Genomic DNA, 55,167 nt, shown 5'->3' on the forward strand with positions numbered 1-55,167 from the left:
GCCGAGTTCGATACTGACCATCGTTGCATAATACCGAATAAGGAGGTATAAACAGTTTCGCGTTATCTGCCGGGAACCTAAAAACGGGTCGTCGAATTCGCGGCGGAGACCAGTGTGTTCAGATCCACTTCTCGCCCGCCGTGATGACCACGTCGAGCCAGTTTTCGCGTGGCGGAAGCGGGCAGGTGAAGGCGTCTGAGTAGGCGCAAAACGGGTTGAACGCGAGGTTGAAGTCGAGCGTCAGTTCGTCGCCGTCTTCGAGGCCATCCTCGGTTTCGAACTCCATGTAGCGACCGTACTGGAACGTCTGCTGTCCCGTGGTTTTGTCGCGGAAGGGGACGAAGTACGGGCCGTCTCCCTGTCGATACGCGGCGAGGGTGTACTCTCCTTCGCCGAGATTGAACGTAAGCGTGAGCGAGCGTTCGTACTCGACTTCCGGGCCGGCCGTGGTTTCGAGCGAGACGGTTTCCGGATCCTCGTGGACCGTGGCCGTGGCTTCGACCCGGTAGTCAGGGTCCGGCGCGAAGTACTGGAGGCCGTCGAACTCGTCGCGGTTTTCCGGAGCGACCGGTGACTGGCGGTGGTCGCTGAAAAATTGGTCTTTCTCCTCACGGTGGGCTTCCAGTTCCTCGGCCCACGTGGCTGCATCGAACGTGGCGTCCGTCATTAGCGGCGTTATCAGATGCGCACGGGTAACGCTTACGTCATCGGAGAAGGGGGACCACAGGATACGAGACTTACTGCGTCTCGGTGATGGTGAGGGTGTAACTGCCGCTGCCGCTGTAGGAATCGACGAGGATGTGGAGGTCCGTCGAGTCGTCCGGCGCGGAGATGGTGATGTTCTCCTCGCTGTTCGCGCTGTAGGAGCGGTAGTCGTAGGAGTACGTGGTCGGGCACGTTCCGGTGCCGTCGTTCACGTACAGGTCGAAGTCCGCAGAGGTGGGACCAGCGAGGTCCACCTCGACCTGACTTGGATTGGAGTACGTCCACGCGTACGACCAGCAATCGGAGTCAGAGGAACTCGAGAGCGAGTCGTTGACCGTCGTCGAGTCCGTTTCGCCGCCGCCACCGCCACCGGAGTTCGCCGGGTCGGTGTTGACTGCGTTCGCGGCGTCCACGCGGCCGTTGCCCTGTTCGTTCGAGCTGTGACCCATGTCCACGGCTGTGGCGTTCAGGTGGTCGCGCAGTTCCGTGTTCGAGATGTCCCACTGGGCGAGCGTGAGTCCGGCGACTCCTGCGACGACGGGCGTCGCCATCGAGGTTCCGGAAATCTTGTTGTAGCCGTCGTCGGTCCACGTAGAGAGGACGTCCGTACCGGGTGCACAGAGTTCGACTTTGCTGCCGGTGTTCGCGTAAGCCGCCATCGACCCGTCGGGGTCGAGCGCGGAGACGGCGACACACTCGCTGTAGGCAGCCGGATAGCTGACCGAGGTGCCGTAGTCGTTCCCCGTCGCGGCAGCGATATAGACGCCCTGGGTGTTGTAGGCGTACGAGACGGCGTCTTTCATCGTCTGCGTGTAGCCGCCACCACCGAGGGACATGTTGATGACATCGGCACCGTTGTCGGCAGCCCACGTCACGGCGTCTGCGATGTCGGAGGTCGAACCGCTCCCCTCCTCGCTCAGGGCGCGAGCCGAGAGAATCGAGGAGTTTCCAATGCCGGTGATACCCTCACCGTTGTCGATTTCACCCGCTGCGATACCGGCGACGTGGGTCCCGTGGTACTCGTCTGCGAGCACGTCCGGGTACGGGTCCGAGTCGTCGTCGACGAAGTCGTAGCCGTAATTGGCCACGCTACCGTCCATGTTCCCATCGAGGTCAGGGTGGTCGTACTTGACACCTTGGTCGACGACGGCGATGGTCACGCTCGAACTGCCGAGCGTCGTGTCCCACGCAGCGGCAGCGTTGACCATCTGGTCTGCGTATTGGTCGCCATAGCGGGTGTCGTCCGGTGTGTAAAATGCCGTGTGAGTTGTGTTGTCCTCTGCGTACTTGATGTACTCCTCCTTCCGAACGCGCTCTTTGAAATTCTCCTTCGCGTTCTCGTCTGCGTTCTCGTTGAATCGAACCGCGACGTACCGAAGCCGATCATTGTCGTGAACCGCTTTCGCGTTTTCCGGAACGTGTTTCTCCACCTCCGCCCGGTGGTCACCTGCGCCCTGTGAAACACCGACGAGTACCTCGTCCTCTTTCGATCCTCGTCGTCGGCCGTTGTTCGGCCCCTGTGCCGCCGCCTGTCCCATCGAAGCGAGCAGTGCAGCGGACCCGGTTGCTTTCAGAAATTTACGCCGTCCAAGTGGGAGTTTGTCACCCATGGTGCGACTTAACAACAGACACTACATTATTTAAATTTTATTATATCTATTAATGAAAATAAAACAGTTCTAGCTTGACACGATTTCTGCACCGAGTAGCGGCTTTTTTAATGGCAGTGGCATACTTCACAGAATGGCACCCCCGGCAATCGTTGCAATTTCGGGCAGCAGACGGACGCAGAGCTACACCAAACGCAGTCTCCAGCACGCGCTCCGCGCCGCCGAGGCGGCAGGCGCGACGACGGAGCTCATCGACCTGGGCGCAGTGGAGTTGCCCCTCTATCACCCGGGTCACGAGGAATCCGCCGAACTCGAAGCGCTCCTTCGCACTGTGCGAGAGGCGGACGGCGTCATGGTCGGGTCGCCCGTCTACCATGGATCGTACTCCTCTACGTTCAAGAATTTCCATGACTACTGCGGGTTCGACGAATTTTCCGACACCGCAGTTGGCCTCCTTGCCGTTGCGGGCGGGAGTTCCTACGGAAGCACCTTAGACCACATGCGAATCACCGTTCGAGGCGTCCACGGCTGGGTGATGCCCCACCAGGTCGGTATTCCGAACGTCCGCAAACAGTTCGACGAAGCAGGCTACGTCGACCCGGCGCTCGAAGCGCGCGTGGAGAAACTTGGCACGCAGATCGTCGAGTACGCACAGCGCCTCCGCCGGCCGATAGACGAGGCACACTGACCAGTAATACTGGCCCGTAATACTGGACAGTATTTCTGACCGGTACGATTCAGGCATGAGTCAAACACCGATTACCCTCGCCGACTACGACCCGGACTGGCCTGCGGCCTTCGACGCGGAGGCGAGTCACATCGAGTCGGTAATCGGCGAGCACATAGAGCGAATCGAACACATCGGTAGTACGGCGGTTCCCGGCCTGCCCGCCAAACCAATCATCGACATCATGGTCGGCCTCGACGCGCTCGCGGACGCGGCCAGGTGCCTCGGACCACTCGAAGCACTCGGGTACGAGTACGTCTCTACGTTCGAGGATGTGATGCCTGAACGCCGATACTTAAGGAAGAGCGAGGGCGACACCCGCACCCATCACCTCCACATGGTCGAGACAGCGAGCGACTTCTGGGAGCGCCACCTCGCCTTCCGCGACTACCTCCGCACCCATCCGGAGGTTGCCGCCGATTACGCCGACCTGAAACGGGACTTGGCCGCAGCACATCCACACGACATCGGCGCGTACACCGACGGTAAAGACGACTTCATCAGACGGGTCGAACGACAAGCGCTCACAGACCAGTAATCAGTCGAGACGGGTGACGATTGCGAGCAGTGCATGATGGTTGTACTTGCTCGGGTCGGTGGACTCGAACGTCGATTCGCGAATCTCCTCGATTCGCCACCCTTCACCGAATGCCTGACCAATGAGGTCCTCGTTCGTGCTCGGACCCATTCGCCCATCCCGCTCGCTGAAGCCGAGCATGATGTAAGTGCCACCGGGGACGAGCGCCGACCGGAGGCTCTCGCCGTAGGCTTCCACCTCGTCAGGACCGAACACGTGAAACAGCCCACAGTCGGTGACGGTGTCGAACTGCTGGCCGAGGTCGCCAAGCGCGAACGCGTCGTGAACCTCGAACTGTGCGCGGTCTGTCAGGCCGCGGTCAGCTGCTTTCGCTCGTGCCTTTACAATCGCATTTTCCGCCGCATCCACGCCGAGAACTGTGTGTCAATGTTCAGCGTAGAACAGCGCGTTTTCACCCGTTCCACAGCCAACGTCGAGGATACTGCCGTCGATAACGCCTGCATCGACGAGTTCGACGAGTGTGGGTTGGGGACGGCCGATGTCCCACGGTGGCGTTCCGGCGGCGTACGACTCGTTGAAGTCGAGTTTTTCGGGCGACTTTTCGTTCTGTTCGTCCGTCATCGGCTCCCTCTCAGTCGCTGCATATTTGAACGAACAACGAGTGAGTGGATAAGTCACCCGTCGGTTGCACTGGCGCACGCTGCCAGTAACCCTGCCTCCCACCCGGACGGGTACCGTCGCGGATACCGGTTCTATATCCCATTATACAGTTTATTGCACCGGTAGCAAGTCTTTTTGTGGGCGGTCGTTTCTCACCGGGTATGAGCACGCGAGATGAGCTTTTGGCGCTCCTCCTCGAGAATGCCCGCTACTCGACTGAAGACCTGGCCCGGCAGATGGGCGCAGACGAAGCGGAGGTAACGGCGGCAATCGAGGAACTGGAGGCCTCGGGCCTCATTCGCGGCTATCAGGCGGTCGTCGATTGGGACCGTGCAGACCGCGAACGAATCCGGGCGCTCGTCGAGTTGAACGTCACGCTCGACCGCGAGACCGGCTACGACGACATCGCCGACCGACTGGTGAAATTCCCGCCGGTCAAATCGCTCCGGCTGGTGAGTGGCGATTACGACTTCGCACTCGAAGTCGAGGGAGACTCCCTGCGCGAAGTATCGAAGTTCATCAGCGAAAAAGTGGCTCCCGTCCCCGAAATCACGCAGACGGTGACCCACTACATCATGGAGACGTACAAGGACCGCGGCTTCGAGATGGGCGACGGCCACGACGATGGTCGGCTCTCGTTTTCGCCATGAAAATTGCAGACCGCGTCCAGCAGATTCCGCCGTCAGGAATCCGCAAGTTCTTCGAAATCGCAGAGGAGATGGACGACGTCATCTCTCTCGGCGTCGGCGAACCCGACTTCACCGCGCCGTGGGCGGCCCGCGAAGCGGCCATCGAGTCGCTCAAGGACGGCAAAACGTCCTACACGGCCAATCGCGGGATGCGAGAACTCCGCGAGGCGATCGCAAAGCGAGTTTCAGTGCAATACGACTTCACGTACGACCCAGACACGGAGGTTCTCGTCACCGCGGGCGCGAGTGAAGCCCTCGACGTGGCGTTTCGGGCGCTCGTCGACCCCGGCGACGTAGTAGCCATTGCACAACCGTCGTACATCTCGTACGTGCCGGGAGTCACATTCGCCGGTGGGGAGCCGCTTCCCGTTCCAACGCATGAGGAAGACGACTTCAAACTCACGCGCGAGGTGCTCGAGGCAAACGGCGTCGCCGACGCGGACCTGCTGGTGCTTTGTTACCCGAACAACCCGACGGGAGCCATCATGACCGAGTCAGAGCTCGCTGAGGTCGCCGCGTTCGTGCGCGAACACGACCTGACGGTCCTCTCGGACGAAATCTACGCCGACCTCACCTACGGCGAGGAGCATACCTCGATTGCGACGTTCGAGGGGCTTAGAGAGCGAACCGTGGTGTTCAACGGGTTCTCGAAGGCCTACGCCATGACGGGCCTGCGCCTCGGTTACGCGCTCGCACCGGCGAAGACCATCGGGGCGATGAATCGTGTCCACCAGTACTCGATGCTTTCCGCACCGACGACCGCCCAGTACGCTGCACTGGAGGCACTCGAGTCGTGCGACGGCGACGTAATCGAGATGCGAGACCAGTACAATCGTCGCCGGCAGTTCGTCCTTTCGCGGTTCGAAGAGATGGGTATCGACTGCTTCGAGGCCAAGGGGGCGTTCTACGTCTTCCCCGAGTGTCCGTGGGAAGACACGGACGCGTTCGCAGAACAGTTACTTCAAGAACAGAGCGTTGCCCTCGTCCCCGGCCACGTCTTCGGTGAGAGTGGTACGGGTCACCTTCGCGTCTCATACGCGACCGGGCTCGACGACCTGCGCGAAGCGATGGCCAGAATCGAAGCGTTCCTCGACTAGCGTCAATCTTCTCCCGCTTTTCGGTTTTATAGCGTGAGCGACGGCAAGGTGTGATAAATCGTATGACACGATACGAAACGATACGGATAGCTGGAACGTTGACCGCGAGCAATGCAGTCGTCTTCCTTACACGAAGGCGGAATCGAATGCATTAGTTTTCCATCAACAGACCCCTATGTTTCCGAGAATCGTAACACGGAAATTGACTATTAATCAAGAGCGTCACGAAATTTGAATCATTTCGCTCTTCATAATCAAACAGTGTAAGAATTCATACAAATAAGCGCAACACTTTTTCTCTCATACGGAGTATTAAAACAGGAAATGGGGAAGAATAACGCCGACGATGCTGGCTTCGACCAGTCCGGCGACGGGGGGGATACCGTCACGGAAACGACCGAGGAAACCTCTGTCGGTGCAGTAATGGGTGCTTACACGTGGGAAGATTTCAAGCATGAAGTCTATCTCGACGCGGACGGGCAGCGCCCGAAAGACCTTCTTGGAGAGGTCATCGAGTTCGACCCGAGTGAATATCTCGGGTTCGACCCTGCAGAGACAGCAGAACGAATTACCAACGGTGCCACCCGAGCGAAGAGGCTCGACGCGTACTTCGACTCGTTCCTCGACGTAGAGCACGTCGAAGTCGCACTCGGAGAGTACTACTGGGAACACTTCAAACTGGAGTACTACTACGATGAAAACGGCCTCCCGCCGGTAGACAAGAAAACGGGAACCGTCCGCGAATTCCACCCGGAGGAGTTCCTCGGACTCGACCCGGCCGCGCTGCCGAACGTCGTCAGCTACGGGAACAAGGTCGCAGAATCACTTGCAGAAACCGTCGACGAGCGCACTGTCACCGTCCTCGAGGACCTAGACGAAGACGCGTTCTTCACGAACCACGATGGGACGAAGACTGTCGTGAGCCGGTACGATCTCGAAAAGGCCGTGCCGCTCTCGAAGAAATCTCACTTCCGCGAGGTCGACCGCTACTGGGTCAACAAGCCATTCGCGTTCGTGAGCATCTTCCTCTCGACGAAGGAAAACGAACACAAGTACTACCTCATCGAACCGTACCTCACGCCGATCGAGCATGAGCTGAAGGAGTTCCTCACCGGGAAACTCCGCACGGCAATTAAGTACTCTGACGAGGAAATCATCGTCGAAGGAGACGAGGCCGACCGAGGGGCAGTCATCGCCCGTGAGACCGAACAGCTTCTCGAACGGTACGACCTGTTCGCGCGGCCGGCGGAAGGCAAGCCGAGCCTCAAAGACCAGTTCATGGGCCTCATCGGCAAAGCGCCAGAGCGTGAAGTCGATACCACCGTCCGCGACCTGAACGGCATACAGACCCGTCCCGAACCCGCGATACTCGAAGAGGACGCGAAGACCGTCACCGAGTACCAGGTCGAGAAGTTGCTCTACATGCTGAAACGCGACTTCGTCGGCTTCGAACGCATCGACGGCGTCAAACACGACATCAACGTAGAGGACGTTTCGTGTGACGGATACAACTCGCCCGTTTTCGTCTATCACTCGGACTACGAGCAAATTATCTCGAACATCTTCCACGGTGAGAAAGACCTCGATGACTTCGTCGTCAAGATGGCCCAGCGGTCGGGCAAGGGTATCTCGAAGCGCCAGCCACAGGTCGGCGCGACCCTGCCCGATGGCTCGCGTGCCCAGCTCACGCTCGGCCGCGAAGTGTCCGACCACGGGACGAACTACACCATCCGTCAGTTCAAGGAAGTGCCGTTCACGCCAGTCGACCTCATCAACTGGCACACCTTCTCGCTCGACGAGATGGCCTACCTCTGGCTGTGCATCGAGAACAACAAGTCGCTCATCTTCGCCGGTGGGACGGCATCCGGGAAGACGACCAGCCTGAACGCGGTGTCGCTGTTCATCCCGTCGAAGTCGAAGATCGTGTCCATCGAAGACACGCGCGAAGTCGAGTTGCCACAGCGCAACTGGATTGCGTCCACAACCCGTCCGTCCTTTACAGCCGACGACAAGGGTGACGTAGACGAGTTCGACCTGCTCGCGGCCGCACTGCGTCAGCGCCCCGAGTACATCGTCATGGGTGAGATTCGCGGTGAAGAAGGCCGGACGCTGTTCCAGGTCATGTCCACGGGTCACACCACCCTGACGACCTTCCACGCCGACTCCGTCGGTGAGGTCATCAAACGCTTCACGACCGAACCAATCAACGTCTCGAAGACGATGTTCACGGCGCTCGACCTCGTGAGCATTCAGACCTCGACGCGTGTCCACGGCAGTAAGGTTCGCCGGAGCAAGTCCATCACCGAAATCAACCACTACGACCCAGAGAACGACGAGATCAACGTCCAGGACGTGTTCCAGTGGCAAGCGGAGAGCGACGAGTTCCTGCGCATGGGCGAGTCGAACACGCTAGACGAGATTCGCTTCGACCGCGGGTGGTCCTACGACCAACTCGACGAGGCAATCTACCTGCGCAAGATTGTCCTCGCCTACCTCATCAACCGCGGGCTGAAGAGCTACCCACAGGTCGCCGCGACCATGCAGGCATTCATGAACGACAACGACACTATCATGACCCTCATCGCGAACGACGATCTCGAAGCACGCTTAGAGGAACTCCGGCAGATGGAGTCGGTCATGATCGACATCGACCCGGAGAAGGAAGCGATGATTCCGCGCCCGGACCCGTACGCAGAGCTGCGCGCATACACGGACGAACTACTCGCAGAAGCAGAAGAAGAACTGTTCCCGCGCTACCGCACGGCTGAATCACCGGCTCTCGCTCCAGCACTCACGACGGGTGTAGATGAGGCGGGTGCGGCGACCGACGGCGGCGACGACGAGGACGACACAGAGCCCTTCGAGGAGTTCGACTTCGGCGGCTTCGAACCGCTCAAGGAGGAAGACGAGTAAATGGCTCCGGAAACGATGAGCGGTAGCAGCAGCTTCGAAGGAAAGTCCATCAGCGACGCCTTCTACCCGCTGTACCGCCGCCTCTTTAGCGAGGACAGTGAATTCGTCGCCGACGTAGAGGAGAAACTCGCAGCTGCGCGAATGCCACACACGGTGGAGTTCTTCCTCTCGTGGGCACTCGCGATTGGAGTGCTCCTCGGGCTCATGCTCTGGCTCGGTGGCATCGCCATCGGCTACGTCATCTTCGTGCTGTTCATCGAGGAGGCGCCAACGCTCCTCGGTCTCAAGCTTTCACCCCAGCTGTTCGCCATCGTTGAAGCGTTAAAGATACCCGCGCTGATCCTTGTAACTGGCATTATTTTTGGGCTGGTCGGCTTCGGCATCGGGTTCGGTGCGATCGTCTCCGTGCCGTACTACCGCGCCGGTGAGCGAAAGCGGGAGATCAACATGCTCTTGCCTGACTCCATCTCGTTCATGTACGCTCTCTCGGTGGGTGGCATGAACCAGATCGAGATCCTCCAGGCCATGGCGAAAGCAGAGGACACCTACGGTGAGGTGGCAAAGGAGTTCCAGAGTATCGTCCTCGAAACCGAATACTTCGACACCGACTACCGCTCTGCAATTCGCAATCAGGCGATGCAATCGCCAAGTGACGAGCTCGGGCAATTCCTCACGGACATGCTCTCTATCGTCAACTCCGGTGGTGATATGACACGGTTCCTTGACGACAAGAAGGAAAAGCACATGCGCACCGCAAAGCAGGAACAGGAACTCCAGCTCGAAACCTTAGAGCTGTTCGGCGAGATGTACATGACGCTCTCGCTGTTCCCGCTGCTGCTCATCATCATCCTCGTCATCATGAGTATGCTCGGTGAAGCACAGGACTTCATGCTCTACGGGACGGTCTACGGCCTCATCCCGATGACGGGAATTGGCTTCCTCGTGCTCGTCGCGACGGTCAAGTCTGGCGAACCAGGTGACGGTTACCTACACGAAGATGACCCGGACATCCAGCGGCGCGAACGCGGGATGCTCGGCCTCGGCCTCATCGAGCGCTACGCGGGCACCTACGCGGTCTTCGACCGCATCAAAAGCAAGGAAGGCACCTTCGTCACGATGGAGCTACTGCGAAAGCCACACCACTTCTTCCGTGACTACCCGCTCGCGACGCTCGCACTGACCGTGCCAGCAGCAATCGTGTTGCTCGGATTCTGCATCATGGCGGGGCTCGCGCCTGCGTCGTTCGAGGAGCTTCAGTCGAACCCCGTCGGTGGGACGTTCTTCTGGGTGTACATGCCCATGTACGTCACGCTGCTTCCACTCGCGGTGTTCAACGAGTGGAACCTGCGCTCGCGATGGAAGATCATCAAGAACCTCTCTGATGACCTTCGCAAACTGTCGAGTGCCAACGACACGGGATTGACCCTGCTCGAATCGCTGAAAGTGGTCGCTGACACGTCGCGTGGGAAACTGGCAGAAGAATTCGAAGCCATTCACGCGAAAGTGAACTACGGCATGAGCCTCAAGGAGGCCCTTATCGAGTTCAACAACCACTACCACATTCCGCGCCTCGCACGCACGGTCAAACTCGTGAGTAAGGCACAGGAGACATCCAGCAACATCACGGACGTTCTCTCGACGGCCGCACAGGCCTCCGAGAACCAGGACGACATCGACCGCGAGCGGGTCGGCCGCACCCGCATGCAGATCGTCATCATCATCATGACTTACCTGGTGTTGCTCGGCGTCATGGCCATCCTCAAGGTGAAATTCCTCGACACGATGGCTGGCCTCTCTGCGCAAGCGAGTGGTGACTCTGGGGCCTTCGGTGGCGGGCTCAACATCGACATGCTGACGATGTTGTTCTTCCACGCCGTGACCCTGCAGGCGCTCATGTCTGGATTCATCGCCGGCTACATGCGCGATGCAAGTCTCCTGAGCGGAGTGAAGTACGCAGTCATCCTGCCAACCTTCGCCCTGCTCGTCTTCATGCTAATATGAACGGACGCGCACAAACTTCGATGGACTTCCTGGTGGGGATGAGCATGTTCCTCATCATTGTCATCTTCGTACTCTCGTTCGTGCCCGGCATGATCGAGCCGTTCAACGACAGCGTCCAAGAGGACACGGTGGCGGTGGACCGAGTTGCCACACAACTATCGAAGAATATGCTCGGTTCGACCGGCGAACCTTACCTATTGGACGGTCAATGTACAGGAGCATTCTTCGGTGGAACTGACCCTGGGAATTGTAACTTCGAACCTGCCGACAGTGTTTATGACAGAGTAGGAATCAATGAAACGTTCCAGAAACTCAACATCACCATCGAGCGCGACACGGATGGGGACGGCGACCGAGAAATCCTCAGGCTGGACAGCAACGGGGAGATTGTCCCAACTGGTGGGACCCTCCTCAGAGAGGGCAGCGTCCCGCCCACTTCGAGTGGATCGGTGGTCGTCGCCCGACGCGTCGTCTACCTCGACGGACAGGACGTGTCACTCATCGTGAGGATGTGGTAATCATGCGAGCACAAGCACACACACTCGAAGGCATCGTCGCGTCGTTCCTGCTCATCACTGGGCTGGTCTTCGCGCTTCAGGCAACGGCGGTCACGCCGCTGTCTGCGAGTACGTCGAGCCAGCACATCGAGAATCAGGAGCGCGCAATCGCAGAGGGCGTCCTCGCCGCGGCGCTGGAGAACGGCACGCTGGAAGTTGCCCCAGTGTTCTGGGACAATCGAACCGATTACCTTCGGTTCCATAACACCTCTTCCAGACAGTACTACGTCGATAATCTGCAGCCAAATTTGACTTTCACTAATATGCTCGAACGGAACTTCGGGGATGCGGGTATCGCGTACAACGTAAATATCGTTCACATGACTGAAACGGGGGCTGAGCGGGAACGCCGCCTCGTCTACCGTGGGGTGCCGAGCGATAACGCGGTCACCGCGTCTCGCATTGTGACACTCTATGACGACGATGTGCTCTACGACCACGAAGGCAACCCAACCACCTACACGGTGAGCAAGGGTGCCGACGAAGGCAAATTCTACATGAGCGACGCCGCGCCCGAAAGCGCGGTGTTCAACGTGGTCAAAATCGAGGTGGTCGTATGGCGAATGTAGACGACCGGGGCCAGATCATTCTGGTCATCGGGCTCGTCCTCGCCGTGATGTTCGTCGCACTCGCGTTAGTGCTGAACACGGCCATCTTCACGGAGAACTTGGCCACGCGGAGCAACGACGGCGCGTCCGCAGACGTGTTCGAGTTCCAGGACGACGCCGTGTCGAGCGTCGAGGGTGCGATTGCCTATGCGAACGCACACGACAACGGAAGTTCCACAACGCTCTCTGACAGCATCGGTGATAGCGTCGATGATTATAATACGCTCAGTTCGAGCCACAACGCAAAAAGCGGCAAATTCGTGTCGGCTTCCGTGACGTCAATGACGGACGGCAAGCGCATCTTCCAGACCTCTTCGTCTGCGCTTGACAGCGCAGCAGGCAGTCCTGACTGGACGCTCGCGACGGGCGTTTCAAACACGCGAGACTTCAGCATGAAGGTCAACCCGTCTATCACCTGCGTGACGTTGACGGATTGTTTCTACGTCGAATTCGCAGACGCGAGCGGCAACACGTGGCATATTTATGTGGAAGATCCGGACCTCGATTCGAGCGATACGAGAATTACGGTTAAAAACGCGGGCGGAACGCAAAAGTCGTGTACTGTAGGAGTAGAAACGGCCAAGGTCAACGTAACCGAAGGGACCATCAGTGGCGAGTCATGTGAGGCTTTGTCACTCCTCTCCACTCTGCCGAACTCCTACGACATCCACTTCCGGAACGGCGGCGACGGTTCAATATCTGGCACCTACGATGTTATCCTCGAGACGACGTCCGATACCGGCAACTTCGGCTCTGCACCGGATGAACCACGCATCGCGAACGCCATCTATTCGGCGACCATCGAAATCGACTACCATCACCCAGAGGTCTCGTACTCGAACACCGTTCGCGTAACCTCTGACGGAGACGAGCTATGATGGACAACAGAGGTGTCTCCTCGACGCTCAACTACGTCCTCGGTCTCGGGGTCGCGACGGTGCTCGTGATGGGCCTACTCATCGCGGGCGGCAATCTCATCGAGGACCAGCGCGAGCAAGTCACTCGAAACGAGTTGTCCGTCCTCGGCCAGCAGGTCGTGAGCGACCTCGCTGCGGCCGACCGATTCACGCAAGAGGGCGGGGAGGTCACGCTGAATCGCGACCTGCCGAAATCGGTGGCAGGACAGACCTACAGAATCACGGTTACACACAACACTGGCCAGCAGTACTACCTGACACTCACCAGCGCTCGGACCGACACGTTGGTCCGAATCGAGTTCGTTTCGAAGACGACGATATCGCCGTCGTCGGTCGATGGTGGTCCAATCAAAATCGTGGGTGATGGTGCAGTGGTGGAGGTACAAAATGGATAATCGAGCGGTGAGCGAAGTACTTGGGTTCATCCTCATCTTCTCGCTCATCTCATTGACTATCGGCGTCATCTACGTCACGGGACTGGGTGGACTTGCCGATACGCGAGATGCAGAGCGCGTGAACAACGCAGAGCGAGCCTTCGACGTGTTAGCGCACAATATGGAGGATATCTCCGAACACGGCGCGCCGAGTCGAGCGACGGAGGTTCGTCTCGCTGACGCCCAGCTCTCGGTCAACGAGGAGGTAGAGATTCAATACACCTTCATCGACCAGAGTGGGGTGACGGAACCGACGTCGCTGCCGGTGGTCATCAAGCCCATCGTCTACGACTCACAGACGGGAACTGACATCGTCTACGAAGCTGGGGCGGTCATTCGTGAGCAACCGGACACCGCGCGAATGGTGCGAGAACCAGGATTCGTCTTCGACGAAGACAACCCAACGAACCGAAATCCGCTGTTCATGATCGTCCAGACGACTTCGACGACCAATCAGGACATTGGCGGATCGAAGACGGTTCGCGTCAGAGCGATTCACGAATCGACCGTCGTCGAATCGACGGGGTCGAATGGCCCGTACACGATGAAGGTGTCCGTGACCAGTCCGCGCTTCGAGGCCTGGGAATCGTACTTCGAAGGGAAGTGCAACGACGTTACGACGACCGACACAACAGTAACGTGTACGCTCGAAAACGTGGACAAGGGTTACGTGACGAAAGTGCAGACGACCATCGAAATCGAATGAACCTCGCTAGCGAAATCGCACCGTAATCTCATTTTCCGTGATGTGGAGGAACGTAATGTATCGAGAATCATCGGTAACTTCGTAGTCGAGATAGCCCGACGATTCACTGGCGTCCACGCGGCCTGCATTATTCTCGTTGCCCTTCCCGGGTCCTTCGTGGACGGTGAGTTCGAACGTCGGCCCCATCAGCGAGAAGTAATGGTTTACGAGAAAGTCGAGCGATTCGGCATCGGCGTCTTCGGTGTACGTTGGATCCGTTTCAGCGGGGTCGCTACAGACCCCGTCGCCGTTGGTATCGCAGTCTGCTTCGTGCTGGTCGATCGTGGTCGAAGACGGTGCGTCGTTGGCGACGATTTCGGGGCCGTAGTTCCACTTGTTGTCGCTTCCCTGGGTATCAATGTCGCCGTACGTGAGGGACGTGTCACTTGTGAAGTCGATGGTAAGTACCTTCTCGTCGCAGTCGATATCGACGTTCGGATCGGTATACGGGTCGATGGCTTCGTTTTGCCACTCCTGGTGAACCCCTGTCGTCGAGTTGTAGTAGTAGATACTCACGTCGAGTGTGCCCGGATTAGCTCCGCACAGGTTCTGGGTTGATGCGACGTGAAGCTCGAATTCGGTGTTGGGTCTGTCTTTCGTGTAGAGCGACCAGTGGAGTTGATTGAACCCGTTTTTGTCCCCGTGAAGCTCGACTTGAAACTCGTTCACTTTGTGATTCGTCGCCATCGACGGAACGTCCACAGAGCCGTCCGGCTCCGGTATCTGGAAGTCCCGTAGCGGGTTGCCGGTCGATTTCAGCTGTAAGGTGACGGTTTCGTTATCGTGGTCTGCGTACACAGCACCCGTCGTCCGCGTTCTGAAGTACTCCGCCCAACCTTCGGAGTAGGGGCCTTTCACGGTGATGTTGATCGTGCCTTTGTTGAGTGGGTTCTCGTACAGGGCCCCGGTTATGTTGTACGGTGCACCCCGTTCGGTTCCGTCTGCGGCTTTCGCCGCTGCGGTAGTGTTCGGGAAAACGTGACGTTCGCGCTGTGTCGGGTCGATGGTGACGGTGGTTGCCCCGGAGATGTATCCCGAGCCGGTCGTGCGAATCAGCGGGAGGGTGAGCGTCGCATCACGATAGTGAAATTCCGGTGGAGAGATCATTCGCGCTGGCCCGTCGCCGTCTTTTCGCCAAACGCCTCCGCCCTGATAGGCGATTTCCGAATCGTCGGTTGTGAAGACGAGGGCTCCGAGACTCTGATTGTAGATTGTCTCGGTGTCCCCGTTTCCGGTGTAGTTGTTGTGGGTGACGCGAATCCACCCCGTACGTTCGCGGATTTCGTAATTTCCGTTTGCGTTCGGGAAATCGAGGGTTTGTTGGCTCGATGCGCCTAGCGCGACCATCGCGGCGCGTGAGTCGAACAGTGTGAGCGTCTGTTCTGCACGTTCGAGTTCGGATTGCTGACGGGTATCTTCGATAACGACCGCACCGAAAGCGGCCACTGCGGTCGTTCCCATCACCACGAGCGCCATGATGAGAATTGTGCCAACTGGTTCCATCTGTCCACGAGTGTCGCCCGTGAGAGAGAACGAAGTACACACTCGCGGCCCGGAGGACCCGGTCATAGATACTCCCTGGCAGTGTCAGACTATAAAACATTCTGTCACTCAGTGAAATTATCTCTCGTTGAAGTGTTCCCGGATGTGACCCCCGCCCGGAAGACTATATCTTTGCGATGCGACAGTATCAATACACGAGATGTACGACAACATATTGTTCCCAACCGACGGGAGTCTTGGGATGTCGAAGGTGCTTACGCAGTGTCTCTATCAGGCGAGACAGAGCGGGGCGACCGTCCACGTCGTGTACGTCGTGGACGTGCGGTCGTACATCATCCTGCCTGAAGAAACTCAGGAACGTATCGTCGAACTCCTCGTGGAGGAGGGACAGCGCGCACTCACCGAGGTAGAAACGCGGGTGAAAGACAAGCCGGACTTTGAGGACGTATCGTTCGTGTACGAAATTCTGCAGGGAATTCCGCACGAAGCCATCCTCGAATACGCTCGCGAAGCGGACATCGACCTCATCGTAATGGGAACGCACGGGCGAACCGGGGAGCGAAAGCGCGTGCTCGGAAGCATCGCAGAGGAAGTCGTGAGAGAGGCGAGTTCACCCGTCCTAACGGTTCGTATCCGCGACGAGGACGTCGCGAAGATACGAGAGGAGATTATGGGTGAGGTAGCGGTGGACGAACCTGAGGAATCTCCGCGCTATATCGAGTGAGGACGTGCTGATTTTCGACCCGTAAGTTCGACGGTATCGAGCACGTACATCGAGAAGACGAGGTCCTCTGTCGGCGTCTCGAAGATGTCGAGCAGGGGCAAGTCGGCCTGCCTCAGTGCCCGGACGACTTCGAGATTCAGTTCGTCGTCCGCAATCTCACGGAGGTGACCTGCCGCGATGACGCTTCGCCACTCACCGTCCACCTCGTCGTAAACGACGAGACGCGCCGTCTCGGTGTCTTCTACGTAGGCTCGTTTCTGGCTCTCGGGACCGTAACCGAGCCGGAAGTAAAACCGCGTCGTGGCCGGGTCGAAGCCGTAGGAGATGGGAATCGCGTAGCTGTCGGCGTCGCGAGCCAGCGCCAGTACGCCGGATCCGCCGCGGTCGAGAAACGCCTCGATCTCCGCGTCGCCCATCACCGACGAGTGGGTGTCACTCATAAGTGGACTGACGTGAGCAGCGTGCAAAAAGCTAGGTCTAGGTGGCTGTCAGTGCTGGTGGGTGAACAACAGCACGTCGTCGTCGTGCATCGAGACGCAGAGGTCGAGCAACCGGCTCAGTTCGAGGCTGTTGTACTCGTCTTCGCACACGACGAGGTCGTCGAATGGTTTTTCGCAGGCAGGACAGGCGATGCTCACCGTGTTCCGGTAGGTCGTCACACCACCTGCGCTTTCGTGGGGCGTGAGCGACTGCACCAGGTCGTCGTAGGTGTCTGAATCCATCGCTAGAGTGGTCGTCGTCGATCCGTGATAACTCTAGGTACGGGAACGTCAGAAGTACCCGCTCATCCCAGGCATAAGGAGGGTGAGCACTAGCACGATGATGAAACTGAGAGCAATGAAGCTGATAATTCCGAACACACCGCCGAGAACAACCGCACTCGACGCGAGGAACCCGCTCATACGATGACGGTTCTGGAGCCCCTTCGCTTGCATCGAGAGTCCATAGACGATGGCGATGAGGTTGAGAACTGGAATCCAGCCGACAGAGAGCAGCAAGGCGGTGGGGTACGCCAGCGCTTCGACGGTGCGCTTTAACCCCCGTGCCCCGAACGCGCTCACCACCGCGTGCGTACACACGACGTGACAGAGGAAACTCGTGTAGCCGAACAGACTGGCCAGGATGACGACAAGCGAGACGCTCGAAAAGACCGAGGAGAGCCCGGTCAAATCGACCACCGCACTCACCCCTCCGAGTAGCATTCCCCCTACCACTGCCGAGGCAGCGGCGTAAACGAGGGGGAATCGAACGTCCCTACTCGATTCATAGAACGCTTCTGAAGATAGGATGACTGAACGGGCACCATTGGCCCCTGTCTGTCGGCTTTTCATGACATCTGGTTTACGGGTATGCCGGTGTTAGTTATACTACGGATAGCAATTTTCCGCTAGCGTACCTGTCCACTACTGTGAAATAACAGTCTTTTAATCAGACCCTTTAACGCGAGGTGCTGTGCCGACAGAAACTCGAACCAGAGAGTGCCTTCAACATTGTCATACTCATTGAAATCGACGCGTACTGCGGACAATCGAAGTACTAATATGGGGAGAGTCGTTCATCAGTGTACGTTCGTCGGATACAATCCAGACGGTGCGTGACTCGCTTCGCTCGTCGTGTTGTATCGCGAAAATAATAGTGGACTTGCCGGGATTTGAACCCGGGGCCTCTCCCATGCCAAGGGAGTGATCTACCCCTGATCTACAAGCCCGCGTCAGCAATATTCGCTTTCCGGCGGTTGTTCATAAACCCATCGAACCACCTTCGGGAGGGCGAAAATGCGCATAGAAACCGTTTAGTGGCTCAGGGGGTGAACTACCCGTGGGAACAACACGGCCGCAAATCTGACATCGCCGTGCACTTGCACGGCTCTGGGATTGCGGTAGTGACCGGCGCGTCCCGCGCCGAAACGTCTAGAGCGGTCTGTGCGGTTCCTATCCTCAACTATGGCACGAATGCACACTCGACGCCGCGGCTCGTCCAAATCGGACCGACCCGTGGCTGACGAACCACCGGAGTGGAGCGACGTCGACGCAGACGCAGTCGAAGAGCGCGTCGTCGAACTGGCAGAACAGGGTCACACCCCAGCCGTCATCGGACTCAAACTCCGTGACGAAGGTGTTCAGGGCACGCCTGTCCCGAACGTCAAGCTGGCGACGGGCAAGAAGGTCACCCAGATTCTCGAAGAGAATGACGCGAAGGACGACCTTCCAGCAGACCTCCGTAACCTCATGACGCGCGCCGTGCGTCTCCGAGACCACATGGAGGAGAACCCGAAGGACCACCAGAACAAGCGGGCACTCCAGAACACGGAGTCGAAAGTGCGCCGGCTGGTCTCGTACTACCGCGGCGACGAGCTCCCCGCGAACTTCAAGTACGAGTACGAAGAGGCCAAAGAAATCCTCGGTCTCCAGTAATCGATGTCCGCAACCGGTCGCACAGGAGGAGACGCCCCCGACGCGAGTGAACTCGCCGCGACGTGCCGCGACGCCGACTTCGTTCGGTTCGTCGCCCACGCAGACGGCGATGCACTCGCCGCAACGGGGCTCATCGCCCGCGCCCTGAGCGGTGCTGGCGTCCCCTTCCAGGCGAGTGTGGCTCGCTCGGGGAACCTCTCGCGACCGGCCAACACGGACGACGTCACCACACTCCTCGTCGGCGGGACCGACCCGTCGTACGACGGTGCCATCGACGCCAGCGCACGACCGGCGAGCGTGACGGCGGAAACCGTCGCACGCGAACTCGCTGCGGACCCCGACCCGGTGTGCGCCCTCGCGGGCGTCGTCGCCGCGGAAGGGCATCCGAGCGAGTACGCGGAGCTTCTCGAACGCGCAACGGAGCGTGACCTCGTGAATCAGCGACCCGGCGTCGGAATCCCGACGGCGGACCTCGCGAACGGGCTCGCCCATACGACCCTCGCTCACGCGCCCTTCTCAGGGAATGAGGGGGCCGCGACCGCGGCGCTGGCAGACATAGAGTTACCTGTCGACCTCGACACCCGCGCACAGCGACGCCTTGCTTCGTTGCTCGCCCTCGCTACTGTCTCTGCAGACGGGGCGACACCGCGAGCAGCCGAGGCGGTCGAGCGCGCCCTGCACCCCCATGCGACCGACGGCCCGTTCGCCACGGTCGAAGGGTTCGCAGACGTACTTGACACCGTCGCACGCGAGCAGCCGGGCACGGCGCTCGCACTCGCGCTCGGACACGATGCGAAGGCCCCAGCACTCGACGCCTGGCGTGCCCATTCGAAGCGGACGCACGCGGCACTCCGCGAGGCGGCGACCGGCCGATACGACGGCCTGTTCGTCGCCCGCATCGACGACGACGCGAACCCGCCAGTTCGAACGACGGCCCGCCTGCTCCGGGATTTCCGCTCGCCGGAGCCCGTGGCGCTGGTCGTCGCGGACGGCCGGGCCGCAGTTTGCGCGACCGAGCAACAGGGGCTTCTTGGCGAAAAGATGGCAGCGGCCGCGGCTACCGTCTCTGGAACCGGCGGTGGGCGCGACAGACAGGGCTACGCCGAATTTGGGGCCGACGTGTCGGCTCCGGATTTCGTCACGGCGTTCAGGGAGGCGCTATGAAACGCGCGACCATCCGGACCACACACGAGCACGCCGCGGAGATTGCGGCGGCGCTCGAACCGGACAACACGCCAGAGATGCGCATGACGGTCACCGACGGCGAAATCGAGATGATCATCGAGCGCGAGACGACCGGCGGCCTGCAATCGACCGTCGACGACTACGTGGTGAACCTCACGGTGGCAGCACAGCTTACGAACAACCCGAAAACAGAATCCAACAATGAGTGAACGATCAGTCTCTCGGCGTAAACAGCAGAAGCGTTGGTACAAGGTGCTCGCACCTGAACAATTCGACCGCGCAGAACTCGGTCAGACGCCTGCTGACGAAGCCGAGAAGGTCTACGACCGAACCATCGAAACGACGCTTGGCGAACTGACGAACGACGCCAGCAAGAACAACACCAAACTCACCTTCAAGGTGAACGACGTCGGCAGCGACGCCGCGTACACCGAGTTCGTAAAGCACGAACTCACCCGCGACTACCTTCGCAGCCTCGTCCGGCGCGGAGCCTCGAAAATCGACGCGAACATTACGGCCATCACGAAAGACGGCTACCGCGTCGAGATTCAGCCGCTCGCCCTGACGACCAAGCGTGCGAACCACAGCCAGGAACACGCAATCCGCAAGCAGATGATCAACATGGTCGAGGAGACCATCGAGGACCACACCTACGAGCAGATCGTCGACAGCATCGTCGACGGTCGCATCTCCTCCGCCATCTACGCGGAAGCGAAGACCATCTACCCGCTTCGCCGTGTCGAAGTCCAGAAATTCACCCTCGAAGCCCGCCCAGAAGAGGTCGAGGCCGAGGAAGAAGCCTCCGTCAGCGTAGACGAAGAGGACATCGGCGTCGACGTCGACGAAGAACTCGAAGCAGAAGACGACGAAGAAACCGAAGCGTAATTCGGCCTTCTCGTTATCGAGATATTTTGCGGTTTGCGGATAGGTTGCGGCCTGCGGACGGGTGCGTCCCATCGCCCCCACGAGCGACGGCTATTCGGTGACGACGAACGTCGCAATCATCCCGCCGGGTTCGTGGGGGACGCAGAAATAGGTGTACTCGCCGGGAACTTCGGGCGTGTATTCGTAGGTTTCACCCGGTGCGATGGAACCGCCGAGGTTGCCCGTCCAGGAGTCTCTCGCTGCCTGTTCTGACTCGAAGCCACCGGAGGCGAAGTAGGCAGCACCGTCGGGAATGTCGGCCTCGTAGGCCGTCACGGTGTGACTGCGGCCACCTGTGTTCTTCCAGACGATGGTCGTGCCGACGGGAACCTCGTAGGGGTCGCTCGGATGGACGAAGCGGTTTGCGGACATCCCGATGTCGTACTCCGCGCTCCCGTCTGGCTGTCCAGACGACGTACAGCCAGCCACAGACAGTGTCAGGGCGGTCGCGGCGGTGGAGAGAAACGCACGCCGGTGCATAGTCGAATCTCACGGCTGGAACGATATATGCTCGCCGATTGGGTGTGCGAACGAACATAAAGAGGTAAGGCCGAACCTCTCCACCGCCACAGTATGCAGCCCCGTTTCGTCGGGCGGTTGGGACTCGCGGACGCGGTCACCGTCGCCAACGCGGCTCTCGGCTTTCTGGCCGCCGCCGTGGCGATGGTCGACCCGTCGCTCGCCGCGCGACTGATACTGCTCGCCGCCGTCGCCGACGGACTGGACGGCGTCATCGCCCGGAAGATGGGCGGGACGCCGGTCGGTGACTACCTCGACTCGCTCGCGGACGTGGCCTCGTTTGGCGTCGCCCCCGCGTTGTTCGTCGTGAGCGTCGCCAACGCGGAGTGGGGCCTCGTTCTCGGTGACCTCTCGATGCGAGGCGTCGCCGCACTTGGTCTGCCCGCGCTGTTCGTCGCCGCGGCGGTCATCAGACTGGGGCTTTACACCGCCTACGACGTGGCGAAACACACGACAGAGGGCGTCCAATCGACGCTCGCGGCGACGATACTCGCCGTCGTCTTTCTCGCCGGCTTCCAGGGAGCGACGCTGCTCGTGGGACTTGCCGGGCTCTTTGCGTACCTCATGGTCACGACGATTCAGTACCCGGAACTGTACGCCCGCGACGCGATTGCCATGGGCATGATTCAGGCGCTCGCCATCCTCGCACCACTGGCGTTCGACCGCATCTTCCCAAAGGGCCTGCTGGTGGCCGCGGTAGCCTACCTCGTGTTGGCTCCGCGCTTTTACTGGCGATAAGGCCGAAGGGAAACGCTCTTAGGTTGACCTGCCGGTAGTTCACGTATATGAGCAACGGGGACGAGGAACCCGAGACCCCCGCGGAGGACGCACCCGCAGTAACACCCGAGTCGTTCGAAGAACGCCTGGCTGAGGTCGAAGAGTCCTTAGACGAGGCGGAAACCGAGTCTGACCTCGACGAAATCGAGGCGCGACTCGACGCTCTCGAGACGGACCTCGGAGCGGCCGAACTCCCAGAACCGGAGGACGACGACGAGGACGACCCCCGCGAGGAACTGGAATCGAAACTGAGCGACCTGCGAGACGCACTCGAAGACGCTCGTGGCCCGTACGCCGAGGACGTCGTGAGTGAAATCGAGGCCGCGAAAACCAAAATCGAGGAAGGCGAGTGGACCGAGAAAGGCGACGACGAAGTCGTCACGGCCGCCGGGTCCTACGCCGACCGGATGGGCGAGATTCTCGATGCCTCGTTCGTCGTCGCGAGCGATTCGCACTACGACGTGCTCAACACGCTCGACGAAATCGCAGAAGCCGTCGAAGCCGCGAATCTCGACGCAGACGAGGACGAAGAGACCATCGCGGCACTCGTCGAAGCCACCGAAGAGTTCAAACAGGACCTGGAGGACGCCCAGGAGTGGGACGACCTCACTGTCGTCGAAAAGCTCGACGCACAGGGCTTCTACGACGTGCTGACGCCGAAGAATCGCAAGGACTACCCACCGGAACTCAACGCGGTTCGCATCTACGAAAAGGAGAACAACCCGGAGATGATTCTCCTCGCACTCGACATGCTCGAGTCGAACTTCATGCAGGAACACTGCATCGAAGCCCTCGGCCGCATGGGGTCGCCTGAGGCCTACGACGCGATGATCGGTCCGGCCCAGAAGCGCAAGAAGCCACAGATCGAAGTGCTCGGCAAAATCGGCAACCCGGACGCACTGGAGACGCTGCTCGAATACGTCGAAGCCGACAACGACCCACAACTCCAGAAGGTCACGATGAAGGCACTCGGCGAAATCGGTGACGAAGAGGCCACGCAGGTCATCGCTAACAACCTCGTCGCGGAGAACGAAGGCGTTCGCAGCCAGGCGGCGCGCGCACTCGGCCTCCTCGGCGACACCCGCGCCGTCGAACCGCTCGGCGACGTGCTCGACGACGACGAGTCCGACACCGTCCGCGCGAGCGCCGCGTGGGCACTCAACCAGATTGGGACGAAGGCGGCCCTCGAAGAGGCTGCCCGCTACGACGAAGACGCGTCCTACATCCTGCAGGTCGAAGCCGAGAAGGCGTCTGCTGCGCTCAAACAGACGACCGAACCGGCGGCCTGACCGGACGAACCTTTTTACACGAAGCTGGGACCACTCCGTGGCGTGTTCGTCCGTCTGGTCCTCGCACTCGCGCTCGTGCTCACCGTGTTCCAGCGACCGCGTCACCGACCGCAGACTAGCCCACGTTCGTCGCGGTGTACCCAAATCCGCTCACGGCAGACGACGCGGGCGAGTACGTCGTCATCGAGTTTCCGACAGCCAAAACAGGCAACTGGACGCTATCGGATGGAGAGACGACCGTCTCGCTGTCGCGTGTGAATTTGGCGGGACCTTGCGCCCTGACCGCCGAACTAGGGGTAACCGCAAATCGAACCGAGTATCCAGTCGCCACACTCCCGACTGCGCTCGAACTGTCGAACGGCGGGGAGACGCTAACGCTCCGGCACAAGAGAAACGTCTTGGATACCGTCACGTACGAGAACGCACCGCCGAGCGAACGGTGGGAGCGGACGGACGTAGGATGGACGTGGGAACCCCTCGGTGCAACGAACCGCCCGGTCGTTTCGGTTGGACCTGTTCCCGTCACGACGTTCCTCCTCCCGGACGCACCAAATGCGACGCTCGACGCAATCCAGACTGCAGACAGTCGCATCCTCCTCGCGGGTTACACCTTCTCTTCGTCGCGGGTGGCAGACGCCCTCGTCGCTGCCAACGACAGTGGCATCGCTGTTCGAATACTGCTCGACTGCGACCCCGTCGGCGGGATGACGACTCAGCAGGCGGCGACGCTCGACCGACTCACAGCCGCAGGTATCTCCGTCAAACTCGTCGGTGGCCCGCGTGCTCGCTATTCGTTTCACCACGCCAAGTACGCCGTCGTGGACGACCGTGCTATCGTCCTCACAGAGAATTGGAAGCCGGCGGGAGTCGGCGGTAACGCGAGTCGTGGCTGGGGAGTCGTCGTGGCGAACGCCACGCTCGCAGACGAACTCGCGGCCACCTTCCGGGCGGATGCGGAGTGGCGCGATACAACGGCGTGGGAGCGGGCACGCTCCACTCGCGAGTTCGTTTCAATCCCGCCGGCCAACGGGTCGTATCCGCGTCGCTTCCGCCCGCAATCCCTCAGCGCCGAGTCCGTCGAACTGCTCGTCACCCCGGACAACGCCGAACCCCGACTCGTCGAGCACCTCGATGCGGCAGAGGAATCGATTCTGGTAGAGCAGGTCACGATTGGCGGTCGTGACCACGCGCTGTTGGAAGCTACCCTTCGGGCAGCGCATCGCGGCGTCTCGGTACGAATTCTCCTCAGCGGCGCGTGGTACGCCCGCGAGGAAAACGAGGCACTTGCCACCGCACTGAACGACCGGGCGCGTAGGGAAGGACTTCCGCTCGAAGTTCGCGTAGCAGAGCCACGCGGCAGATTCGAGAAGATTCACGCGAAGGGCATCATCGTGGACGGCGACACAGTCGTCCTCGGCAGTCTGAATTGGAACGACCACGCGCTCAGAGAGAATCGAGAGGTGGTAGTCGTTTTGCACGGCGACGCCATCGGCGACTATTTCACGAGCGTTTTCGACGCAGATTGTCGCGGCGGGTCGTGGTGGGTGTCGATGGGCGTGCTCGGCGCGGTTGCACTGTCGGCACTCGCGGCGGGAGTAGTTGGAAAGAAAGTTCGTTTCGTGGTCAGTCGTGGGTGACGATGGTGCTGCGAAGCTCTTCGTCGATTTCCGCGGCCGCCATTTTCTCGACGAGCGCGTCGAGGACTTCCTCACGCATCCCCTTCACGAACTTGATGGACCCGACGACGAGATGGCCGCCGCCGCTGACGCCGCCGCCTTTGACCTCCTCATTGAGTTCCTGAACCATGTTCGGGATGTCGAGGCGGACGCCGTCGGAGCGGAGGACCGTGAAGTCGGGACCGTAGCCGATGGTGATGACCGACTCGCCCGTCTCCTTGACCTTGCGGTCGTGGATTTCGCCAGTCGTCTTCCCCGGTGCGGGGTAGGTAAACCGGTGGGCGTGGCGCTCTAAGTCGATGCGGTAGAGGTGTGCGTCGTTGTCGAGCACCTCGTGTTCGACGTGGGGCATCACGGAGTCGAGTTGCTTCTCGACGTCGCGCTCTGCCCGCGAGGAGAGGAACTCGACGAGCTTCCGGTGGCGCTCCTCGTCGTCACAAGCGACGTTCAGGATGTCGTTGATGAGGTCACGACCGTCGTTGTACTTGAGCCAGTAGGCCTCGTAATCGAGTGCCTCGCCGATGTTCCAGAGGTCGTCCTCAGTGTAGCCTTCGGCTTCCGCGAGGTCGATGTACTGCTCCATGGCCTCGGCCTTCGAGCGGTCAGTGAGCCCGGCGACAGCAGGGACGTGGTTGAGTTCGTCCGCCAGGTCCGGGTAAATCATCCGCGCGAGTTCGACGCACATCATGCCCGTCGTGATGCGGTAGTCCTCGTCGTGCATGTACGGGTTCACGTGCTCTTCGACGAGCGGTTCGACCGCCTCCGGGTCGGGGTGGTGGTGGTCGACGACGACGATTGGGATGTCGTAGTGGGCCAGGTTCTGGTAGGCCGGGATGTCCTCCTCGGTGCTGCCGTTGTCGAGCATGAGCAGGAGGGGGAGTTTCTGGCCGTGTCGGGCGCGGTCTTCGAGCGAGAAGTTCAGGTCGCGGACGACGTCCTCCATCTCGTAGAACGGTGCCTTACTCGGCAGGCGCTTGAGCAGGTGGCGCGGTGCCGATGGGTCCTGATGGGTCTCCTCGATGAAGCGCTCGATGGCGAGTTGGACGGGGACGCTCGCGCACATCCCGTCACCGTCTGCGTGGTGGCGCATCTTGATGGGGCGCCCTTCGAGCACGGTGCGTCGCAGGAGCGTCGCCACGCGCTTCAGGTCGGGTCGGAGTTTCTCGAACGCGGGCCAGTCGATGAGCGGGTCGACGTCTGCAGCCTCGGCGCGTGCGTCGAGGGCGGTTTCGAGTCGGGCTGCGACCTCGGTGGCTTCCTCGCCGTCGAGGGCGTCGATGTTCGAGGCTTCGACCTGAATCGCGTCGTCGCGCGAATCGACGACGCCCGTGACGCGAACCACGTCGCCGACTTCGATGTCGGGGTAGGCGCGGACGCCAGCGTCTTCGAAGGCTGCACACGGGACGACGGCCGTCTCGTCGCGCACCTGGAAGATGGTCGGGCCGCCGGTCTGTTTGATCTGGACGACCTCACCCTCCAGATGGATGGTGTCGGTCGAGGACGGGGTCAGCGAGTCGGCGTCCGAAATCTCGTAGTCGTGGGCGACGGTGACTGTCTCGTAGTCCGGGAGGTCAGCGACGGTAAAACTCAGGTCGCCGTTCTCGCGAATTTCGGTCAGGTAGACGATGAGTTCGTCGCCGACTTCGTAGCTTCCGTCGAGTGCGGACTCGTGAACCAGACCGGATACTTCGTCGGAAATATCGACGAAGATGCCGTAGTCGACGACTCCGTTTACGGTTGCGTGGTAGTACTCCTCGGCGGTGACGTCTTTCAGCGTACACTCCGCAGCGAGGTCATAGACAACAACCCGGTCAGAAGAACTTGCGCCGGCAGTATCGCCGGCATCGGGTGGTGATGACATTCTTATTTCTCGTTTGGCTTTGCTCCGTTTAACGCTTTGCAAACGGTGTCTCGCGTATGCGAGGACTCGGCCCAAATTAGCGACGCGTATCGTACACAGCGGCGGCGAGCGCGTCCCGGTGGCCTTCGTTCGGCCCGCCGGCGATTGTGAGGAGTTTCGCGTCCCGAAGGTAGCGTTCGACGTGTCGTTCGGTGGTGTAGCCGATGCCACCGTGCAGTTGCATCGCCTCGTTTGCGTTCTCGACCGCCGCCTCCGTGGCGTGGATTTTCGCCATGTGCAACGCACCGTCGAGCGGGACGCCGCGGTCCGCACGGTCGGCGGCGTGAAGGGTGAGCAACCGGGCGGCATCCACCCGCGTCGCCATCTCGCCGACCCGCCACCGGAGGCCCTGCTTGTCGCTGAGCGGGCGACCGAACTGCTCGCGCTGGCTGGTGTGGGCGACCGTCTTTTCGAGTGCCGCGCGAGCGATGCCGACGCCCCGTGCGGGGACGTTGACCCCGTTGGTGATAGTTTTCCGTTCGACGTAGGCCATCCCCGTCTCTCCGACTCGGCGGGTGTCCGGGACGCGAACCGAATCGAGCGTCACTTTCGGCGAGGGGACGCTTCGTGCTCCGAGCGTGTCCCAGACCGTCTCCACCTCGAATTCGTCGGTCGGAATCAGGAAGGCGCTGATGTTCTCCGGGGCCGCCTCCTCGGGGCCGGTTTTCGCGTAGGTGAGGACGTAATCGGCCTCGAAGAAGTTCGTGACCCACTGTTTGTGGCCAGTCACGACCCACTCGTCGCCGTCTCGTTCCGCAGTCGTCTCCATGGCGAGTTTGTCGCTGCCCGCGTTCGCCTCGCTGAGGCCGAGCGCCCCGACCGTTTCGAACCGAGCCATCTCGGGCAAGAGGGACTCTTTCAAGTCGTCGTTCCCGAACCGTTCGACGACGGTGGCGACGCCGAGGTGGAGCGCGAGGGCGCTCGCGACGGGCATCATCGCCGCGGCCAGTTCTTCGATGACGATACAGAATTCGACCAGTCCCTCGTCGCGCCCGCCGTACTCCTCTGGAAGCGTGAGGCCGGTCAGGCGACGGTCGCCGAGTTCTGCGAGGATTGCTTCGGGATAGTCACCCGCGTCGTCAAGTTCACGGGCGACGGGTTCTATCTCCTCGGTCGCAAACTCGCGGACATCGTCACGAAGGACCCGCTGTTCGTTGGTGAGTCGAAACGCCATGACTGGCAATTGCTCACAGGGACAAATAGGTGTACGGCAACCGGCATCGTCGGCGGTTCGTCCCCCTTCCGGAACGCTTAGAAGGCGCGCCTTCCGAGTGAACGGTATGCGGCTATTCCGTTCGAGCGAGGTACTCGGCATCGCCGAGGAGACCCTCGAATTCGTGCTCGAAGCGTCACGAGAGACGCATCCGAACGAGTACATGGGACTACTCCGAGGCGAACGAGCAGCGGACCTCGGGCTGGACGAGGAAGGGGTCGTCATCACGGACGTGCTCGTCATCCCCGGTACCGTCTCGAACGAGGAGAGCGCGACGGTCCGGACGAACATGATTCCGAACGACATGCGGGCCATTGGGTCGGTTCACTCCCACCCGAACGGCGTCCTCCGGCCGAGCGACGCAGACCTCGCGACCTTCGGGAATGGCCAGGCACACATCATCATCGGCGCGCCTTACGGGCGTGACGACTGGCAGACGTTCGACCGTGAGGGCAACCCCCGTGACCTTCGCGTCATCGACGTAGACCTGCCGGACGAACCGTTCTTCGACTTTACGCAGGAAGACATCGACAAGGAACTCAAATGACGACGGTAATCGCACAGGGCACCTTCGACATTCTCCACCCTGGCCACCTCCACTATCTTCGCGAAGCGGCGGCCATGGGTGACGAACTCTACGTCATCATCGCCCGCCGGGCGAACGTGACGCACAAACAGAAACCCATCCTCCCCGACGAGCAACGCCGCGACATGATTGCCGCCCTCGACTGCGTCGACGAAGCGGTACTGGGACACTTAGAGGACATCTTCGTCCCCATCGAGGAGATCCAACCGGACATCATCGTCCTCGGCCACGACCAGCACCACGACGAGGATGGCATCGCCAAGGCGCTCGCCGGACGCGGCATCGACTGCGAGGTTCGACGCGCCTCGATGCGTGACAAAAAGTTCGAGGGTGAACTACTCTCGACGGGCCGCATCATCGAGCGCATTTGCGCCGAACGCTGCTAGGGCAACTTTTTGGGCGCGAGCGATGAAACACTCGCGCGAAAAAGTTTCATCAAAAAGCGTTGCGACCACGTCCGTGCTCGCACCACGTCGGTTCTGCGGTGGTATTCTGTTCGGTTGTTTAGTTTCGGCTTGGCGGGAGTTCGTCGTCTCGGTGGAGTTCTGCGAAATCGTATGTTTCCACGTCATTTGGCACGTCGGAGCGCGCGCTTTCGTAGACGTCAATCACGTCGAACCAACTTGGTTTTGCATAGACTTCAGCTTCGTCGGTCAGCTGTACCCTATTGAAATCTTCTCTGCTCGTCCATGTATTGAGGCAAGGTGAGAAATCATCGCCACAAATTCCGAGAAGGTATTTGACCCTAAATCGAGAAGCGAGTGCGTCATGAACTGCTTCGTCGATGACGAAGTTTACAGGGTTCTGGGGGGTTTGCCCAACGAACTGTGGGTCGAAACTACCGGTAAGCCCATCTTCGCGTCCCCAAATCGAAAGCACGTCATCGATGTAGCGTTGCCCATCGTACTCCCATTCTAGAAGTATTGCTTTCTCTTCTACTTGGCCGATCTTTGTAATGCCAATTGTCGATAAGCAACCGCTCAAACATACAGTCAGAGTCAAGCCGGAAGTCGAGAGAAACTGTCGTCTAGAGGGCATAAACTACTCATCGACAATGCCAGTAATAAACTTTCAATTGTACATCTCGAAGCCCGTGATCAATCGAATCTGCCAAAGTACGACGTTGCGAACCGCTCGAAGCCCAAATTTTCGGCCAGTGCCACCGACCACGGCCAGGCGTCGAGCGTCCGGTACTGCGGAAGCAAGCCCCGAGAGAGCGCCAGTTCGGTAACCCGTGAGACGACTGCCCGGCCGTGTCCCGCGTTCCGGTGGTCGGGATGGGTGACGACCGAGATGTGCGCAATCTGGGTATCCCACACGTCATACCCGGCCACGGCGACGAGACGGCCGTCAACGAATCGTCCGACAGTGGTCTTCGGGCCGAACTCCGGGCCGCCTGCGTCCCACTCGTCGTCTGAAACGCTGGCCTGGAACGTGTCGAAGGCTGGTTCGTCGGCCACTCCAAGCAGGCGAGCGTCGGAGGAAACCGGCTGGAATCCCTCGCGGTCAGTATAGCCGTAGAACGCCGGCCCGAGGAGTTTCGAGAGCGAGAGAAAGCTGTCGAACCACTCTACTACCGCGTCGCTGTCGTCGAAATCGAGCGATTCGAGCGCGGGTGCGTGGCGTTCGACGGCGTCGAGGAACGACGCTGGCGCAGAGACGACCAGCGAGTCTTCGTGGCGAAACAGCTGCACTCCGCCTTCGTCAATGCTGCCGACAGTGATGCCAGGTGCGTCGAATGCCTTCGGGGAAACACCCAGGCGGGCTGCCCAGTAGCGGCAGAGTTGACGGCGGGTGCGGGCGGAGAATCCCATAGTCGAACGTGGACGACGGCGGTGAAAATTGTGTCCTACGGGCGAAAGCGGTGCCCGCACTCAGCACACCGATACACGGCCCGCCAGCCACCGCCGGTCACCATCTGTTTTCGATACGACCCTTTCGCTCCGCACTCGGCGCATTTCGTGGCGGGACCGGGAACCTTCGCCATGAATTCGGGTTCGTACTCCGTGTCAGTAAGTGTTCGTTTCGCCACGAGCTGCGCCCCTGGCTTTTGGTCCACGCCCTCGCCGTGCACAGAAAGTATTTATCAGGAAATTAACTACATTCGCATATGTCCTCCCAGACGCGTCGAACCGTCTTACAACTGACCGTCGCATCGCTCGGTGTCGGTTTCGCGGGGTGTACCTCGACGGGACCGGCGACTACGGACACGCTCTCATCCGAAACAAGCGAACCGACGACAGAGACGCCGACGGAGACCCAATCCACACCGCAGGGAACAACCGTCGAGTACGAGGCTCTGACGGCTGACGAACAGGTACTGTTCGACGAACTGCTCTCGAAGCGGACGGCTACCAGGGGGTCAGACCGCGTCTCGAAGACGCTGGTGGAAGCGGAGTTCGTCCTGTATCAGGATTCGAGATATCGAATCGAGAAAGAGCAGGCAGGCTACATCGCGGAGTACGCACTGGAGGCGACGTTGACGAGCGATTCGAACGTCGAGGTCGGCGATTTGGTTGCCTACGGAGACCTGACGCAGGAAGCGGCGGCAGCGTTCGACGAAGCCCAAACAGGCGACCGGTACACCATCCGTGGAGAGACGCTTCCCGACCAAGTCGTGAGTAACCAGTACGTCGAATTCGACGGCGAGTACTACGAACTCACCGTCATCGTGGCCGATATTCCCAGTTGGACGTTCACGGCGACGAAAGTAGCGGAACGGGTGGCGCGTGGTTTCTGAGTCGATTCGCCTCGTCGCGTGCGTCTTCGTCGGTCTCTTCGCAGGCCGTGTGCTCGGACCGCTGTTCGTCCCGGACCCGACGAGCACGCTCGCAATCATCCTCACGGGAGTTGTCGCACTGGGTGTCGGGGGCGGACTCTACCGGTCTGCCTGGCTCCAGTGAAATAGCTCGGCACCCGCGACCGGCCCCGCTGCCAAGAGTTATCCCCGTAAAATAGAATAGTCAGCTATGGACCAACAGTTCGACTGGCTCACCTTAGACGAGGGTGAGGAGATTCTCTGGGCGGACACACCCCACCCCTACAGTCTCGTGCCCGCGTTCATCGTCGGCGTCCCGCTCATGCTCATCCTCGTCGGGATTCCCATCGTGGTCGGGGCGTATCTCACCCACAAGAACACCAACTTCGTCGTGACGAACCGCGCCCTCTACAAGAAGACCGGCGTCCTCTCGCGCAACGTCCAGCGCATCGAGTTCGACAAGGTGCAGGACACCTCCTACCGTCAGACCTTCTTCGGGTCGCAGTTTGGCTACGGCGCGGTGGACATCTCGACGGCCGGCGGCGCGGGCGTGGAACTCAGCTTCCAGAGCGTCGCGAACCCACAGGAACTCCAGTCGCTCATCAACGAGCGCATCAACCGCCGCGAGGGACGCGGTGGCTCGGCAGACGACAAGGCCGCCGTTCTGGACGAGATTCTCAGCGAACTGCGCGCGATGCGCGAGACGTTAGAGACGAACTCCCCGTCTAACCGTCCATGAGCGACCTCGATTGGCTCGTCCCCGACGCAGGTGAGGAAGTCCTGTGGTCGGGCCATCCACGACTCACGACGGTGCTTCCGGCGATGGTCATCGGAGCGCTTCTCGTCGGCGGATTTGGCGCGGCTGGATTCGCATTCAACGAACCGCTGCTCGCCATTCCGGCACTGCTTGGATTCCTCATCGCAGGCGCTGCCTACCTGTTGGTCGTGAACACCGAGTTCGTCGTGACGAACGTCGGCCTGTACCGGAAAACCGGCGTCTTCTCGCGGAACGTCCGTCGGGTCTCGCTCTCGCGTGTCCAGAACAGTGCGTTCAGCCAGGGCCTCCTCGGGTCTATTTTCGGCTACGGGTCGGTCGGCGTCGAGGCCGCCGGTGGCGGGTCGATTCGATTTTCGAACATCGAAAATCCCCGCGACGTGCGGGCGCTGGTCGATACGTACGCTGGAGCAGACGACATTCCCGGAACGCTCGACCAGTGGCAAGCGGTGCTCGAAGAAGTTCGCGGCCTGCGAGCGGCGTTCGAGGCGCGGTCGTAGGAATCTTCGTTTTACCAGCCTGTCCAGTCAGTGTAGCTCCCTAACACACCGCATTTCCGGTGAAAACTGAAGGACTGCGCGGGTGAAAACGGACGACTGGCGATTAGAGGTAGCCCGCGTCCGCGAGGCGGGTGACGGCTTCTTCCAGTCGTTCCTTGCTGTTCGCGTAGGAGATGCGGGCGTAGCCGGGTGCATTGAACGCACTCCCCGGAACCGTCGCGACGTGGGCTTCCTGAATCGCGCCCTCACACCAGGCCGAATCGTCGTCGTCCACGGGAACCATCATGTAGAAGGCACCCTGCGGGACGGCGACGTCGACGCCGTGGTCTGCGAGGAGGTCGACGAGGAAGTCGCGGCGTTCTTCGAAGGCCGCACGCATCTCTTCGACCGCCTCAGACGTGTTTTCGAGGGCTTCGACGCCGGCGTACTGGACGAAGTGGGTCGCCCCAGACACCGAGTGAGAGTGAAGTTTGCCCGCCTCGTCGATGAGGGATTTCGGCGCGGCGAGGTAGCCGAGTCGCCACCCGGTCATCGAGAACGCCTTCGAGAACCCGTTTACCGTGACAGTGCGGTCTTCCATTCCGTCGAGAGTTCCGAGACTGGTCTGTTCGACGCCCTCGTAGGTGATTTCGTCGTAGATTTCGTCGGAGATGACGGTGAAGTCGTGTTCGACGGCGAGGTCGCGGACGCCTTCGAGGGCGGCGTCCGAGTACACCGCGCCCGTCGGGTTGCTCGGGGAGTTGACGATGAGCAGGTCGGTGTCGTCGGAGACGGTCTCCGCGAGGTCTGAGAGGCCGGGTTCGAGCTGGAAGTCGTACGGGGCGAGGTCGACGCGCTTCAGGTCGCCACCAGCGAGTTTGACCATCGCCTCGTAGCTGACCCACGCGGGGTCGAGCAGCACGACTTCGTCGCCGTCCTGAACGAGCGTGTTCACCGTCTCGTAGAGCGCCTGTTTCGCGCCGGGCGTGACGATGATTTCGTCCGTGGCGTAGTCGAGGCCGTCTGCGTCGAGTTTCTGCTTTATCGCTCGTTTGAGCTGTGGAATCCCGTTCGACGGCGGGTAACCGGTGTGGCCGGCGTCCATCGCGTCCTTGCCCGCCTGAATCACGTTCTCGGGGGTCGGGAAGTCGGGTTCGCCGACGCTCAGGTTCACGACGTCCACGCCGTCTGCCGCCAGTTCGGAGGCGAGGTTGGAGATAGCAAGGGTCGCGCTCGGTTCGACACGTTTCACTCTGTCTGCGAATTTCATTGTAGTTCCTCCACGAGGTCGAGAGCGCCCGTGACCGCGTGGGCACCCATGTCGGTACGTGCTCGGGCCTCGTCCGCCGTCATCCCCGGCCCGGCGATGCCGAGCGTGACCGGCGTGTCGCGGTCGATGCTCACGTCCGTGAGTTTCTGGGCGGCGGCGTTGCCGATGACTTCGTCGTGGCTCGTCTCACCGGTGATGATACAGCCGAGCACCGCGACGGCGTCGATGTCGTCGCGACGGGCGAGTCGGTCCGCCGCGAGCGGCGTATCGTACGCCCCGGGAACGGCGAGGGTTGCTGCGATGTCCGCGCCGCGCTCTGCTGCGGCCTCACGGGCCAACTCCTCCATCTTCGACGTAATCGCGCGGTTGAACTGCGCGACCACCAGCCCAAGCGTTACCATGTGTTCGCGGTGGTGCAGGGTACTAAAAGAAGTACCGTTCCCGGTATCGCCTGCGAACAGTTTTCTGCGACTGGACGGCATATGTCAAAGACGCGTTTAACAAACAGAAGGATTCTAACCCCCGCGTGCGCTTTAGTGGTTCAATGGCAACGGTTGACGACCCCCGCTCTCGCTCTGACGACCGCCGGAGATTGTTCTTCGCGCTCGTCGCCATCGCCGCCGTCGCACTCATCGCGCGTCTCATTTTCCTCGGCGACCGCGTCGCCCACTGGGACGAAGGCCGCGTGGCGTACTGGACGCTTCGCTACGCAAAGACCGGCGTCTGGGAGTACCGCCCCATCGTCCACGGGCCGTTCCTCTTTCACGTGAACAAGTACGTGTTCACGCTGCTCGGGCCGACGGACTTCGCAATGCGCCTCGTCGTCGCCATCGTCGGCGGCCTGCTCCCGCTCACCGCGTGGAACTTCCGCGAGCACCTTCGCGACCTCGAAGTCGGCGTCCTCGGGGCGCTCCTCGCGTTCAACCCACTCCTGCTCTACTACTCGCGGTTCATGCGCAACGACCTGCTCGTCGCCGCGTTCATGTTCGTCGCCCTCGGCTTCTTCGCCCGCGCTTACGACACTGGCAAACACCGGTATTTCTACGTCGGCGTCCTCGCGTTCGCCCTCGCCTTCACCACGAAAGAGAGCGCGATTCTCTACCCCGTTTGCTGGGCCGGCGCGGCCGCCCTTTTGCTCGACCATCGGCTCTTCCGTGCTCGCGACCGCTTGCCCCACTCGTGGAAGCAGGAAGTCGTCGATTACGGCTTCTGGCTTCGTGACGTGCTCCGGGCGTGGGCCATCCCCCTCGTCGTCGGCCTCGTCGAGTTTTTCGTCGTCATCGTCGTGTTCTACGCGCCGCGCGTCGGCGGCGACGGCGTCGGGTTCGACACGATGTTCTCGAATCCTGCGCTCCTGCCAGCAGTCGTCGAACGGGCAACCGTCGGGTCGTGGGAAACCTTCTACGGCCTCTGGATTGCTGGCGGCCATCAGGACCACGCCTACCTGCCGTACCTCGGCGACTTCATCGAAACGCTCGCGTTCGGGGCCGGCCCGCTCGTGCTGTTCGCCGTCATTGGATTCATCGCAGACCGCTACTCCCGTGAGGGGCCACGCGACCTCGTCGCACTCGCGGCGTACTGGGGATTCGTCTCGATTCTCGGCTACCCCATCGTCACCGACATCATGGCACCGTGGGCGACCATCAACGCCATCGTCCCTCTCGCCATTCCGGCAGCGGTGGGCGTGGCGCTCATCCTCCGTTGGGGCCGGGAAGCCTTCGAAGATGAGGACATGGTAAGCGTCGGCCTGACGGCGATGCTCATCATCTTCGTCGCCGGATTTACCGTCGGCACCGCCGTGGACGTGGCGTACCTCAACTCCGCGAGCGAGGAGAACAAGGAACTCCTCCAGTGGGCCCAGCCACACAACGAGATTCGCCCGACGCTGGAGAAAATCTCCGCCATCTCTGAGAACCACGACGATGGGCCTGACGTGCTGTTCTACGGGACGACACCGCCGGGCAGTTCGGAGGAACGCTTCTACGTCTCGAACGAATCGAGCACGCTATACGCGCCTCCCGGCGGCCCGTCGTGGCACACGCGCCTCCCATTGCCGTGGTACTTCGAGGCCGACGGCGCACAGGTGACGAGCACGAAGCCCGGAACCGACCCCGAGTCCATCGAGGACATGCCACCAGTCGTCATCGCCTACGAATGGGACCGCGAGGAGTTAGAACCGCACCTCGAAGGCTACACGGCCTACGAACACGAGTTCCGCCTCTGGGCCGACACCATCGTCATCTTCGTCGACGAGTCGCAACTCCAGTAATCGACTGCCCGCCGCGGAATTTCTTTATACCTGCCGGTGAAATCCGCGATACGAATGACAACCCAGCGTCACGATTCCCGACTGTTTCTCGTCGTCACCGGTGTCGTTGTCGTGGCGCTCGCACTCAGACTGTTTACCCTCGGTGACCGCATCGCCCACTGGGACGAAGCGCGCGTCGCCTACTGGATTCTCGACTATCTGCGCACAGGCAACTACACGTATCGTCCAATCATCCACGGCCCCTTCCTTCAGCAGGTAAACCGCGTCGTCTTCGCGCTCATCGGTCCCTCTGACTTCGCCATGCGGCTTCCCGTCGCGATGCTCGGCGGCCTCCTCCCGGCAGCAGCCCTGCTCTTTCGGGCCCATCTCGACGACTGGGAGGTCGTAGCGCTATCCCTCTGGCTGGCGTTTACGCCGGTCCTGCTCTACTACTCGCGGTTCATGCGCGGGGACCTCCCGGTCGCGGCTTTCTCGCTTATCGCGGTGGGTTTCTTCGTCCGCACACTCGATACTGGCCGTCGCCGCTACCTCTACGCGGGCGTCGCCAGCCTTGCGCTCGCGATGACGGTCAAAGAGAACGTCATCGTGACCATCGTGACGTGGGTCGGCGCGGCCGTCCTCCTCCTCGACTACAGACTGCTGGTCGCCCGCGAGCGTGACTGGACGTGGCCAGCCGTTTCTGCCCAAGGAAAACAGCGGCTCGCCGCGCTGCGACCGTGGACCGTCCCGCTCGCGCTTGCCGCCGTCGAACTCGTCGCCATCATCACCGTGTTCTACGCGCCGCGCTCTGGGGAGGGGGGACCTGACTTCGCAACCGCACTTTTGAACCCTGGATTGCTGCCCGGCATCGTCTGGGAAGCCACCGTCGGGTCGTGGATATCCTTTTACTCGCTGTGGGTGCTCGGCGACCTGAGTGAGCACGCCTACGTCCCCTACCTCGTCCACTTCGTCGAGACGCTCGCGGTGGGCGGTGGGGCACTCACCGCCTTCGCAGTCGTCGGCTTCGTCGCCGCCCGCTACCGTCCCGAGGGTCACCGCGAACTCGTCTCGTTTTTCGGCTACTGGGGATTCGTCTCGATTCTCGGCTACCCCATCGTCACCGACATCATGGCTCCGTGGGCCATCATCCACGCCGTCGTCCCGCTCTCGATCCCGGCGGCCGTCGGCCTCGTCTGGTTCGCCCGGGCCGGCCGGAGCGCGGTCGCCGCGAGGGACTATCGGACGGCTGGACTCACGGCGGTAATCCTCCTGCTGGCGGTCAGTCAGGTCACCCTCGGCGGCGTGAGTCAGGTGTACCTCCAGCCCCAGGCAGAGGACAACCAACTGGTGCAGTACGGCCAGCCGGCGGACGACCTGCGCCCGACGCTCAACCGCATCGAACGCGTGGCCGCAGCAAACGACGGCGTGGACGTTCTCTACTTCGGCGAGTTTTTCTACATCACGAACGAGACCAGCGGGTCACTCCCCGAACGCGATAAGTGGTTCAACCAGCTTCCGTTGCCGTGGTACACAGCCATGTACGACGCGAACGTCACCTCTGCGCGCAATCGAACCCAGTTCGATCCGTTGTTCGAGCGCGAGCGCCCACCGGTCATCATCACCATCGCGAACGACCGCGGCTACGTCACGCGGCGCATTGGTGTCCACGAGGGAAGCGGGTACGACGAGGAAATCTACCGCCTGCGAACCTTCGGGACGCGGACGGCGTTCTTCGTGAACGAGTCGGCCGTTCCGCGAACCGAGGTGGTAACGTTTATTCCACCTCCATCGAAATCGCCGGATAACTGATGAAACTCTCGTTACCCGGCCCGACGCTCGGCATCGTCGGCGGCGGCCAACTCGGGCGCATGATCGGTGAGGCGGCGGCCCCCCTCGGGGTCGAAGTCATCGTCTCCGACCCGACACCCGACCCGCCGGCCGCACCGACCGTCCGCGACACGCTCGTTGGCGACTTCGACGACCCGGAAGCGGTCCGCGAACTCGCCCGCCGCGCAGACGTCCTCACGTTCGAAATCGAACTCGCAGACCCGGACGTGCTGGAGGACGTCCGCGAGGAGTTTGGCGTCGACGTTCACCCGACGCCCGAGACCCTGCGCATGATTCAGGACAAGTTCGTCCAGAACACGCGCCTCGCAGACCACGGGATTCCCGTTCCGGCGTTCGAAGCCGTCGAAGGCCCAGACGACCTCCGTGCCGTGTGCGAGGAGTTCGGTTATCCCGCGATGGTAAAAGCCCGACAGGGCGGCTACGACGGCCGGGGGAATCTCCCAGTCGAATCACCAGACCACGCAGAGACCGTCCTCGACGAAGTCGGAGGCGACGCGCTCGTAGAGGAGATGGTCGAGTTCGTCCGCGAAATCTCCGTGATTGCGGTCAAGGGCAAAGACGAAGTGGCCACGTACACCGCGGGCGAGAACGTCCACGAGGAAGAGATTCTCCGTGAGACAGTTGTCCCCGCGCGTGCGCCAGACGCCGTTCTCGACCGCGCCCACGACGTGGCCGAATCAGTCCTCGAAATTCTGGAGGGCCGGGGCGTCTACGGCATCGAACTGTTTGAGACGGACGACGGCGAGATTCTCGTGAACGAAATCGCCCCGCGCCCGCACAACTCCGGCCACTGGACCATCGAGGGCGCGGTGACCTCGCAGTTCGAGCAACACGCCCGCGCCGTCCTCGGGTGGCCCCTCGGGTCGACGGCCCTGCGCTGTCCGACCGTCTCCGCGAACATCCTTGGCGACGTGGACGAACCGGAACCCGCCGAACTGTCGGGCGTCGAGGAGGCCCTCGCTACGCCCGGCGTCAGCCTCCACTGGTACGGCAAACGCGAGGTGCGCCCGCTGCGGAAGATGGGACACCTCACGCTCGTCGATTCACCCGACAGCGACACAGACGACTTACTCGACCGAATTCGAACCGTCCGCGACTACCTGACTTTCTCCCAATGACCGTCGACGCAATCCAAGACCTCGTAGACCAGTTCGAACGCGAAGCGAACCTCGACCAGGAAAAGACCCCCGACGTGGGCATCATCATGGGCTCTGACTCCGACTTAGACGTGATGTCGGGAGCCTACGACGCGCTTACGGAACTCGGCTTCGCGGAGGTGACCGACTACGAGAACCCACCAGATGCCGAATTTACCTTCGAGACGTACGTCATCTCCGCGCACCGAACGCCGGGACTGATGTACGCCTACGCGCAGACGGCGGCCGACCGCGGTCTGGACGTCATCATCGCCGGCGCAGGCGGGAAATCAGCCGACCTGCCGAACATGACGGCTTCGCTCGCGTACCCGATTCCGGTCATCGGCGTCCCCGTCCAGGAGAAGTCCGTTGACTCGGTCATTGGCATGCCGACGGGCGCGCCAATCGTCGCCGTGGACGCCGGGAAATCTTTTAACGCCGCGCTTTCTGCTGCACAAATCCTCGCACGCTCCTCGTCGGCGCTCGAACGGAAGCTCGTCGAGTACCACGAAAGTCTCCAAGGAGACGTGGCGGCTGTGTCCAGGAAACTGCACGACAGCGGGACTCCCGGTTTCATGGCCCAACGCGACGCTGAGTGAGCGAACCATCCGCATGACTGCTGAGCGCTGATTTTTCGGGGAGAACGGGAAGAATCAACCCTTATATGGGTGCGTTCCCAACCGCCGAACGATAGGAGATAACGGTATGAGCAATCCATGGATAGCGATCGGCGCACTCGCGGTGGTCGGGGTCGGCATCCCTCTCGGTATGATGGCAGTGTCGAGTCTGCTCCGCCCCAGTGTGCCTGAGCAAGGAAAACGCGCCGTCTACGAGAGCGGCGAGATCCCGACGGGGAACACACGCATCCGGTTTAACATTCAGTACTACATGGTTGCGTTGCTGTTCGTCGTTTTCGACATCGAGACTGTCCTCATCTTCCCTTGGACAGTCATCTACCGTGACGCCGTCACCAACGCCGGGTTGGTACAGGCGCTCGCACCGATGCTTGTCTTCATCGGGGTCCTCGTCGTCGGCCTCGCGTGGGCGTGGCGCAAGGGCGCAGTGCAGTGGGTCAAAAGCCCACGGGCTGAACAATCGCGGGTGGACCAATAATGAGTAATCAGCCACAAAACACGGCGACAGGTACAGAAATTCAATCAACGCAGGAGGCCCGAATGGGTGGCGGCGTCGACGCACGCTTCAATTCTACGCTTCGTGAAGCGTTCGGGTCGACCCCGTTCATCCTCACCAAGTTCGACAAGTTCATGAACTGGGTCCGGGGCTCCTCGATGTTCATGCTGCAGTTCGGTATCGCCTGCTGCAGCATCGAGATGATGCACACGTACGCCATCAAGCACGACCTGGACCGGTTCGGTGCGGGTGTGCCGCGTGCATCGCCTCGCCAGGCGGACGTCATCATCGTTCCCGGGACCATCGTCTCCAAGTTCGCGCCCCGGATGAAGCGCGTCTACGACCAGATGCCAGAGCCGAAGTTCGTCGTCGGCATGGGGTCGTGCACCATCTCCGGTGGCCCGTTCCAGGAAGGCTACAACGTCATCAAGGGCGCAGAAGAGGTCATTCCGGTGGACATCCACGTCCCCGGTTGCCCACCGCGTCCCGAGGCGCTCATCTACGGCATTGCGAAGCTTCAGGAACGCATCGCGAACGGCGAGACCAGCCCGGTCACCGTCAAGCCGTACGAACTCGAACAGTTCGGCGACCTCGCGCGTGACGAACTGGTGGACAAGCTCGCAGAACAAATCGACGAGGACCAACTCGTCATGCGCTACAACTGGGCCGACTCACCATGAGCTTAGAGGAACCAACCCCAGACGTCGGTGAACTGCCCGGTGGCGACGTCAATTACGACGCCCTCGAAGAGCTGCTCGGCGACAAAGTCCTCGGTCGCGAAGAGCACCTCAACGCGACGGCCTTCGTCGTCCGACCGGACGCCGTAGAGGAGACGCTGCTCGCGCTTCGCAACGAAGCCGGCTTCGACCACCTCTCGTGTGTGACCGCACAGGAGTACGAAGACCGCTTCGAGAGCATCTACCATCTCCGCAAGTTCGATGCGCCGATGCAGGAAGTCGGCGTCGTCGTCCCGACGGCCCGCGACAACCCGGTGAGCCAGTCCGGCAACGCGGCGTTCCGCACCGCCGACTGGCACGAGCGCGAAGCGTACGATCTCGTTGGAATCAACTACGAAGGGCACCCAGATATGCGGCGTATTCTTCTGCCCGAAACTTGGCAGGGTCACCCACTTGGGCTCGACTACAACCAGGAAAAGCCACAGATCGTCACCCTCGACAAGCACAAGAACCCGCTCGAACCGGACAACGCACAAGGTGAATCGGACACGATGTTCCTCAACATCGGTCCCCACCACCCGGCGACCCACGGTGTGCTCCACCTGAAGACGGTGCTCGACGGCGAGCAGGTGGCCGACGTCGAACCCGACATCGGCTACCTCCACCGCTGTGAGGAGCAACTCTGTCAGAACGGCACCTACCGCCACCAGATTATGCCGTACCCGGACCGCTGGGACTACATTTCTGCTGGCCTCTTGAACGAGTGGGCCTACGCACGCGCCGCAGAGGACTTAGCTGACCTCGAGGTGCCCGAGTACGCACAGGTCATCCGGACGATGAGCGCAGAGATGTGCCGCATCGCGTCGCACATGCTGGCGCTCGGGACGTTCGCACTCGACGTGTACGGCGACTTCACGGCTATCTTCCAGTACGCGTTCCGCGACCGTGAAATCGTCCAGAACCTCTTAGAGGACCTCACCGGTCAGCGGCTGATGTTCAACTACTTCCGCCTCGGCGGCGTGGCGTGGGACCTCCCAGAGCCACGCGAGGAGTTCTTCGGCAAGACTCGTGACTTCTTGGACGAGCTGCCGGAGAAGATGGAAGAGTACCACGACCTGCTGACCTCGAACGAGATCTTCCAGCTGCGGTGTGTCAACACCGGCATCCTCGAACCCGAGGTCGCCAAATCCTATGGCGTGACCGGTCCGGTCGCCCGTGGCTCCGGTATCGACTACGACCTGCGCCGCGACGACCCGTACGGCTACTACGACAAGCTCGACTGGGACGTCGTGACGATGGAGGGCTGTGACAACTACGCTCGCGTCCTCGTTCGCCTCGGCGAAGTCGAACAGTCCGCACGCATCATCGAACAGTGTGTGGATCTCTTAGAGGACTGGCCAGAAGAGGACCGCGAGATTCAGAGCAACGTGCCACGCACCCTGCGCCCCGACGAGGACGCGGAGATTTACCGCACCGTCGAAGGCGCGAAGGGTGAACTCGGCATCTACATCCGCTCTGACGGGACGGACAAGCCGGCCCGTTTCAAGATTCGCAGTCCGTGCTTCTCGAACCTGCAGGCGCTGCCGGAGATCGCAAACGGGGAGTACATCCCTGACCTCATTGCGGCCCTTGGCAGCCTCGACATCGTGCTCGGCGAGGTGGACCGGTGATGTATCCGCTGCAGACGCTGCCGGAAACCATCGGCCAACTGCTCGGGTTCGGGTCCGAACTCGGTCCCGGTCAGGACTTCATCGCGTCGCTGCTCGCGGCATTTCTCATCGGGAACATCATGCTCGGCATGACGGCACTCGCCGGTCCGTGGGCAAAGCGGAAGATTACCGCCGCGTTCACCGACCGCATCGCAGTCAACCGTGTCGGGCCGTTTGGCCTACTCATCATCGTGGCAGACGCAGTGCGCCTCCTATCGAAGGAGCTCATCGTCCCCGAGGGCGTCGACCGCCCAGCGTGGGACCTTGCGCCCCTCATCATGGCTTCTTCTGCGCTGCTCGGTTTCGCGGTCATCCCAATGGGGAGCGGCATTCAACTCGCAGACCCCGAGACGGGGCTCGCGTACGTGTTCGCCGTTTCCTCGCTCGCGTCGCTCGGTATGGTTATGGCCGGCTACGCGTCGAACAACAAATACTCCCTACTCGGTGGCCTTCGTGCCGTCGCGCAGAACCTCGCGTACGAGATTCCGCTCGTCGTGACCGCGGCGTCCGTCGTCATCTTCGCCGGCACGCTCCAGATGAGTGGAATCGTCGCCGCCCAGCAGGAGACGCTCTTCTCCCTCGGTGGCTTCGACATTCCAGCGTGGTACGCCTTCGTGAACCCGTTCGCGTTCGTACTGTTCATGGTGGCGAACCTCGCGGAAGTCGGTCGGAATCCGTTCGACACGCCGGAAGCACCGACAGAGATTGTTGCTGGCTACCAGACCGAGTACTCCAGCGTCTACTTCGTGCTGATGTACCTCGGTGAGTTCCTGCACATCTTCCTCGGTGGCGCAATCGTCGCGACCCTCTTCCTCGGTGGCCCAGCAGGGCCCGGACCAGAGAGTATCGGCTTCATCTGGTTCGTCGTGAAGATTTGGGCCGTGTTCCTGCTCACGCAGTGGTTCCGTGCGGCGATCCCGCGCGTCCGTATCGACCAGATGATCGAAATCGGCTGGAAAGGGATGCTCGTGCTCTCGTTCGCGAACCTCGTCCTGACCGCCGTCATTGTGGGTGTGATTGCATGATTGGCTTACTCAAATCGATGGCAGCGACGATGAGACACGCCCTGGACGGGTCTACGTTCACGGTCGAATACCCGGACGTCGAACCCGAAGTGAGCCCACGGTTCCGTGGCGTTCACAAGTTCAGCCAGGAGCGCTGCATCTGGTGTCGCCAGTGTGAAAACGTCTGTCCGAACGACACGATTCAGATCGTGACGGACGACAAGCGCAACGGCGAGCAGTACAACCTCCACATCGGCCAGTGTATTTACTGCCGACTCTGTGAGGAAGTCTGCCCCGTTGACGCCATCATCCTCACCCAGAACTTCGAGTTCACGGGTGACACGAAAGACGACCTGGCGTACAACATGGAACAGCTGAAAAACGTCCCGTGGTACAAGGACATCGACCCCCTCAAGTCCCGCGAACCGGACCGTGGCGTCTGGATTGGCGAGGGCGAGGGCGAAGTCGACTACCAGTAAACCACACCTCGCGTCCGGGTGGCTAACGGACGCAAACCACGCACAACAAATCAATGGCAATCTACGAGACAATCGCGTTCGCGCTGTTCGCCATCATCACGGTGGGGAGCAGCCTCGGTGTTGTCCTCGCGCGGGACGTGTGGCACTCTGCACTCCTGCTCGGGATGGCACTGTTGAGCGTGGCGGTTCACTACGTGATGCTGCAGGCAGAATTCCTCGCAGCGATGCAAATCCTCGTCTACGTCGGCGGGGTTCTCATCCTCATCACGTTCGCCGTCATGCTCACGCGCGCACAGCAAACGGAGGTGAGTAACGCATGACAAGCAAACCCCGATTCAAGCTTGGGTCACACCTGGCTCCGGGGCTGGCTGCCGTCGCGCTCTTTGGCGTGCTGGCTGCCGTCTTCCTGACCGCATCCTTCCCAGAACCCGCCGGGTTCGGTGAGGGTTCGATTACGGCGAGCATCGGCTACGCCATGTTCGACCTGGTCAACCTCGCACAACACGACAGTGAGAGCTTCCTCGTGGCGTTCGAGATTATCGACCTGGCGCTCGTGGCGGCGCTCGTCGGTGCGGTCATGCTCGGTCGCCGCGACGAAGGTGAGGCCTTCGGCGGAGCGTTCAAACCGGGCGCAAAACAGACCGAACAGGAGAGTGACGACTGATGGTACCGGTCGAATACTATCTCCTGCTTTCGGCTGCGGTCTTCTGTATCGGCCTGTTCGGCATCCTCACCCGACAGAACGCGCTGTTGTTCCTCATGTCGGTCGAGCTGATGCTGAACGCCGCGAACATCAACTTCGTCGCGTTCTCGGCGCAGTGGGGGAACATCACCGGACAGGTGTTCAGTCTGTTCACGATGGCCCTCGCTGCCGCGGAAGTTGCAGTCGGTATCGGCATCATCCTGGTGCTCTACCGCAACTTCCGCGACGTCGACGTGACCAAGGCGACGACGATGAGGTGGTAATCTATGGCAGGTGTATTTGAATTTGCTCCGGCAATTGCGGCACTCCCGTTCGCATCGTTCCTCGTAGCACTGTTCTTTGGCAAGTACATGCCAAAGCGCGGCGCGCTCGCAGGAATCTTCGCGACGGCGGGGTCGCTGCTGCTGTCGCTGTGGGTGTTCCTCACGGTGGCTGGCGGCGAAGCGTACAACGAAAATCTCTACACGTTCGTCGCGGGGCAGGACACCTTTAGCCTGCACCTCGGCCTCCTGCTCGACCCGCTGTCCGCGATGATGCTCGTCATCGTGTCGCTGGTCGCGTTCCTGGTCCACATCTTCAGTCTGGGCTACATGAACGACGAGGGCGAGACGGGACTCCCACGGTACTACGCTGGCCTCGGCCTGTTCACGGCGTCCATGCTCGGGTTCGTGTTCGCGAACAACCTGCTCATGGCGTTCATGTTCTTCGAACTGGTCGGCCTGTGTTCGTACCTGCTCATCGGCTTCTGGTTCCGCGAACAGGGCCCACCATCCGCCGCGAAGAAGGCGTTCCTCGTCACCCGTTTCGGTGACTACTTCTTCCTCATCGGTGTGGTCGCTATCTTCGCAACCTTCGGGACGGCGGCGTTCGCCGGTTCCGAGAGCTTCCCACACATCGCAGAACTGGTGCTTGCGGGTGAGGAAACCCTCGAGTACGTGCCGTTCGGCTTAGAACCGGCACAGTGGTTCACCGTCCTCGGCCTGCTCGTCCTCGGTGGCGTGATGGGTAAGTCTGCGCAGTTCCCGTTCCACACGTGGCTGCCAGACGCGATGGAAGGTCCAACCCCAGTCTCTGCACTCATCCACGCAGCGACGATGGTCGCAGCCGGTGTGTACCTCGTCGCCCGGATGTACGGCTTCTACGCACTCTCCCCGACGGCGCTCGCGGTCATCGCGCTCGTCGGCGGCTTCACGGCGCTGTTCGCCGCGACGATGGGTGTCGTAAAGCGCGAAATCAAGCAGGTGCTCGCGTACTCCACCATCTCCCAGTACGGCTACATCATGCTCGGCCTGGGTGCTGGTGGCTACGTCGCCGGTGTCTTCCACCTGCTCACCCACGCCTTCTTCAAGGCGCTGCTGTTCCTCGGTGCTGGTGCGGTCATCATCGCGATGCACCACAACGAGAACATGTGGGACATGGGTGGTCTCAAAGAGAAGATGCCAGTCACGTACTACACGTTCCTTTCGGGGTCGCTCGCCCTCGCGGGCATCGTCCCGTTCTCTGGCTTCTGGTCGAAAGACGAGGTGCTCTACGAGGCGCTCGTCCACGGCCTGAACACTCCCGTGCTGCTCCTCGCGTACGCGATGGGGCTCATCGCGGTGTTCTTCACCGGCTTCTACACCTTCCGGATGGTGTTCCTCACCTTCCACGGGAAGCCACGGTCTGACACCGCTCGCGACCCACACGGCGTCCGGTGGAACGTCAAGTTCCCGCTCGTCGTGCTCGGGATTCTCGCAGCGACCATCGGCTTCGTCAACATGGTTCCGGTGGCAGAACTCACCGGGCTGGAAATCGAGTACCTCCACAGCTGGCTGGACTTAGAAGAAGGCTTCGCTGAGGCACTCAGTGCGCACCACTACAGTGAACTGCTCCACGACTTCGCTGGCTACAGCGCGGCAGAACTGTCGTCGCTCGTGGCTGGCGCTGTTTCGCTCGCACTCGCACTCGCGGGCGCAGGACTGGCGTACACGCTCTACAACGTGCCAGAGCCAGTCGAGCACACCGACAAACTCGGGAGCATCAAGACGCTCCTCTACAACAACTACTACCAGGACGAGTACCAGGTCTGGCTCGCAACGGGCCTCACCCTCCCGCTCGCTCGCGCCGCGGACAAGTTCGACAACGGCGTCGTCGACGGCATCGTAAACGGCGTCTCCAGCGTGAGCCTGTTCTCCGGCAACCGCGTCCGCCGGGTGCAGACGGGTGTGGTCAGCAACTACGCGGCACTGCTCACGGTTGGGCTGGTCGCGCTGCTGGTCGTTCTCGGTATCACAGGAGGTTGGTTCTAGATGATGATTGAATTGCTACTCGGCGTAACGTTCGTCGGCGCACTCCTGACGTTCCTCGCGCCGGATAAGGTGGCAGGAAAGCTGGCGTTCGCGATTAGCCTGCTCCCTGTCGTCGGCAGCGTCTGGATGTACCTGAACTTCGACGGCTCTGGCAACGCACTGCTCGGCGGCCAACTGGCCTACGAGACGAACGCTCAGTGGGTCACGCTCGGCCCGTGGGACCTGACGTGGTTCGTCGGGCTTGACGGTGTCAGCATGCCGCTGCTCGTGCTCACGACGGTTCTCACGACGCTCGCGATTCTGAGCGCGTGGACACCAATCGACGAGCGCCAGTCGCAGTTCTACGGCCTGATGTTGCTCATGGAAGCGAGCCTCATCGGCGTGTTCGCGGCGCTCGACTTCTTCGTCTGGTTCATCTTCTGGGAAGCTGTCCTCATCCCGATGTACTTCCTCATCGGTGTCTGGGGCGGCCCACGCCGGAAGTACGCCGCGATCAAGTTCTTCGTCTACACCAACGTCGCCTCGCTGGTGATGTTCATCGGCTTCATGGCGCTGGTGTTCGGACTCGGTGACTCCGTCACCTCCCTCAGCCTGCCGGCGGTTGCGCAGGCGCTCCGTGCGGGTGAACTCGGTTCACTCGCCGGAATCGATGCGAACACGTTGAAAGGACTCGCGTTCTTCGCGATGTTCGCTGGCTTCGCGGTGAAGGTTCCGGTCGTGCCGGTTCACACGTGGCTGCCCGACGCTCACGTCGAGGCCCCCACGCCTGTGTCGGTCATGCTGGCCGGCGTCCTCCTGAAGATGGGGACGTACGCCCTGCTCCGGTTCAACTTTACCATGCTCGCCGACGTCGCGACGGCCGCGGCGACCATCATCGCCATCTTCGCCGTCGTCAGCGTCATCTACGGCGCGATGCTCGCGCTCGCCCAGCAGGACCTGAAGCGCATCGTCGCGTACTCCTCTGTGTCCTCGATGGGCTACGTCATCCTCGGACTCGTCGCCTACACCGTCTACGGCGTCGGCGGCGCGACGTTCCAGATGATCGCACACGGCCTCATCTCGGGGCTGATGTTCATGGCGGTCGGTGTTATCTACAACACCACCCACACCCGGATGGTCGCTGACATGTCCGGGATGGCAGACCGGATGCCGTGGACGGTTGGCATCTTCGTCGCCGCCGCGTTCGCCTACATGGGCCTGCCGCTGATGGCTGGCTTCGCCGGCGAACTGTTCATCTTCCTCGGCTCGTTCGGCGCGTTCGCGGGCTCTGAAATCTTCACGTCGGTGGCGATGTTCGGTATCGTCATCGTCGCCGGCTACCTGCTGTTCGCGATGCAGCGGACTCTGTTCGGGCCGTTCCGGCTCGAAACGGACTACGAGGTCACGCCAGCGCCGTTCCACGACGTCGCACCGATGGCCGTGCTCCTCATCCTCATCATCGCACTCGGTGTCGCACCGGACATCTTCATGCAGATGATTCAAGATGCAATTCGTCCGATTCTCGCCGTCGGAGGGGGTGCCTAAATGGCAGTCTCTGCCGGACTGGCGCTCTCGCCGGTCCTCATCCTCGGCGTCGCGGCGCTGTTGCTGTTCCTGTTCGACAGCCTCACGCCCGACAAACGCGACGACGGCCGCCTCGCGGGTATCGCGACGGCTGGCTCGCTGACGTCGCTCGCCGCGACTGGCTACCTCTTCACGGCGACGGACCTCGTCAGTGAGCCGCTCACGCTCTACGGTGACCAGCTGGTCATCGACGGGATGAGCCTGTTCTTCGGGTTCATCTTCACGAGCGTCGCGGCGATGGTCTCGCTCGCAAGCTACGACTACCTCCGCGGTCACCGCAACCAGGCCGAGTACTACATCCTCGTCCTGATGGCCGCGATGGGGATGTCGCTCATGGCATCGGCAAACAGCCTCGCGTCGGCGTTCGTCGCACTCGAACTCGCCAGCCTGCCGTCCTACGCGCTCGTCTCGTTCCTCAAGCAGAACCGTGGCAGCGTGGAGGCAGGCCTCAAGTACTTCCTCATCGGCGCGCTGTCGTCTGCGGTGTTCGCCTACGGGATTAGCCTCGTGTACGCCGCGACCGGCGCACTGCAGTTCGGCGCAATCGCCGAAGCAGTCGCGAACACGGAGTTCGTCGGTATCCTCGGCCTCGGTGTGCTGATGGTGCTCGGTGGCTTCGCGTTCAAGACCGCGAGCGTGCCGTTCCACTTCTGGGCGCCGGAGGCCTACGAGGGCGCACCGGCACCGATTTCGGGCTTCCTGTCGTCGGCCTCGAAGGCGGCCGGGTTCGTCGTTGCATTCCGCGTGTTCGTCGAGGCGTTCCCGGTGGAATCGGTGCCCGTCGACTGGGTGCTCGCGTTCCAGATTCTCGCCGTCGTCACGATGACGCTCGGGAACTTCGCCGCCGCGGTCCAGGAGAACGTAAAGCGCATGCTCGCGTACTCCTCGATTGGCCACGCCGGCTACGTCCTCATCGGACTCGCCGCGCTCACCGGCGGCGGACAGAACGACCTCGTCCTCGGGGCGTCGATGATGCACCTGCTCGTCTACGGCTTCATGAACACGGGCGCGTTCCTGTTCATCGCCATGACCGAGCATTGGGGCATCGGCCGCAAATTCGAGGACTTCAACGGGCTCGGGAAGCAGGCACCGCTCGCCTGCGCCGCGATGACCGTGTTCCTGTTCAGCCTCGCTGGCCTCCCGATTGGGGCTGGCTTCCTCTCTAAGTACGTGCTGTTCGCCGCCGCCGTCGGTGCGGGCTTCTGGTGGCTCGCCGCCTTCGGTGCCGTGAACAGTGCGCTGTCGCTCTACTACTATTCGCGCGTCGTCAAGGCGATGTGGATCGAAGAGTCGGCAGAACCACGCGAACTCGGTGGGTACCCGGCCGGCCTCTACGCTGCCGTCGTCGGTGCGGCAATCGTCACCGTCGTTCTGCTTCCGGCGTTCAACCCCGTCGCGAGCACGGCCGTGGACGCAGCGAGCGTCCTCTTCGGCTAATCCGCGGCGGTTCCTTTCTGTCGCGTGTTTTTCACCCTGTTTCACGACCCGTCTGTAGGCGGAGGGTTTTAGCCTCATGAACGGGTACGGAGGCATATGGTTTTCCGGCTGGTCCTCGGCTGTGGCTCGTTCGGCCATTCGTTAGTCGAGACCATCCGCCGCGACCCGGACAGGCTGGTCGTCCTGACCGACGAGGACCGACGAGTCGAAACGCTCCGCGGGGAGTCGATAAACGCGAAACTCGCAGACCCGACAGACCCCGCGGACCTCCGGGCGAACGCGAGCGACGTGGACATCGTCATCGTTGCGGACGACGACCCGAGACAGAATCTGGCGAGTGCGAACGCCGCGAAGAAGGCGTTCCCGGACGCCCACCGCGTCGTCTTCGCCGGTGAAGAACCCGACGAAGCGACCTTCGAGGCGCTCGAATCCGTCGCCGACGAACTCATCGACCCGAGCGGCGCGGTCCGCGAATACATCGTCGAGCGCGTCGGTGACAAGGGCCTACGCCTGCGTCGGCTAGTGCGGATGCTCCGAGCACTCGACGGGAAACTCGCCGTCGTCACCCACGACAACCCCGACCCGGACGCGCTTGCGAGCGCCGTCGCCCTCCAGAAAATCGCCCACTCGGTGGGCTGTGAGGCCGACGTCGTCTACTTTGGCGACATCACCCACCAGGAGAATCGGGCGTTCGTGAACTTACTCGACTTACAGCTGCGGAATCCGAAGACTTGGGCCGACCTCTCTGAGTACGCCGGCTTCGCGCTAGTCGACCACTCTCGTCCGGGTGTCAACGACCAGTTGCCAGCCGACACGGACGTAGACGTGGTCATCGACCACCACCCGCCGCGTGCGCCAATCGACGCCCGGTTCGTGGACGTGCGAAGCGACGTCGGCGCGACGAGTACGCTGCTCACGGATTACCTCATGCAACTTGGCTACAAGGTTGACACCGCCGTCGCCACCGGGTTGCTCTACGGGATTCGGGTCGATACCAAGGACTTTTCGCGAGACATCTCCACCGCCGACTTCGAGGCCGCGGAGTTCCTCACGCCGCGGGCGGACAGCGCACTGCTCGCACAGTTCGAATCGCCGAGCATGAGCGCCGAGACGCTCTCCATCATTGGACGCGCCATCCGCGAGCGTCAGGTTCGTGGCGAGGTGCTCACGAGTTGTGTCGGGCCGATTTCTGACCGCGACGCGCTCGCGCAGGCCGCAGACCGCCTGCTCGACATGAAGGGCATCACGACGACGCTCGTCTACGGATTCAAGGATGGAACCGTCTTCGTCTCCGGGCGCGCCCGCGGGGCGGACCTCGACCTGGGAGAAACGCTTCGGGATGCCTTCGGGCAGATTGGCTCTGCGGGTGGCCACGCGGACATGGCCGGGGCGCAGATTTCCCTCGGCCTCCTCGGCGACGTAGAGGAGGGCCAGGAGGAGTCCCTGCGCCAGATTCTCACCGACGTCGTCACCGACCGGTTTTTCGACACGCTCACCTCGCGGCCGGGCCGGCCGGCCTCCGTGTACTCAATTCCGGAGTTCAACAGCCGCTTTTTCGACGACGACGAGTGAGCGAGACATTTTTGCGGCGGGCCACCGTCAGGAAGTACAATGGAAGACCTCGAATCGTCCGGCGGTAAACCCCGGGTCAAAGACTACATGACCCGGGACGTGGTCACCGTCTCACCCGACGCCACGGTCAAAGAGGTTGCGAGGCGCATCGCAGAGAGCGACGAGCACAGCGGGTTTCCGGTGTGTAGCGGCCGCCGAGTCGAGGGGTTCGTGAGCGCACGCGACCTGTTGCTCGCCGACGACGACGAACTCATTTTCAAGGTGATGAGCCAGGAACTCATCGTCGCTCACCCCGAGATGGACCTCACCGACGCTGCCCGCGTCATCCTCCGGTCGGGGATTCAAAAACTCCCCGTCGTCGACGATGCGGGGAACCTCGTCGGCATTATCTCGAACGCGGACGTCATCCGGAGTCAAATCGAGCGAGCGACCCCCGAGAAGGTGGGCAAACTCATGCGAACGCTCGAAAACATCCACGGCGTCACGGTGAGCGAGGAACGCCGGAAGGTGCAACTCGCGAACCTCAGACCCACGCAGGGCCGAGTGTACGCGGACGAACTGGAGGGGCGAAGTTACGAACTCCAGCGCGGCCTCGCAGAACCCCTCGTCGTCATCGACAACGACGGCGACCTGTTGCTCGCAGACGGCCATCACCGCTCGAAGGCCGCAGACCGGCTCGGGATTCCGGAGATGGACGCCTACGTCATCGTCCTCAACACCCCAGTGGACCTCGGGATGGCGAAGACCGCAGAGAAGGAGGGACTGTCCACCATCGACGACATCGAAGTGGTAGACTACGCCCGCCACCCACTCGTCGAGACGACCAAGCGATTCCAGTAATTGGCGAAATTCGCTGTCCGACCCCGGAATCTTAATGAATTTCCGGGCGGAAGCCTACGAGTATGTACGATGATGCCGACCTCGAAAAAATTCGTGAGTCGCGCGAGCAGTGGGAGGACGACACCCTCTCACCCGTTCTCGACGCCTACGGCGAGCGCAGAGACCGGTTCGCGACCGTCTCCAATCTCGAAGTAGACCGCCTCTACACCCCCGAGGACGTAGACGACATCGACTACGAGGAGGACCTCGGAATGCCGGGCGAGGAACCCTTCACCCGTGGCGTGTACCCGACGATGTATCGCGGACGGACGTGGACGATGCGCCAGTTCGCCGGGTTCGGTACCGCAGAGGAAACCAACGACCGCTTCCACTACCTCATCAAGGAAGGGCAGACGGGCCTCTCGACGGCGTTCGACATGCCGAGTCTGATGGGCATCGACTCCGACCACCCGATGAGCGACGGCGAAGTCGGCAAGGAGGGTGTCGCCGTAGACACACTCCGGGACATGGAGGTGCTGTTCGACGGCATCCGCGTGGACGAAGTCTCCACCTCGTTCACTATCAACCCGAGTGCGGCGGTCATCTACGCGATGTACATCGCCCTCGCGGACAAGCAGGGCGTCCCCCGCGACCAGATTCGCGGCACGCTGCAGAACGATATGCTCAAAGAGTTCATCGCTCAGAAGGAGTGGGTCATCCCGCCCGCACCCTCGCTCGACGTGGTCACCGACACCATCGAGTTCGCCGCGAAGGAGACGCCAAAGTGGAAACCAGTCTCTATCTCGGGCTACCACATCCGCGAAGCGGGTTCGACGGCCGTCCAGGAACTCGCCTTCACCCTCGCAGACGGCTTTGCGTACGTCGAAGACGCGATGGACCGCGGCCTGGACGTGGACGACTTCGCGCCACAGCTTTCGTTCTTCTTCAACTCGCACAACTCCTTTTTCGAGGAAATTGCGAAGTACCGCGCCGCCCGGCGCATCTACGCCCGCGTCATGACCGAGTGGTACGGCGCAGAGAAGGACGCGAGCAAGCAACTCAAGTTCCACACCCAGACGGCAGGGCAGAGTCTCACCGCCCAGCAACCGCTCAACAACATTATCCGGACGACGATTCAGGCGCTCGCTGGCGTCCTCGGCGGCACCCAGAGCCTGCACACCAACAGCTATGACGAGGCACTCGCCCTGCCCTCCGAAGAAGCAGTGCGTGTCGCGCTTCGCACCCAGCAGATCATCGCCGACGAGTCGGGTGCTGCAGACATCGTGGACCCGCTCGGTGGCAGTTTCGCCGTCGAGGCACTCACCGATGAGATGGAGCAGAAGACGATGGCGTACATCGAGCACATAAAGGAGATGGGCGACGGCTCCGTCCGCGACGGCGTGCTCGAAGGCATCGACCAGGGGTACTTCCAGCGCGAGATTCAGGAGGCCTCCTACGAGTACCAAAAGCGCGTCGACCAGGGCGACGAAATCGTCGTCGGCGTCAACAAGTACAAACTCGACGAAGAGGTCGAACCGGAACTGCTCCACGTCTCCGACGAAGTGCAGGAAAAGCAGTTAGCGCGACTCGCCGAGGTCAAAGCAGAACGCGACGACGAGGCGGTCACGGAGACGCTTGCCGCCCTCGACGAGGCCATCGAGAACGGCGACAACGTGATGCCAGCCATCATCGACGCGGTGAAAGCCTACGTCACGATGGGCGAAATCATGGACGTGTTCAAGGAACACTACGGCGCGTACTCGGAGAAAATCGGGCTGGCGTAAGCGCCACAGTGTTGGCGTCGTGACAGCGGACTCATGCGATTTTTGGCGACGGTAGAACTATGGCACCGTGTACCTAATTTGGGATGAACGGTGTCAACATATGGCTAACGATTCTCAACAGACACTCGAGGCACGACTGAGAGAGCAGGACTACTTCCGACCCTCTCCGAAGTTCGTGGGGCAGGCGAACCAGACCGACCCGGGGATTTACGACCGGTTCGAGGAGGGCTATCCGGAGGCGTTCGCCGAGTACGCGGCGTTGCTCGACTGGGACACCCACTGGGACCAGGTGTTCGACGGGAGCAACCCGCCATTTTTCGAGTGGTTCACGGGCGGGAAGCTGAACGCCTCGTACAACTGCATCGACCGCCATCTGGACGAGCGAAAGAACCAGACGGCGCTACTCTGGGAGGGCGAAGACGGCGAACAGCGAAACATCTCGTATCAGGACCTCTACCGCGAGGTAAACGAGTTCGCCGCACTGCTGCGAGACGTTGGCGTCGAAGAAGGCGACATCGTCACCCTCCACATGCCGATGGTGCCGGCGCTGCCGGTGACGATGCTCGCACTTGCCCG

The 55,167-nt window shown here is 61.3% G+C and carries 60 protein-coding genes, 1 tRNA gene and 1 pseudogene (2 of these 62 only partly in view); 44 read left to right on the forward strand and 18 right to left on the reverse strand.

The window, feature by feature from the left end; translation table 11 throughout:
• From ilvA to P1M51_RS08675, 3 genes are all read right to left on the reverse strand, one after another.
• Nucleotides 1-21: the start of a threonine ammonia-lyase gene (gene ilvA / locus P1M51_RS08665; protein ID WP_276274373.1), read on the reverse strand. Its footprint begins 1,200 nt before the window's first position; only the first 21 of its 1,221 coding nucleotides appear in the window; it begins with the start codon at nt 19-21; the stop codon falls past the left edge of the window.
• Nucleotides 22-118: 97 nt separating this feature from the next.
• Nucleotides 119-667 carry a DUF1684 domain-containing protein gene (locus tag P1M51_RS08670; protein ID WP_276247805.1) on the reverse strand — a complete coding sequence of 183 codons (549 nt, stop codon included), beginning with the start codon at nt 665-667 and terminating at the stop codon, nt 119-121.
• Between the two features lie 70 nt (nt 668-737).
• Nucleotides 738-2,243: a S8 family serine peptidase gene (locus P1M51_RS08675; RefSeq protein WP_369685126.1), complete on the reverse strand. Its 1,506-nt coding sequence runs from the start codon at nt 2,241-2,243 to the stop codon at nt 738-740.
• A 205-nt stretch (nt 2,244-2,448) separates the two neighbouring features.
• Between P1M51_RS08675 and P1M51_RS08680 the strand changes: the two genes are divergently transcribed.
• On the forward strand, nt 2,449-3,003 hold the full coding sequence (locus P1M51_RS08680) for an NADPH-dependent FMN reductase (RefSeq protein WP_276247807.1): 555 nt from the start codon (nt 2,449-2,451) through the stop codon (nt 3,001-3,003).
• A gap of 55 nt (nt 3,004-3,058) precedes the next feature.
• Entirely contained in the window at nt 3,059-3,580 is a 522-nt protein-coding gene (locus P1M51_RS08685; RefSeq protein ID WP_276247808.1) for a GrpB family protein, read from the forward strand.
• Here P1M51_RS08685 and P1M51_RS08690 read toward each other — a convergent pair whose 3' ends face one another.
• Both P1M51_RS08690 and P1M51_RS08695 read right to left on the reverse strand, forming a co-directional pair.
• On the reverse strand, nt 3,581-3,988 hold the full coding sequence (locus tag P1M51_RS08690; protein ID WP_276247809.1) for a cyclopropane-fatty-acyl-phospholipid synthase family protein: 408 nt from the start codon (nt 3,986-3,988) through the stop codon (nt 3,581-3,583).
• Nucleotides 3,989-4,003: 15 nt separating this feature from the next.
• Nucleotides 4,004-4,201, reverse strand: coding sequence for a class I SAM-dependent methyltransferase (locus P1M51_RS08695; protein WP_276247810.1), 198 nt, complete (start codon nt 4,199-4,201; stop codon nt 4,004-4,006).
• A 200-nt stretch (nt 4,202-4,401) separates the two neighbouring features.
• Between P1M51_RS08695 and P1M51_RS08700 the strand changes: the two genes are divergently transcribed.
• From P1M51_RS08700 to P1M51_RS08740, 9 genes are all read left to right on the forward strand, one after another.
• Nucleotides 4,402-4,890 (forward strand): Lrp/AsnC family transcriptional regulator, encoded by a 489-nt coding sequence (locus P1M51_RS08700; protein ID WP_276247811.1) that lies wholly within the window; start codon nt 4,402-4,404, stop codon nt 4,888-4,890.
• Nucleotides 4,887-6,026 (forward strand): pyridoxal phosphate-dependent aminotransferase, encoded by a 1,140-nt coding sequence (locus tag P1M51_RS08705; protein ID WP_276247812.1) that lies wholly within the window; start codon nt 4,887-4,889, stop codon nt 6,024-6,026. The genes P1M51_RS08700 and P1M51_RS08705 overlap by 4 nt, the downstream gene beginning before the upstream one ends.
• A gap of 423 nt (nt 6,027-6,449) precedes the next feature.
• On the forward strand, nt 6,450-8,939 hold the full coding sequence (locus tag P1M51_RS08710) for a type II/IV secretion system ATPase subunit (protein ID WP_276248487.1): 2,490 nt from the start codon (nt 6,450-6,452) through the stop codon (nt 8,937-8,939).
• Entirely contained in the window at nt 8,940-10,940 is a 2,001-nt protein-coding gene (locus P1M51_RS08715; RefSeq protein WP_276274374.1) for a type II secretion system F family protein, read from the forward strand.
• 20 nt (nt 10,941-10,960) lie between these two features.
• Nucleotides 10,961-11,458 (forward strand): hypothetical protein, encoded by a 498-nt coding sequence (locus tag P1M51_RS08720; protein WP_276247814.1) that lies wholly within the window; start codon nt 10,961-10,963, stop codon nt 11,456-11,458.
• A gap of 2 nt (nt 11,459-11,460) precedes the next feature.
• Nucleotides 11,461-12,066 carry a hypothetical protein gene (locus P1M51_RS08725; protein ID WP_276247815.1) on the forward strand — a complete coding sequence of 202 codons (606 nt, stop codon included), beginning with the start codon at nt 11,461-11,463 and terminating at the stop codon, nt 12,064-12,066.
• Nucleotides 12,054-12,983, forward strand: coding sequence for a hypothetical protein (locus P1M51_RS08730; protein WP_276247816.1), 930 nt, complete (start codon nt 12,054-12,056; stop codon nt 12,981-12,983). The genes P1M51_RS08725 and P1M51_RS08730 overlap by 13 nt, the downstream gene beginning before the upstream one ends.
• On the forward strand, nt 12,980-13,417 hold the full coding sequence (locus P1M51_RS08735) for a hypothetical protein (protein ID WP_276247817.1): 438 nt from the start codon (nt 12,980-12,982) through the stop codon (nt 13,415-13,417). The genes P1M51_RS08730 and P1M51_RS08735 overlap by 4 nt, the downstream gene beginning before the upstream one ends.
• Nucleotides 13,410-14,162, forward strand: a complete 753-nt coding sequence (locus tag P1M51_RS08740; RefSeq protein ID WP_276247818.1) for a hypothetical protein — start codon at nt 13,410-13,412, stop codon at nt 14,160-14,162. The genes P1M51_RS08735 and P1M51_RS08740 overlap by 8 nt, the downstream gene beginning before the upstream one ends.
• A 6-nt stretch (nt 14,163-14,168) precedes the next feature.
• Here P1M51_RS08740 and P1M51_RS08745 read toward each other — a convergent pair whose 3' ends face one another.
• Nucleotides 14,169-15,704 (reverse strand): hypothetical protein, encoded by a 1,536-nt coding sequence (locus P1M51_RS08745; RefSeq protein ID WP_276247819.1) that lies wholly within the window; start codon nt 15,702-15,704, stop codon nt 14,169-14,171.
• A gap of 199 nt (nt 15,705-15,903) precedes the next feature.
• Here P1M51_RS08745 and P1M51_RS08750 point away from each other — a divergent pair, with 199 nt between their 5' ends.
• Entirely contained in the window at nt 15,904-16,428 is a 525-nt protein-coding gene (locus tag P1M51_RS08750; RefSeq protein WP_276247820.1) for a universal stress protein, read from the forward strand.
• Here the strand turns inward: P1M51_RS08750 and P1M51_RS08755 are convergent.
• The 4 genes from P1M51_RS08755 to P1M51_RS08770 form a co-directional block, all read right to left on the reverse strand.
• A complete protein-coding gene (locus P1M51_RS08755) occupies nt 16,416-16,868 on the reverse strand; it encodes a pyridoxamine 5'-phosphate oxidase family protein (RefSeq protein ID WP_276247821.1) in 453 nt (150 codons plus the stop codon). The two genes, P1M51_RS08750 and P1M51_RS08755, sit on opposite strands and share 13 nt — an antisense overlap.
• Before the next feature lie 48 nt (nt 16,869-16,916).
• Nucleotides 16,917-17,150, reverse strand: a complete 234-nt coding sequence (locus P1M51_RS08760) for a hypothetical protein (protein WP_276247822.1) — start codon at nt 17,148-17,150, stop codon at nt 16,917-16,919.
• Nucleotides 17,151-17,198: 48 nt separating this feature from the next.
• Nucleotides 17,199-17,630, reverse strand: a complete 432-nt coding sequence (locus tag P1M51_RS08765) for a hypothetical protein (RefSeq protein WP_276274375.1) — start codon at nt 17,628-17,630, stop codon at nt 17,199-17,201.
• A 434-nt stretch (nt 17,631-18,064) separates the two neighbouring features.
• Nucleotides 18,065-18,136: transfer RNA gene (locus P1M51_RS08770), tRNA-Ala, on the reverse strand.
• 235 nt (nt 18,137-18,371) lie between these two features.
• Here P1M51_RS08770 and P1M51_RS08775 point away from each other — a divergent pair.
• From P1M51_RS08775 to P1M51_RS08790, 4 genes are read left to right on the forward strand one after another with little or no spacing between them, the layout of a single operon-like run.
• Nucleotides 18,372-18,842 carry a 30S ribosomal protein S15 gene (locus P1M51_RS08775; protein WP_276247824.1) on the forward strand — a complete coding sequence of 157 codons (471 nt, stop codon included), beginning with the start codon at nt 18,372-18,374 and terminating at the stop codon, nt 18,840-18,842.
• 3 nt (nt 18,843-18,845) lie between these two features.
• Nucleotides 18,846-20,006 carry an exonuclease RecJ gene (locus P1M51_RS08780; protein ID WP_276247825.1) on the forward strand — a complete coding sequence of 387 codons (1,161 nt, stop codon included), beginning with the start codon at nt 18,846-18,848 and terminating at the stop codon, nt 20,004-20,006.
• Nucleotides 20,003-20,236 (forward strand): KEOPS complex subunit Pcc1, encoded by a 234-nt coding sequence (locus P1M51_RS08785; RefSeq protein WP_276247826.1) that lies wholly within the window; start codon nt 20,003-20,005, stop codon nt 20,234-20,236. The genes P1M51_RS08780 and P1M51_RS08785 overlap by 4 nt, the downstream gene beginning before the upstream one ends.
• Nucleotides 20,229-20,912 carry a 30S ribosomal protein S3ae gene (locus P1M51_RS08790; RefSeq protein WP_276247827.1) on the forward strand — a complete coding sequence of 228 codons (684 nt, stop codon included), beginning with the start codon at nt 20,229-20,231 and terminating at the stop codon, nt 20,910-20,912. The genes P1M51_RS08785 and P1M51_RS08790 overlap by 8 nt, the downstream gene beginning before the upstream one ends.
• 90 nt (nt 20,913-21,002) lie before the next feature.
• Here P1M51_RS08790 and P1M51_RS08795 read toward each other — a convergent pair whose 3' ends face one another.
• A complete protein-coding gene (locus tag P1M51_RS08795; RefSeq protein ID WP_276247828.1) occupies nt 21,003-21,431 on the reverse strand; it encodes a plastocyanin/azurin family copper-binding protein in 429 nt (142 codons plus the stop codon).
• Nucleotides 21,432-21,524: 93 nt separating this feature from the next.
• Between P1M51_RS08795 and P1M51_RS08800 the strand changes: the two genes are divergently transcribed.
• The 3 genes from P1M51_RS08800 (at nt 21,525) to P1M51_RS08810 (ending at nt 25,173) form a co-directional block, all read left to right on the forward strand.
• Nucleotides 21,525-22,208, forward strand: a complete 684-nt coding sequence (locus P1M51_RS08800) for a protein sorting system archaetidylserine synthase (RefSeq protein WP_276247829.1) — start codon at nt 21,525-21,527, stop codon at nt 22,206-22,208.
• Nucleotides 22,209-22,255: 47 nt separating this feature from the next.
• Entirely contained in the window at nt 22,256-23,536 is a 1,281-nt protein-coding gene (locus tag P1M51_RS08805; protein WP_276247830.1) for a HEAT repeat domain-containing protein, read from the forward strand.
• Nucleotides 23,537-23,670: 134 nt separating this feature from the next.
• A complete protein-coding gene (locus P1M51_RS08810) occupies nt 23,671-25,173 on the forward strand; it encodes a phosphatidylserine/phosphatidylglycerophosphate/cardiolipin synthase family protein (RefSeq protein WP_276247831.1) in 1,503 nt (500 codons plus the stop codon).
• Here the strand turns inward: P1M51_RS08810 and P1M51_RS08815 are convergent.
• On the reverse strand, nt 25,160-27,073 hold the full coding sequence (locus P1M51_RS08815; protein WP_276247832.1) for a DHH family phosphoesterase: 1,914 nt from the start codon (nt 27,071-27,073) through the stop codon (nt 25,160-25,162). The genes P1M51_RS08810 and P1M51_RS08815 overlap by 14 nt on opposite strands.
• 76 nt (nt 27,074-27,149) lie before the next feature.
• A complete protein-coding gene (locus tag P1M51_RS08820) occupies nt 27,150-28,286 on the reverse strand; it encodes an acyl-CoA dehydrogenase family protein (RefSeq protein ID WP_276247833.1) in 1,137 nt (378 codons plus the stop codon).
• A 106-nt stretch (nt 28,287-28,392) separates the two neighbouring features.
• Here P1M51_RS08820 and P1M51_RS08825 point away from each other — a divergent pair, with 106 nt between their 5' ends.
• Both P1M51_RS08825 and P1M51_RS08830 read left to right on the forward strand, forming a co-directional pair.
• Nucleotides 28,393-28,872, forward strand: a complete 480-nt coding sequence (locus P1M51_RS08825; RefSeq protein ID WP_276247834.1) for a Mov34/MPN/PAD-1 family protein — start codon at nt 28,393-28,395, stop codon at nt 28,870-28,872.
• Nucleotides 28,869-29,297: an FAD synthase gene (locus P1M51_RS08830; RefSeq protein ID WP_276247835.1), complete on the forward strand. Its 429-nt coding sequence runs from the start codon at nt 28,869-28,871 to the stop codon at nt 29,295-29,297. Before P1M51_RS08825 ends, P1M51_RS08830 begins: the two co-directional genes overlap by 4 nt.
• Nucleotides 29,298-29,415: 118 nt before the next feature.
• Here P1M51_RS08830 and P1M51_RS08835 read toward each other — a convergent pair whose 3' ends face one another.
• Genes P1M51_RS08835 through P1M51_RS08845 form a run of 3 tightly spaced genes read right to left on the reverse strand, consistent with a single transcriptional unit; the run spans nt 29,416 to nt 30,898 of the window.
• Nucleotides 29,416-29,949, reverse strand: a complete 534-nt coding sequence (locus P1M51_RS08835; protein ID WP_276247836.1) for a hypothetical protein — start codon at nt 29,947-29,949, stop codon at nt 29,416-29,418.
• Between the two features lie 59 nt (nt 29,950-30,008).
• Nucleotides 30,009-30,725, reverse strand: a complete 717-nt coding sequence (locus P1M51_RS08840; protein ID WP_276247837.1) for a GNAT family N-acetyltransferase — start codon at nt 30,723-30,725, stop codon at nt 30,009-30,011.
• A 35-nt stretch (nt 30,726-30,760) separates the two neighbouring features.
• Nucleotides 30,761-30,898, reverse strand: a complete 138-nt coding sequence (locus tag P1M51_RS08845; protein ID WP_276247838.1) for a hypothetical protein — start codon at nt 30,896-30,898, stop codon at nt 30,761-30,763.
• A 123-nt stretch (nt 30,899-31,021) separates the two neighbouring features.
• Here P1M51_RS08845 and P1M51_RS08850 point away from each other — a divergent pair, with 123 nt between their 5' ends.
• The 4 genes and pseudogenes from P1M51_RS08850 to P1M51_RS08865 all read left to right on the forward strand — a co-directional run bounded on the left by P1M51_RS08850 (nt 31,022) and on the right by P1M51_RS08865 (nt 32,944).
• Nucleotides 31,022-31,651: a hypothetical protein gene (locus P1M51_RS08850; RefSeq protein WP_276247839.1), complete on the forward strand. Its 630-nt coding sequence runs from the start codon at nt 31,022-31,024 to the stop codon at nt 31,649-31,651.
• Complete coding sequence (locus P1M51_RS08855) at nt 31,641-31,814, forward strand: hypothetical protein (RefSeq protein WP_276247840.1); 174 nt, start codon at nt 31,641-31,643, stop codon at nt 31,812-31,814. Before P1M51_RS08850 ends, P1M51_RS08855 begins: the two co-directional genes overlap by 11 nt.
• 66 nt (nt 31,815-31,880) lie before the next feature.
• Nucleotides 31,881-32,381: pseudogene (locus P1M51_RS08860) on the forward strand (PH domain-containing protein); the annotation flags it as partial.
• 23 nt (nt 32,382-32,404) lie between these two features.
• Nucleotides 32,405-32,944, forward strand: coding sequence for a PH domain-containing protein (locus P1M51_RS08865; protein ID WP_276247842.1), 540 nt, complete (start codon nt 32,405-32,407; stop codon nt 32,942-32,944).
• A 103-nt stretch (nt 32,945-33,047) separates the two neighbouring features.
• On the opposite strand, the gene P1M51_RS08870 is transcribed toward P1M51_RS08865, so the two are convergent.
• Together P1M51_RS08870 and ribH are read right to left on the reverse strand one after the other, a co-directional pair.
• Nucleotides 33,048-34,193, reverse strand: a complete 1,146-nt coding sequence (locus P1M51_RS08870) for a pyridoxal phosphate-dependent aminotransferase (RefSeq protein WP_276274378.1) — start codon at nt 34,191-34,193, stop codon at nt 33,048-33,050.
• Nucleotides 34,190-34,594, reverse strand: coding sequence for a 6,7-dimethyl-8-ribityllumazine synthase (gene ribH, locus P1M51_RS08875; protein ID WP_276247844.1), 405 nt, complete (start codon nt 34,592-34,594; stop codon nt 34,190-34,192). Before ribH ends, P1M51_RS08870 begins: the two co-directional genes overlap by 4 nt.
• A gap of 143 nt (nt 34,595-34,737) precedes the next feature.
• On the opposite strand from ribH, the gene P1M51_RS08880 reads away from it, so the two are divergent.
• The 19 genes from P1M51_RS08880 to acs form a co-directional block, all read left to right on the forward strand.
• Nucleotides 34,738-36,462 (forward strand): flippase activity-associated protein Agl23, encoded by a 1,725-nt coding sequence (locus tag P1M51_RS08880; RefSeq protein WP_276247845.1) that lies wholly within the window; start codon nt 34,738-34,740, stop codon nt 36,460-36,462.
• 54 nt (nt 36,463-36,516) lie between these two features.
• Nucleotides 36,517-38,250: a flippase activity-associated protein Agl23 gene (locus tag P1M51_RS08885; RefSeq protein WP_276247846.1), complete on the forward strand. Its 1,734-nt coding sequence runs from the start codon at nt 36,517-36,519 to the stop codon at nt 38,248-38,250.
• A complete protein-coding gene (gene purK / locus P1M51_RS08890) occupies nt 38,250-39,407 on the forward strand; it encodes a 5-(carboxyamino)imidazole ribonucleotide synthase (RefSeq protein ID WP_276247847.1) in 1,158 nt (385 codons plus the stop codon). The genes P1M51_RS08885 and purK overlap by 1 nt, the downstream gene beginning before the upstream one ends.
• Nucleotides 39,404-40,024: a 5-(carboxyamino)imidazole ribonucleotide mutase gene (gene purE, locus P1M51_RS08895; RefSeq protein WP_276247848.1), complete on the forward strand. Its 621-nt coding sequence runs from the start codon at nt 39,404-39,406 to the stop codon at nt 40,022-40,024. The genes purK and purE overlap by 4 nt, the downstream gene beginning before the upstream one ends.
• A 106-nt stretch (nt 40,025-40,130) precedes the next feature.
• On the forward strand, nt 40,131-40,538 hold the full coding sequence (locus P1M51_RS08900) for an NADH-quinone oxidoreductase subunit A (RefSeq protein WP_276247849.1): 408 nt from the start codon (nt 40,131-40,133) through the stop codon (nt 40,536-40,538).
• Entirely contained in the window at nt 40,538-41,236 is a 699-nt protein-coding gene (locus P1M51_RS08905) for an NADH-quinone oxidoreductase subunit B (RefSeq protein WP_276247850.1), read from the forward strand. Before P1M51_RS08900 ends, P1M51_RS08905 begins: the two co-directional genes overlap by 1 nt.
• The gene (locus tag P1M51_RS08910) at nt 41,233-42,903 is read left to right on the forward strand and encodes an NADH-quinone oxidoreductase subunit D (RefSeq protein WP_276247851.1); all 1,671 of its coding nucleotides are present in this window, start codon (nt 41,233-41,235) and stop codon (nt 42,901-42,903) included. The genes P1M51_RS08905 and P1M51_RS08910 overlap by 4 nt, the downstream gene beginning before the upstream one ends.
• A complete protein-coding gene (locus P1M51_RS08915) occupies nt 42,903-43,967 on the forward strand; it encodes a complex I subunit 1 family protein (protein WP_276247852.1) in 1,065 nt (354 codons plus the stop codon). The genes P1M51_RS08910 and P1M51_RS08915 overlap by 1 nt, the downstream gene beginning before the upstream one ends.
• The gene (locus P1M51_RS08920) at nt 43,964-44,425 is read left to right on the forward strand and encodes an NADH-quinone oxidoreductase subunit I (RefSeq protein ID WP_276247853.1); all 462 of its coding nucleotides are present in this window, start codon (nt 43,964-43,966) and stop codon (nt 44,423-44,425) included. Before P1M51_RS08915 ends, P1M51_RS08920 begins: the two co-directional genes overlap by 4 nt.
• A 53-nt stretch (nt 44,426-44,478) precedes the next feature.
• The gene (locus tag P1M51_RS08925; protein WP_276247854.1) at nt 44,479-44,745 is read left to right on the forward strand and encodes an NADH-quinone oxidoreductase subunit J; all 267 of its coding nucleotides are present in this window, start codon (nt 44,479-44,481) and stop codon (nt 44,743-44,745) included.
• Nucleotides 44,742-45,089, forward strand: a complete 348-nt coding sequence (locus tag P1M51_RS08930; protein WP_276247855.1) for an NADH-quinone oxidoreductase subunit J — start codon at nt 44,742-44,744, stop codon at nt 45,087-45,089. Before P1M51_RS08925 ends, P1M51_RS08930 begins: the two co-directional genes overlap by 4 nt.
• The gene (gene nuoK, locus P1M51_RS08935) at nt 45,089-45,391 is read left to right on the forward strand and encodes an NADH-quinone oxidoreductase subunit NuoK (RefSeq protein ID WP_276247856.1); all 303 of its coding nucleotides are present in this window, start codon (nt 45,089-45,091) and stop codon (nt 45,389-45,391) included. The genes P1M51_RS08930 and nuoK overlap by 1 nt, the downstream gene beginning before the upstream one ends.
• A 3-nt stretch (nt 45,392-45,394) precedes the next feature.
• Nucleotides 45,395-47,416, forward strand: a complete 2,022-nt coding sequence (nuoL, locus tag P1M51_RS08940) for an NADH-quinone oxidoreductase subunit L (RefSeq protein ID WP_276247857.1) — start codon at nt 45,395-45,397, stop codon at nt 47,414-47,416.
• Nucleotides 47,417-48,940, forward strand: coding sequence for a NuoM family protein (locus P1M51_RS08945; RefSeq protein WP_276247858.1), 1,524 nt, complete (start codon nt 47,417-47,419; stop codon nt 48,938-48,940).
• Nucleotides 48,941-50,416, forward strand: a complete 1,476-nt coding sequence (locus P1M51_RS08950; RefSeq protein WP_276247859.1) for an NADH-quinone oxidoreductase subunit N — start codon at nt 48,941-48,943, stop codon at nt 50,414-50,416. It begins immediately after the preceding gene.
• A 96-nt stretch (nt 50,417-50,512) separates the two neighbouring features.
• Entirely contained in the window at nt 50,513-51,988 is a 1,476-nt protein-coding gene (locus tag P1M51_RS08955) for a DHH family phosphoesterase (RefSeq protein WP_276247860.1), read from the forward strand.
• A gap of 39 nt (nt 51,989-52,027) precedes the next feature.
• Nucleotides 52,028-52,828 carry a CBS domain-containing protein gene (locus P1M51_RS08960; RefSeq protein ID WP_276247861.1) on the forward strand — a complete coding sequence of 267 codons (801 nt, stop codon included), beginning with the start codon at nt 52,028-52,030 and terminating at the stop codon, nt 52,826-52,828.
• A gap of 62 nt (nt 52,829-52,890) precedes the next feature.
• Entirely contained in the window at nt 52,891-54,591 is a 1,701-nt protein-coding gene (locus P1M51_RS08965; protein ID WP_276247862.1) for a methylmalonyl-CoA mutase family protein, read from the forward strand.
• Nucleotides 54,592-54,691: 100 nt separating this feature from the next.
• Nucleotides 54,692-55,167: the beginning of an acetate--CoA ligase gene (gene acs, locus P1M51_RS08970; protein WP_276247863.1), read on the forward strand. It continues 1,519 nt past the right edge of the window; only the first 476 of its 1,995 coding nucleotides appear in the window; the start codon lies at nt 54,692-54,694; its stop codon lies beyond the right edge, outside the window.

Source organism: Haladaptatus sp. QDMS2 (assembly GCF_029338295.1).
Lineage (GTDB): Archaea > Halobacteriota > Halobacteria > Halobacteriales > Halococcaceae > QDMS2.

Excerpts from the sequence above, each read along its gene's own strand:
- P1M51_RS08670 (WP_276247805.1), bottom strand. The coding sequence starts at position 667 with ATGACGGACGCCACGTTCGATGCAGCCACGTGGGCCGAGGAACTGGAA.
- P1M51_RS08675 (WP_369685126.1), bottom strand. The coding sequence starts at position 2,243 with ATGGGACAGGCGGCGGCACAGGGGCCGAACAACGGCCGACGACGAGGA.
- P1M51_RS08680 (WP_276247807.1), top strand. The coding sequence starts at position 2,449 with ATGGCACCCCCGGCAATCGTTGCAATTTCGGGCAGCAGACGGACGCAG.
- P1M51_RS08685 (WP_276247808.1), top strand. The coding sequence starts at position 3,059 with ATGAGTCAAACACCGATTACCCTCGCCGACTACGACCCGGACTGGCCT.
- P1M51_RS08695 (WP_276247810.1), bottom strand. The coding sequence starts at position 4,201 with ATGACGGACGAACAGAACGAAAAGTCGCCCGAAAAACTCGACTTCAAC.
- P1M51_RS08700 (WP_276247811.1), top strand. The coding sequence starts at position 4,402 with ATGAGCACGCGAGATGAGCTTTTGGCGCTCCTCCTCGAGAATGCCCGC.
- P1M51_RS08705 (WP_276247812.1), top strand. The coding sequence starts at position 4,887 with ATGAAAATTGCAGACCGCGTCCAGCAGATTCCGCCGTCAGGAATCCGC.
- P1M51_RS08710 (WP_276248487.1), top strand. The coding sequence starts at position 6,450 with ATGGGTGCTTACACGTGGGAAGATTTCAAGCATGAAGTCTATCTCGAC.
- P1M51_RS08715 (WP_276274374.1), top strand. The coding sequence starts at position 8,940 with ATGGCTCCGGAAACGATGAGCGGTAGCAGCAGCTTCGAAGGAAAGTCC.
- P1M51_RS08720 (WP_276247814.1), top strand. The coding sequence starts at position 10,961 with ATGGACTTCCTGGTGGGGATGAGCATGTTCCTCATCATTGTCATCTTC.
- P1M51_RS08725 (WP_276247815.1), top strand. The coding sequence starts at position 11,461 with ATGCGAGCACAAGCACACACACTCGAAGGCATCGTCGCGTCGTTCCTG.
- P1M51_RS08730 (WP_276247816.1), top strand. The coding sequence starts at position 12,054 with ATGGCGAATGTAGACGACCGGGGCCAGATCATTCTGGTCATCGGGCTC.
- P1M51_RS08735 (WP_276247817.1), top strand. The coding sequence starts at position 12,980 with ATGATGGACAACAGAGGTGTCTCCTCGACGCTCAACTACGTCCTCGGT.
- P1M51_RS08740 (WP_276247818.1), top strand. The coding sequence starts at position 13,410 with ATGGATAATCGAGCGGTGAGCGAAGTACTTGGGTTCATCCTCATCTTC.
- P1M51_RS08745 (WP_276247819.1), bottom strand. The coding sequence starts at position 15,704 with ATGGAACCAGTTGGCACAATTCTCATCATGGCGCTCGTGGTGATGGGA.
- P1M51_RS08750 (WP_276247820.1), top strand. The coding sequence starts at position 15,904 with ATGTACGACAACATATTGTTCCCAACCGACGGGAGTCTTGGGATGTCG.
- P1M51_RS08755 (WP_276247821.1), bottom strand. The coding sequence starts at position 16,868 with ATGAGTGACACCCACTCGTCGGTGATGGGCGACGCGGAGATCGAGGCG.
- P1M51_RS08760 (WP_276247822.1), bottom strand. The coding sequence starts at position 17,150 with ATGGATTCAGACACCTACGACGACCTGGTGCAGTCGCTCACGCCCCAC.
- P1M51_RS08765 (WP_276274375.1), bottom strand. The coding sequence starts at position 17,630 with ATGCTACTCGGAGGGGTGAGTGCGGTGGTCGATTTGACCGGGCTCTCC.
- P1M51_RS08775 (WP_276247824.1), top strand. The coding sequence starts at position 18,372 with ATGGCACGAATGCACACTCGACGCCGCGGCTCGTCCAAATCGGACCGA.
- P1M51_RS08780 (WP_276247825.1), top strand. The coding sequence starts at position 18,846 with ATGTCCGCAACCGGTCGCACAGGAGGAGACGCCCCCGACGCGAGTGAA.
- P1M51_RS08785 (WP_276247826.1), top strand. The coding sequence starts at position 20,003 with ATGAAACGCGCGACCATCCGGACCACACACGAGCACGCCGCGGAGATT.
- P1M51_RS08790 (WP_276247827.1), top strand. The coding sequence starts at position 20,229 with ATGAGTGAACGATCAGTCTCTCGGCGTAAACAGCAGAAGCGTTGGTAC.
- P1M51_RS08795 (WP_276247828.1), bottom strand. The coding sequence starts at position 21,431 with ATGCACCGGCGTGCGTTTCTCTCCACCGCCGCGACCGCCCTGACACTG.
- P1M51_RS08800 (WP_276247829.1), top strand. The coding sequence starts at position 21,525 with ATGCAGCCCCGTTTCGTCGGGCGGTTGGGACTCGCGGACGCGGTCACC.
- P1M51_RS08805 (WP_276247830.1), top strand. The coding sequence starts at position 22,256 with ATGAGCAACGGGGACGAGGAACCCGAGACCCCCGCGGAGGACGCACCC.
- P1M51_RS08815 (WP_276247832.1), bottom strand. The coding sequence starts at position 27,073 with ATGTCATCACCACCCGATGCCGGCGATACTGCCGGCGCAAGTTCTTCT.
- P1M51_RS08820 (WP_276247833.1), bottom strand. The coding sequence starts at position 28,286 with ATGGCGTTTCGACTCACCAACGAACAGCGGGTCCTTCGTGACGATGTC.
- P1M51_RS08825 (WP_276247834.1), top strand. The coding sequence starts at position 28,393 with ATGCGGCTATTCCGTTCGAGCGAGGTACTCGGCATCGCCGAGGAGACC.
- P1M51_RS08830 (WP_276247835.1), top strand. The coding sequence starts at position 28,869 with ATGACGACGGTAATCGCACAGGGCACCTTCGACATTCTCCACCCTGGC.
- P1M51_RS08835 (WP_276247836.1), bottom strand. The coding sequence starts at position 29,949 with ATGCCCTCTAGACGACAGTTTCTCTCGACTTCCGGCTTGACTCTGACT.
- P1M51_RS08840 (WP_276247837.1), bottom strand. The coding sequence starts at position 30,725 with ATGGGATTCTCCGCCCGCACCCGCCGTCAACTCTGCCGCTACTGGGCA.
- P1M51_RS08845 (WP_276247838.1), bottom strand. The coding sequence starts at position 30,898 with ATGGCGAAGGTTCCCGGTCCCGCCACGAAATGCGCCGAGTGCGGAGCG.
- P1M51_RS08850 (WP_276247839.1), top strand. The coding sequence starts at position 31,022 with ATGTCCTCCCAGACGCGTCGAACCGTCTTACAACTGACCGTCGCATCG.
- P1M51_RS08865 (WP_276247842.1), top strand. The coding sequence starts at position 32,405 with ATGAGCGACCTCGATTGGCTCGTCCCCGACGCAGGTGAGGAAGTCCTG.
- P1M51_RS08870 (WP_276274378.1), bottom strand. The coding sequence starts at position 34,193 with ATGAAATTCGCAGACAGAGTGAAACGTGTCGAACCGAGCGCGACCCTT.
- ribH (WP_276247844.1), bottom strand. The coding sequence starts at position 34,594 with ATGGTAACGCTTGGGCTGGTGGTCGCGCAGTTCAACCGCGCGATTACG.
- P1M51_RS08880 (WP_276247845.1), top strand. The coding sequence starts at position 34,738 with ATGGCAACGGTTGACGACCCCCGCTCTCGCTCTGACGACCGCCGGAGA.
- P1M51_RS08885 (WP_276247846.1), top strand. The coding sequence starts at position 36,517 with ATGACAACCCAGCGTCACGATTCCCGACTGTTTCTCGTCGTCACCGGT.
- purK (WP_276247847.1), top strand. The coding sequence starts at position 38,250 with ATGAAACTCTCGTTACCCGGCCCGACGCTCGGCATCGTCGGCGGCGGC.
- purE (WP_276247848.1), top strand. The coding sequence starts at position 39,404 with ATGACCGTCGACGCAATCCAAGACCTCGTAGACCAGTTCGAACGCGAA.
- P1M51_RS08900 (WP_276247849.1), top strand. The coding sequence starts at position 40,131 with ATGAGCAATCCATGGATAGCGATCGGCGCACTCGCGGTGGTCGGGGTC.
- P1M51_RS08905 (WP_276247850.1), top strand. The coding sequence starts at position 40,538 with ATGAGTAATCAGCCACAAAACACGGCGACAGGTACAGAAATTCAATCA.
- P1M51_RS08910 (WP_276247851.1), top strand. The coding sequence starts at position 41,233 with ATGAGCTTAGAGGAACCAACCCCAGACGTCGGTGAACTGCCCGGTGGC.
- P1M51_RS08915 (WP_276247852.1), top strand. The coding sequence starts at position 42,903 with ATGTATCCGCTGCAGACGCTGCCGGAAACCATCGGCCAACTGCTCGGG.
- P1M51_RS08920 (WP_276247853.1), top strand. The coding sequence starts at position 43,964 with ATGATTGGCTTACTCAAATCGATGGCAGCGACGATGAGACACGCCCTG.
- P1M51_RS08925 (WP_276247854.1), top strand. The coding sequence starts at position 44,479 with ATGGCAATCTACGAGACAATCGCGTTCGCGCTGTTCGCCATCATCACG.
- P1M51_RS08930 (WP_276247855.1), top strand. The coding sequence starts at position 44,742 with ATGACAAGCAAACCCCGATTCAAGCTTGGGTCACACCTGGCTCCGGGG.
- nuoK (WP_276247856.1), top strand. The coding sequence starts at position 45,089 with ATGGTACCGGTCGAATACTATCTCCTGCTTTCGGCTGCGGTCTTCTGT.
- nuoL (WP_276247857.1), top strand. The coding sequence starts at position 45,395 with ATGGCAGGTGTATTTGAATTTGCTCCGGCAATTGCGGCACTCCCGTTC.
- P1M51_RS08945 (WP_276247858.1), top strand. The coding sequence starts at position 47,417 with ATGATGATTGAATTGCTACTCGGCGTAACGTTCGTCGGCGCACTCCTG.
- P1M51_RS08950 (WP_276247859.1), top strand. The coding sequence starts at position 48,941 with ATGGCAGTCTCTGCCGGACTGGCGCTCTCGCCGGTCCTCATCCTCGGC.
- P1M51_RS08955 (WP_276247860.1), top strand. The coding sequence starts at position 50,513 with ATGGTTTTCCGGCTGGTCCTCGGCTGTGGCTCGTTCGGCCATTCGTTA.
- P1M51_RS08960 (WP_276247861.1), top strand. The coding sequence starts at position 52,028 with ATGGAAGACCTCGAATCGTCCGGCGGTAAACCCCGGGTCAAAGACTAC.
- P1M51_RS08965 (WP_276247862.1), top strand. The coding sequence starts at position 52,891 with ATGTACGATGATGCCGACCTCGAAAAAATTCGTGAGTCGCGCGAGCAG.